This is a genomic window from Nocardia sp. alder85J (assembly GCF_020176955.2).
Taxonomy (GTDB): domain Bacteria; phylum Actinomycetota; class Actinomycetes; order Mycobacteriales; family Mycobacteriaceae; genus Nocardia.
This window is the reverse complement of record NZ_JAIUCZ020000001.1, coordinates 742,903-799,413: the sequence shown is the minus strand read 5'-3', so window position 1 is coordinate 799,413 and position 56,511 is coordinate 742,903. Positions and strand designations below refer to the sequence as shown.

At 69.5% G+C, this 56,511-nt stretch carries 56 protein-coding genes and 1 pseudogene (1 of these 57 only partly in view); 38 read left to right on the top strand and 19 right to left on the bottom strand.

Going from position 1 to position 56,511, the window contains the following annotated elements:
* Positions 1–266 precede the first annotated feature (266 nt).
* From acnA to LBW94_RS03745, 3 genes are all read left to right on the top strand, one after another.
* Positions 267–3,080 carry an aconitate hydratase AcnA gene (acnA, locus tag LBW94_RS03755; RefSeq protein ID WP_225060948.1) on the top strand — a complete coding sequence of 938 codons (2,814 nt, stop codon included), beginning with the start codon at positions 267–269 and terminating at the stop codon, positions 3,078–3,080.
* Positions 3,081–3,147: 67 nt separating this feature from the next.
* Positions 3,148–3,714 (top strand): TetR/AcrR family transcriptional regulator, encoded by a 567-nt coding sequence (locus LBW94_RS03750; RefSeq protein ID WP_225060947.1) that lies wholly within the window; start codon positions 3,148–3,150, stop codon positions 3,712–3,714.
* Between the two features lie 188 nt (positions 3,715–3,902).
* Positions 3,903–4,373: a hypothetical protein gene (locus tag LBW94_RS03745; RefSeq protein ID WP_225060946.1), complete on the top strand. Its 471-nt coding sequence runs from the start codon at positions 3,903–3,905 to the stop codon at positions 4,371–4,373.
* On the opposite strand, the gene LBW94_RS03740 is transcribed toward LBW94_RS03745, so the two are convergent.
* From LBW94_RS03740 to LBW94_RS03730, 3 genes are all read right to left on the bottom strand, one after another.
* Complete coding sequence (locus tag LBW94_RS03740) at positions 4,370–5,062, bottom strand: hypothetical protein (protein ID WP_225060945.1); 693 nt, start codon at positions 5,060–5,062, stop codon at positions 4,370–4,372. The two genes, LBW94_RS03745 and LBW94_RS03740, sit on opposite strands and share 4 nt — an antisense overlap.
* A 269-nt stretch (positions 5,063–5,331) precedes the next feature.
* A complete protein-coding gene (locus tag LBW94_RS03735) occupies positions 5,332–5,571 on the bottom strand; it encodes a helix-turn-helix domain-containing protein (RefSeq protein WP_026342841.1) in 240 nt (79 codons plus the stop codon).
* 128 nt (positions 5,572–5,699) lie between these two features.
* Entirely contained in the window at positions 5,700–7,331 is a 1,632-nt protein-coding gene (locus LBW94_RS03730) for an ABC-F family ATP-binding cassette domain-containing protein (protein WP_225060944.1), read from the bottom strand.
* Between the two features lie 178 nt (positions 7,332–7,509).
* On the opposite strand from LBW94_RS03730, the gene LBW94_RS03725 reads away from it, so the two are divergent.
* Positions 7,510–8,274: an SDR family oxidoreductase gene (locus LBW94_RS03725; RefSeq protein ID WP_225060943.1), complete on the top strand. Its 765-nt coding sequence runs from the start codon at positions 7,510–7,512 to the stop codon at positions 8,272–8,274.
* 4 nt (positions 8,275–8,278) lie between these two features.
* Here the strand turns inward: LBW94_RS03725 and LBW94_RS03720 are convergent, their stop codons facing one another.
* Entirely contained in the window at positions 8,279–9,229 is a 951-nt protein-coding gene (locus tag LBW94_RS03720) for a hypothetical protein (RefSeq protein WP_225060942.1), read from the bottom strand.
* Positions 9,230–9,334: 105 nt separating this feature from the next.
* On the opposite strand from LBW94_RS03720, the gene LBW94_RS03715 reads away from it, so the two are divergent.
* Together LBW94_RS03715 and LBW94_RS03710 are read left to right on the top strand one after the other, a co-directional pair.
* Positions 9,335–10,438, top strand: a complete 1,104-nt coding sequence (locus LBW94_RS03715) for a lycopene cyclase family protein (protein ID WP_225060941.1) — start codon at positions 9,335–9,337, stop codon at positions 10,436–10,438.
* A gap of 274 nt (positions 10,439–10,712) precedes the next feature.
* Positions 10,713–11,369 carry a CPBP family intramembrane glutamic endopeptidase gene (locus LBW94_RS03710; RefSeq protein ID WP_225060940.1) on the top strand — a complete coding sequence of 219 codons (657 nt, stop codon included), beginning with the start codon at positions 10,713–10,715 and terminating at the stop codon, positions 11,367–11,369.
* Positions 11,370–11,374: 5 nt separating this feature from the next.
* Here LBW94_RS03710 and LBW94_RS03705 read toward each other — a convergent pair whose 3' ends face one another.
* Entirely contained in the window at positions 11,375–11,968 is a 594-nt protein-coding gene (locus tag LBW94_RS03705) for a TetR/AcrR family transcriptional regulator (protein WP_225060939.1), read from the bottom strand.
* An 88-nt stretch (positions 11,969–12,056) separates the two neighbouring features.
* On the opposite strand from LBW94_RS03705, the gene LBW94_RS03700 reads away from it, so the two are divergent.
* Positions 12,057–13,061, top strand: coding sequence for a saccharopine dehydrogenase NADP-binding domain-containing protein (locus LBW94_RS03700; RefSeq protein WP_225060979.1), 1,005 nt, complete (start codon positions 12,057–12,059; stop codon positions 13,059–13,061).
* Positions 13,062–13,070: 9 nt separating this feature from the next.
* Complete coding sequence (locus LBW94_RS03695; protein WP_225060938.1) at positions 13,071–13,922, top strand: NAD(P)H-binding protein; 852 nt, start codon at positions 13,071–13,073, stop codon at positions 13,920–13,922.
* A gap of 122 nt (positions 13,923–14,044) precedes the next feature.
* Here the strand turns inward: LBW94_RS03695 and LBW94_RS03690 are convergent, their stop codons facing one another.
* Positions 14,045–14,617 carry a hypothetical protein gene (locus LBW94_RS03690; protein WP_225060937.1) on the bottom strand — a complete coding sequence of 191 codons (573 nt, stop codon included), beginning with the start codon at positions 14,615–14,617 and terminating at the stop codon, positions 14,045–14,047.
* 559 nt (positions 14,618–15,176) lie between these two features.
* Here LBW94_RS03690 and LBW94_RS03685 point away from each other — a divergent pair.
* Positions 15,177–16,049: an NAD(P)-dependent oxidoreductase gene (locus tag LBW94_RS03685; RefSeq protein WP_225060936.1), complete on the top strand. Its 873-nt coding sequence runs from the start codon at positions 15,177–15,179 to the stop codon at positions 16,047–16,049.
* Between the two features lie 252 nt (positions 16,050–16,301).
* Here LBW94_RS03685 and LBW94_RS03680 read toward each other — a convergent pair whose 3' ends face one another.
* Entirely contained in the window at positions 16,302–16,730 is a 429-nt protein-coding gene (locus tag LBW94_RS03680; protein ID WP_225060935.1) for a winged helix-turn-helix transcriptional regulator, read from the bottom strand.
* Positions 16,731–16,777: 47 nt separating this feature from the next.
* On the opposite strand from LBW94_RS03680, the gene LBW94_RS03675 reads away from it, so the two are divergent.
* From LBW94_RS03675 to LBW94_RS03655, 5 genes are all read left to right on the top strand, one after another.
* Positions 16,778–17,653: an SDR family NAD(P)-dependent oxidoreductase gene (locus LBW94_RS03675; RefSeq protein ID WP_225060934.1), complete on the top strand. Its 876-nt coding sequence runs from the start codon at positions 16,778–16,780 to the stop codon at positions 17,651–17,653.
* A gap of 101 nt (positions 17,654–17,754) precedes the next feature.
* Positions 17,755–18,111 carry a YciI family protein gene (locus LBW94_RS03670; protein ID WP_225060933.1) on the top strand — a complete coding sequence of 119 codons (357 nt, stop codon included), beginning with the start codon at positions 17,755–17,757 and terminating at the stop codon, positions 18,109–18,111.
* 10 nt (positions 18,112–18,121) lie between these two features.
* A complete protein-coding gene (locus tag LBW94_RS03665) occupies positions 18,122–19,381 on the top strand; it encodes an RNA polymerase sigma factor (protein ID WP_225060932.1) in 1,260 nt (419 codons plus the stop codon).
* A 128-nt stretch (positions 19,382–19,509) separates the two neighbouring features.
* Positions 19,510–20,322 carry an SAM-dependent methyltransferase gene (locus tag LBW94_RS03660; protein WP_225060931.1) on the top strand — a complete coding sequence of 271 codons (813 nt, stop codon included), beginning with the start codon at positions 19,510–19,512 and terminating at the stop codon, positions 20,320–20,322.
* Positions 20,323–20,582: 260 nt separating this feature from the next.
* Positions 20,583–22,247: a bifunctional 3'-5' exonuclease/DNA polymerase gene (locus LBW94_RS03655; protein WP_225060930.1), complete on the top strand. Its 1,665-nt coding sequence runs from the start codon at positions 20,583–20,585 to the stop codon at positions 22,245–22,247.
* 143 nt (positions 22,248–22,390) lie between these two features.
* Here LBW94_RS03655 and LBW94_RS03650 read toward each other — a convergent pair whose 3' ends face one another.
* Entirely contained in the window at positions 22,391–22,600 is a 210-nt protein-coding gene (locus LBW94_RS03650; protein ID WP_225060929.1) for a hypothetical protein, read from the bottom strand.
* Between the two features lie 285 nt (positions 22,601–22,885).
* Between LBW94_RS03650 and LBW94_RS03645 the strand changes: the two genes are divergently transcribed.
* Positions 22,886–24,391, top strand: coding sequence for a hypothetical protein (locus LBW94_RS03645; RefSeq protein ID WP_225060928.1), 1,506 nt, complete (start codon positions 22,886–22,888; stop codon positions 24,389–24,391).
* A 40-nt stretch (positions 24,392–24,431) separates the two neighbouring features.
* Here LBW94_RS03645 and LBW94_RS03640 read toward each other — a convergent pair whose 3' ends face one another.
* Positions 24,432–24,653, bottom strand: coding sequence for a hypothetical protein (locus tag LBW94_RS03640; protein ID WP_225060927.1), 222 nt, complete (start codon positions 24,651–24,653; stop codon positions 24,432–24,434).
* A gap of 165 nt (positions 24,654–24,818) precedes the next feature.
* On the opposite strand from LBW94_RS03640, the gene LBW94_RS03635 reads away from it, so the two are divergent.
* From LBW94_RS03635 to LBW94_RS03615, 5 genes are all read left to right on the top strand, one after another.
* Positions 24,819–25,727, top strand: coding sequence for a fumarylacetoacetate hydrolase family protein (locus tag LBW94_RS03635; RefSeq protein ID WP_225060926.1), 909 nt, complete (start codon positions 24,819–24,821; stop codon positions 25,725–25,727).
* Positions 25,728–25,756: 29 nt separating this feature from the next.
* Positions 25,757–26,857, top strand: a complete 1,101-nt coding sequence (locus LBW94_RS03630; RefSeq protein WP_225060925.1) for a ring-opening amidohydrolase — start codon at positions 25,757–25,759, stop codon at positions 26,855–26,857.
* A 1-nt stretch (position 26,858) separates the two neighbouring features.
* Positions 26,859–28,283: a dihydroorotase gene (locus LBW94_RS03625; protein WP_225060924.1), complete on the top strand. Its 1,425-nt coding sequence runs from the start codon at positions 26,859–26,861 to the stop codon at positions 28,281–28,283.
* Entirely contained in the window at positions 28,280–29,026 is a 747-nt protein-coding gene (locus LBW94_RS03620) for an aspartate/glutamate racemase family protein (protein ID WP_225060923.1), read from the top strand. The genes LBW94_RS03625 and LBW94_RS03620 overlap by 4 nt, the downstream gene beginning before the upstream one ends.
* A 320-nt stretch (positions 29,027–29,346) precedes the next feature.
* Positions 29,347–29,961, top strand: a complete 615-nt coding sequence (locus LBW94_RS03615) for a restriction endonuclease (RefSeq protein ID WP_225060922.1) — start codon at positions 29,347–29,349, stop codon at positions 29,959–29,961.
* Between the two features lie 134 nt (positions 29,962–30,095).
* Here LBW94_RS03615 and LBW94_RS03610 read toward each other — a convergent pair whose 3' ends face one another.
* The gene (locus LBW94_RS03610) at positions 30,096–30,527 is read right to left on the bottom strand and encodes a MarR family winged helix-turn-helix transcriptional regulator (RefSeq protein ID WP_225060921.1); all 432 of its coding nucleotides are present in this window, start codon (positions 30,525–30,527) and stop codon (positions 30,096–30,098) included.
* A gap of 107 nt (positions 30,528–30,634) precedes the next feature.
* Between LBW94_RS03610 and LBW94_RS03605 the strand changes: the two genes are divergently transcribed.
* Positions 30,635–31,036 carry a GlcG/HbpS family heme-binding protein gene (locus tag LBW94_RS03605; protein ID WP_255634961.1) on the top strand — a complete coding sequence of 134 codons (402 nt, stop codon included), beginning with the start codon at positions 30,635–30,637 and terminating at the stop codon, positions 31,034–31,036.
* Positions 31,037–31,243: 207 nt separating this feature from the next.
* Here the strand turns inward: LBW94_RS03605 and fahA are convergent, their stop codons facing one another.
* Positions 31,244–32,422, bottom strand: coding sequence for a fumarylacetoacetase (fahA, locus tag LBW94_RS03600; RefSeq protein ID WP_225060978.1), 1,179 nt, complete (start codon positions 32,420–32,422; stop codon positions 31,244–31,246).
* 328 nt (positions 32,423–32,750) lie between these two features.
* Positions 32,751–33,608: a mycofactocin-coupled SDR family oxidoreductase gene (locus LBW94_RS03595; protein WP_225060919.1), complete on the bottom strand. Its 858-nt coding sequence runs from the start codon at positions 33,606–33,608 to the stop codon at positions 32,751–32,753.
* A 273-nt stretch (positions 33,609–33,881) separates the two neighbouring features.
* Between LBW94_RS03595 and LBW94_RS03590 the strand changes: the two genes are divergently transcribed.
* From LBW94_RS03590 to LBW94_RS03560, 7 genes are all read left to right on the top strand, one after another.
* Positions 33,882–35,420: a class I adenylate-forming enzyme family protein gene (locus LBW94_RS03590; RefSeq protein WP_225060918.1), complete on the top strand. Its 1,539-nt coding sequence runs from the start codon at positions 33,882–33,884 to the stop codon at positions 35,418–35,420.
* Positions 35,417–36,481, top strand: a complete 1,065-nt coding sequence (locus LBW94_RS03585) for a CoA transferase (protein ID WP_225060917.1) — start codon at positions 35,417–35,419, stop codon at positions 36,479–36,481. The genes LBW94_RS03590 and LBW94_RS03585 overlap by 4 nt, the downstream gene beginning before the upstream one ends.
* Positions 36,478–37,269 carry an enoyl-CoA hydratase-related protein gene (locus LBW94_RS03580; protein WP_225060916.1) on the top strand — a complete coding sequence of 264 codons (792 nt, stop codon included), beginning with the start codon at positions 36,478–36,480 and terminating at the stop codon, positions 37,267–37,269. Before LBW94_RS03585 ends, LBW94_RS03580 begins: the two co-directional genes overlap by 4 nt.
* Positions 37,266–38,195 (top strand): alpha/beta fold hydrolase, encoded by a 930-nt coding sequence (locus tag LBW94_RS03575; protein WP_225060915.1) that lies wholly within the window; start codon positions 37,266–37,268, stop codon positions 38,193–38,195. Before LBW94_RS03580 ends, LBW94_RS03575 begins: the two co-directional genes overlap by 4 nt.
* Positions 38,196–38,275: 80 nt before the next feature.
* Positions 38,276–39,130 carry a hypothetical protein gene (locus LBW94_RS03570; protein ID WP_225060914.1) on the top strand — a complete coding sequence of 285 codons (855 nt, stop codon included), beginning with the start codon at positions 38,276–38,278 and terminating at the stop codon, positions 39,128–39,130.
* A 118-nt stretch (positions 39,131–39,248) separates the two neighbouring features.
* Positions 39,249–40,112, top strand: a complete 864-nt coding sequence (locus LBW94_RS03565; RefSeq protein ID WP_225060913.1) for an alpha/beta fold hydrolase — start codon at positions 39,249–39,251, stop codon at positions 40,110–40,112.
* Positions 40,113–40,243: 131 nt separating this feature from the next.
* Positions 40,244–40,864 (top strand): TIGR03086 family metal-binding protein, encoded by a 621-nt coding sequence (locus LBW94_RS03560; RefSeq protein WP_225060912.1) that lies wholly within the window; start codon positions 40,244–40,246, stop codon positions 40,862–40,864.
* A 268-nt stretch (positions 40,865–41,132) separates the two neighbouring features.
* Here LBW94_RS03560 and LBW94_RS03555 read toward each other — a convergent pair whose 3' ends face one another.
* A complete protein-coding gene (locus LBW94_RS03555; protein ID WP_225060911.1) occupies positions 41,133–41,777 on the bottom strand; it encodes a nitroreductase family protein in 645 nt (214 codons plus the stop codon).
* A 135-nt stretch (positions 41,778–41,912) separates the two neighbouring features.
* Here LBW94_RS03555 and LBW94_RS03550 point away from each other — a divergent pair, with 135 nt between their 5' ends.
* Together LBW94_RS03550 and LBW94_RS03545 are read left to right on the top strand one after the other, a co-directional pair.
* Positions 41,913–42,374, top strand: a complete 462-nt coding sequence (locus tag LBW94_RS03550) for a MarR family winged helix-turn-helix transcriptional regulator (RefSeq protein WP_225060910.1) — start codon at positions 41,913–41,915, stop codon at positions 42,372–42,374.
* Between the two features lie 862 nt (positions 42,375–43,236).
* The gene (locus LBW94_RS03545) at positions 43,237–46,068 is read left to right on the top strand and encodes an ATP-binding protein (protein WP_225060909.1); all 2,832 of its coding nucleotides are present in this window, start codon (positions 43,237–43,239) and stop codon (positions 46,066–46,068) included.
* A gap of 58 nt (positions 46,069–46,126) precedes the next feature.
* Here LBW94_RS03545 and LBW94_RS03540 read toward each other — a convergent pair whose 3' ends face one another.
* The 3 genes from LBW94_RS03540 to LBW94_RS44180 all read right to left on the bottom strand — a co-directional run bounded on the left by LBW94_RS03540 (position 46,127) and on the right by LBW94_RS44180 (position 48,425).
* The gene (locus LBW94_RS03540; RefSeq protein ID WP_225060908.1) at positions 46,127–46,594 is read right to left on the bottom strand and encodes a hypothetical protein; all 468 of its coding nucleotides are present in this window, start codon (positions 46,592–46,594) and stop codon (positions 46,127–46,129) included.
* A 300-nt stretch (positions 46,595–46,894) separates the two neighbouring features.
* Positions 46,895–47,509, bottom strand: a complete 615-nt coding sequence (locus tag LBW94_RS03535; RefSeq protein ID WP_225060907.1) for a dihydrofolate reductase family protein — start codon at positions 47,507–47,509, stop codon at positions 46,895–46,897.
* Between the two features lie 73 nt (positions 47,510–47,582).
* Positions 47,583–48,425 (bottom strand): helix-turn-helix domain-containing protein, encoded by an 843-nt coding sequence (locus tag LBW94_RS44180; RefSeq protein ID WP_323137790.1) that lies wholly within the window; start codon positions 48,423–48,425, stop codon positions 47,583–47,585.
* A 159-nt stretch (positions 48,426–48,584) separates the two neighbouring features.
* On the opposite strand from LBW94_RS44180, the gene LBW94_RS03525 reads away from it, so the two are divergent.
* On the top strand, positions 48,585–49,469 hold the full coding sequence (locus tag LBW94_RS03525; RefSeq protein ID WP_225060905.1) for a class I SAM-dependent methyltransferase: 885 nt from the start codon (positions 48,585–48,587) through the stop codon (positions 49,467–49,469).
* Between the two features lie 426 nt (positions 49,470–49,895).
* On the opposite strand, the gene LBW94_RS03520 is transcribed toward LBW94_RS03525, so the two are convergent.
* The gene (locus LBW94_RS03520; RefSeq protein WP_225060904.1) at positions 49,896–50,306 is read right to left on the bottom strand and encodes a hypothetical protein; all 411 of its coding nucleotides are present in this window, start codon (positions 50,304–50,306) and stop codon (positions 49,896–49,898) included.
* 129 nt (positions 50,307–50,435) lie between these two features.
* On the opposite strand from LBW94_RS03520, the gene LBW94_RS03515 reads away from it, so the two are divergent.
* The 3 genes and pseudogenes from LBW94_RS03515 (at position 50,436) to LBW94_RS03505 (ending at position 53,506) form a co-directional block, all read left to right on the top strand.
* Positions 50,436–51,354, top strand: a protein-coding gene (locus tag LBW94_RS03515; RefSeq protein WP_266269761.1) for an IS5 family transposase whose coding sequence is annotated in 2 segments (ribosomal slippage) — positions 50,436–50,803 and positions 50,802–51,354 — 921 coding nt in all. Because the reading frame shifts where the segments join, the coding sequence is not laid out codon by codon here.
* A 63-nt stretch (positions 51,355–51,417) separates the two neighbouring features.
* Positions 51,418–52,727, top strand: a pseudogene (locus LBW94_RS03510) (IS701 family transposase).
* Positions 52,728–52,858: 131 nt separating this feature from the next.
* Positions 52,859–53,506: a hypothetical protein gene (locus LBW94_RS03505; protein WP_225056226.1), complete on the top strand. Its 648-nt coding sequence runs from the start codon at positions 52,859–52,861 to the stop codon at positions 53,504–53,506.
* A gap of 8 nt (positions 53,507–53,514) precedes the next feature.
* On the opposite strand, the gene LBW94_RS03500 is transcribed toward LBW94_RS03505, so the two are convergent.
* Together LBW94_RS03500 and LBW94_RS03495 are read right to left on the bottom strand one after the other, a co-directional pair.
* Positions 53,515–53,895, bottom strand: coding sequence for an ArsR/SmtB family transcription factor (locus tag LBW94_RS03500; RefSeq protein ID WP_225056227.1), 381 nt, complete (start codon positions 53,893–53,895; stop codon positions 53,515–53,517).
* On the bottom strand, positions 53,895–54,551 hold the full coding sequence (locus tag LBW94_RS03495; protein ID WP_225056229.1) for an SRPBCC family protein: 657 nt from the start codon (positions 54,549–54,551) through the stop codon (positions 53,895–53,897). The genes LBW94_RS03500 and LBW94_RS03495 overlap by 1 nt, the downstream gene beginning before the upstream one ends.
* Positions 54,552–54,670: 119 nt before the next feature.
* Here LBW94_RS03495 and LBW94_RS03490 point away from each other — a divergent pair, with 119 nt between their 5' ends.
* The 4 genes in view from LBW94_RS03490 to LBW94_RS03475 are tightly spaced (each overlapping or abutting the next) and all read left to right on the top strand, a layout consistent with a single transcriptional unit that may run on beyond the window.
* Positions 54,671–55,162 (top strand): RNA polymerase sigma factor, encoded by a 492-nt coding sequence (locus LBW94_RS03490; RefSeq protein WP_225056230.1) that lies wholly within the window; start codon positions 54,671–54,673, stop codon positions 55,160–55,162.
* The gene (locus tag LBW94_RS03485) at positions 55,159–55,776 is read left to right on the top strand and encodes a methylated-DNA--[protein]-cysteine S-methyltransferase (protein ID WP_225056232.1); all 618 of its coding nucleotides are present in this window, start codon (positions 55,159–55,161) and stop codon (positions 55,774–55,776) included. The genes LBW94_RS03490 and LBW94_RS03485 overlap by 4 nt, the downstream gene beginning before the upstream one ends.
* On the top strand, positions 55,773–56,486 hold the full coding sequence (locus LBW94_RS03480; RefSeq protein ID WP_225056233.1) for a 2OG-Fe(II) oxygenase: 714 nt from the start codon (positions 55,773–55,775) through the stop codon (positions 56,484–56,486). Before LBW94_RS03485 ends, LBW94_RS03480 begins: the two co-directional genes overlap by 4 nt.
* A protein-coding gene (locus tag LBW94_RS03475; RefSeq protein ID WP_225056235.1) for an Ada metal-binding domain-containing protein crosses the window boundary here: on the top strand, positions 56,476–56,511 show its 5' portion. The gene runs 231 nt beyond the window's last position; the window shows 36 of its 267 coding nt (coding positions 1–36); it begins with the start codon at positions 56,476–56,478; its stop codon lies off the right edge, out of view. The genes LBW94_RS03480 and LBW94_RS03475 overlap by 11 nt, the downstream gene beginning before the upstream one ends.

Genomic DNA, 56,511 nt, shown 5'->3' with positions numbered 1-56,511 from the left:
TCCAACAGTGTCGCAGGTGATGGTGATTCAGCACGCTGATGACGCCCTTCGGCACCGAACGCTCCGAGGGGCTTGCGTGAACAGTACGCGACCGGGGAGTGTGGGCTGCGGGAGCGGCCGCCCCGACGGCCCCCGCGCGTTTCACAGGACAAGCGTACTGTTACCGTGGGAAGCACGAGGCGCACAGCCGCGACTGCGCCCTCGACCGGAGTCGCCGGCACAGCCCCGCCGGCGGCCAACCCTCACCGACGAGTGGAGCTGAACGTATGACGAGCATCGATACATTCGGCGCCAAGGGCACCCTCGAGGTCGGAGATCGGTCGTATGAGATCTTTCGACTCTCCAGCGTGCCCGGCGCCGAGAAGCTGCCCTACGCACTGAAGGTACTCGCGGAGAACCTCCTCCGCACCGAAGACGGCGCAAATATCACCGCCGATCACATTCGCGCACTGGCGAACTGGGATCCGTCGGCCGAACCCGACACCGAGATCCAGTTCACCCCCGCCCGGGTGATCATGCAGGACTTCACCGGCGTCCCCTGCATCGTCGACCTCGCCACCATGCGCGAGGCCGTGTCCACCCTCGGCGGCGACCCGAACAAGGTCAACCCGCTGTCGCCCGCCGAGCTGGTCATCGACCACTCCGTCATCCTCGACGTCTTCGGTACAGCCGACGCCTTCGAGCGCAATGTCGAGCTGGAGTACGAGCGCAACGGTGAGCGGTACCAGTTCCTGCGCTGGGGCCAGGGCGCTTTCGACGACTTCAAGGTCGTGCCCCCGGGCACCGGCATCGTGCACCAGGTCAACATCGAGTACCTGGCCCGCGTCGTCATGGTCCGCAATGGGCAGGCCTACCCGGACACCTGCGTCGGCACCGACTCGCACACCACCATGGTCAACGGCCTGGGCGTGCTGGGCTGGGGCGTCGGCGGCATCGAGGCCGAGGCGGCCATGCTGGGCCAGCCGGTCTCCATGCTGATCCCGCGGGTGGTCGGCTTCAAGCTCACCGGCGAGATCCAGCCCGGCGTGACCGCCACCGACGTGGTGCTGACCGTCACCGAGATGCTGCGCAAGCACGGCGTGGTCGGCAAGTTCGTCGAGTTCTACGGCGACGGCGTGGCCGAGGTGCCGCTGGCCAACCGCGCCACCCTGGGCAACATGAGCCCCGAATTCGGTTCCACCGCAGCGATCTTCCCGATCGACGCGGAGACCGTGAACTATCTGCGCCTGACCGGCCGCACCGACGAGGAGCTGGCGCTGGTCGAGGCGTACGCCAAGGAACAGGGCATGTGGCACGACGCCGCGCACGAGCCCGCCTACTCCGAGTACCTGGAGCTGGACCTGGGCACCGTGGTGCCGTCCATCGCCGGCCCGAAGCGCCCGCAGGACCGCATCCTGCTGTCGGAGTCGAAGATCGCCTTCCGCAAGGACATCCACAACTACACCAACGACCCCGAGGCCGCCCCGCACTCCAAGCTGGACGAGGCGATCGAGGAGTCCTTCCCGGCCAGCGATCCGGCCGAGCTGAGCTTCGCCGACGACGACGCGATCGTGTTCAATGCCGCCAACGGCAGCGCCGGGCGGCCGTCCAAGCCGATCCGGGTGCGCGACGAGGACCGCGGCGACTTCATCATCGATCACGGCGCGGTCGTGGTCGCGGGCATCACCTCCTGCACCAACACCTCCAACCCGACGGTGATGATCGGCGCGGCGCTGCTGGCCCGCAACGCGGTCGAGAAGGGCCTGACCTCCAAGCCGTGGGTGAAGACCAACATGGCGCCGGGTTCGCAGGTGGTCTCGGATTACTACGAGAAGGCCGGCCTCTGGCCGTATCTGGAGAAGCTGGGCTTCTACCTGGGCGGCTACGGCTGCACCACGTGTATCGGCAACACCGGGCCGCTGCCGGAGGCGATCTCCAAGGCGATCAACGACAACGACCTGTCGGTCGCCGCGGTGCTGTCGGGCAACCGTAACTTCGAGGGCCGCATCTCCCCCGACGTGAAGATGAACTACCTGGCCTCGCCACCGCTGGTCATCGCCTACGCGCTCGCGGGCAGCATGGACTTCGACTTCGAGCACGACGCGCTCGGCACCGACCACGACGGCAACGAGGTGTTCCTGCGCGACATCTGGCCCGCGTCGCAGGAGATCGACGACACCATCAAGTCGGCGATCAACCAGGACATGTTCCGCAAGTCCTACGCCGACGTCTTCAAGGGCGACGAGCGCTGGCGCAATCTGCCCACCCCGCAGGGTGACACCTTCGAGTGGGCCGACGCGTCGACCTACGTGCGCAAGCCTCCGTACTTCGACGGCATGCAGGTGGAGCCGGCCCCGGTCGGCGACATCACCGGCGCGCGCGTGCTCGCGCTGCTCGGCGATTCGGTCACCACCGACCACATCTCGCCGGCCGGCAGCATCAAGCCGGGCACCCCGGCCGCGCAGTACCTCGACGCGCACGGCGTGGCGCGCGCGGACTACAACTCGCTGGGCTCGCGGCGCGGCAACCACGAGGTGATGATCCGCGGCACCTTCGCCAACATCCGGCTGCGGAACATGGTGCTGGACACCATCGGCAAGGACGACGTCACCGGCGGCTACACCCGCGACTTCACCCAGCCCGGTGGCCCGCAGGCGTACATCTACGACGCCTCGCAGAACTACCAGGCCGCGGGTATCCCGCTGGTGGTCCTGGGCGGTAAGGAGTACGGTTCCGGTTCGTCGCGGGACTGGGCGGCCAAGGGCACCAGCCTGCTGGGGGTGCGCGCGGTGATCACCGAGTCCTTCGAGCGGATCCACCGCTCCAATCTCATCGGTATGGGCGTGATCCCGCTGCAGTTCCCGGCGGGTGAATCGGCCGCGTCGCTGAAGCTGGACGGCACCGAGACGTTCGATATCGCCGGTATCACCAAGCTGAACGAGGGTGTGACTCCGAAGACTCTGCGGGTGACCGCGACGAAGGAGTCCGGCGAGCAGGTCGTCTTCGACGCGGTCGTCCGGATCGACACGCCCGGTGAGGCCGACTACTACCGCAACGGTGGCATCCTGCAGTTCGTGCTGCGCAACATGATTCGCAGCTGACACTGCGGGCGCCACGGTCCGGGCTCCGAGTTGCTCGGGGCCCGGGCCCTTCCCGTTTGGAGGAGCCATGCCCAAGGTCAGTGATGACCATCTCGCGGCCCGCCGCAGCCAGATACTCGACGGAGCGCGCAGCTGCTTCGCCGAATACGGCTACGAGGGCGCCACGGTACGGCGTCTCGAGGAGGCGATCGGACTGTCCCGTGGTGCGATCTTCCACCACTTCCGGGACAAGGACGCGCTGTTCCTCGCGCTGGCCCAGGAGGACGCCGAGCGGATGGCCGACGTCGCGGCCAATCAGGGCCTGGTGCAGGTGATGCGGGACATGCTCGCGCATCCCGAGGAGTACAACTGGCTCGGCACCCGGCTGGAGATCGCGCGGCGGCTGCGCACCGATCCGGAGTTCGCCGCGGGCTGGACCCAGCGTTCGGCCGAGCTCACCGCCGCCACCCTGGCCCGGCTGGAACGCCGCAAGGCGGCGGGGGCGCTGCGTGACGACGTCCCCACGGACGTGCTGCTCGGCTACCTGGATCTGGTGCTGGACGGGCTGATCGCCCGCATCGCCTCCGGGCACGCCAACGACAATCTCGACGCGGTGCTGGACCTCGTCGAGGCCTCGGTCCGCCGCAAGCCGTGACCCGAGGGTTGCCGGACGCGATATCCCGAACGAAAAACTCACGGCGATAGGGCATTTCGGGCATCCACGCGAGGATTGCCACAGTGTCACCGAATATCCCGATGCCGGTCGATCCGCACCGCGACCACGCTATGATCGGTACCCGTTCAGGTCCCGTAGCAAACAGCGAGCAGATCGGAGACCACACCATGATCGAGGTCGTCCCCTCGTCCGATCCGGATGTCGCGGCGCCGCAGGCGGGCGCCACCGCCACCGCGGCAACCCTGTCCGGCCAACTCGTGTCCGTGTCCGACCGCGCGGTGGTGGTGCGAGTCGGCGAGGGCACATGGACTTTCGACCCCGGCGATATCGTCGACATCGAAACGTTCGGCGCACCAGCCGATTCCACGTCCGGCTCCGCGCTGGTCCGGGTCCGGCCCGGCGCAACCGCCGATTTCACGCAGCGGCGGCGTATCGCGCTCACGGAGCGCCCGATGACGTTGCCTCCGAACAACTCCCCCGCCCGCGGCGACGAACAGTTGCAGCAGCTCACCGAGAAGTGGGCCGACACACTGCATCTCAGCACCCGGCCGGGCGTCGGTGGCGCCACCCTCACCTGCTGCCAGACCCGATCCTTCGCCCGCAGCGACGACGGCATCGCCTGCGACAGCCTGGACTAGGCGCCACCGTGCCCGCTCGACCGGCCGGCGCGGTGCTGATCGTCACCGAGTCCGACGATCTGCACGCCGACGCGGTGGCCGCGACCCTGCTCCGCGACCATCGGCTGTCCCCACTGCGCCTGGACATGCGCGACTTCCCCAGGGCGGGTGGCAGTTTCCGGCTGGACCGGGCCGGCGTCGGCCGCAACCTGGGACAGCTGCCCGGCCTCGACGAGGTGAGCGCCGTGTGGTGGCGCCGCCCGCGCCGCACCGAGGTGCCGCCGGGCACCCGCCGCGCCGACGACGAATACCGGCAGGCCGAATGCGACGGCTTCCTCCAGGGCCTGCTCTGGTCGCTGCCCGCGCTGTGGGTCAACGACCCGGGCGCCGAGCGCACCGCGAGCCGCAAACTGGTCCAGCTCGAGGTCGCGCGCCGGTCCGGCTTCGCCGTCCCGGAGACCCTGGTCACCACCGACCCGGACGAAGCCCGCAGCTTCGCCGAATCCCGGCCCGGCCCGGTGGTGTACAAGCGCACCGGTACCGGGCGTGCGGAATTCTCCGAGACCCGCCTGGTCACCGCGGCCGACCTGGCCCGGCTCGACAGCATCCGCTGGGCGCCGACCACCTTCCAGGACTACGTCGACGCGGACTGCGATCTGCGCGTGGTCTGGATCGACGGTGTCGAGTGGACGACCCGCATCGACTCGCAATCCGGTGTGGGACGGGTCGATTCGCGCCTGGACACCTCGGTCGACTTCCGGCCCGGACGATTGCCGGCGGCGGTCAGCAAATCCCTCAACACCCTGATGGGCGCCTTGGGACTGGTGTTCGGGGTGCTCGACATCCGGCTCGGTCTCGACGGCGAGTACTACTTCCTGGAGGTGAACCCTCAGGGCCAGTTCGCCTATCTGGAGATCAAGACCGGATTGCCGCTGTTCGCGAGCCTGGCCAACTATCTGGTCACCGGTGACGCGGCGGCCTACTTACTGGTCGCTTTGCGGCGATTCGCGCCACCACGACTGCGGAGTTGCACATGCGACTCCACCAGTACGTTGTGGATGAACCCGTACGAACGGCCCGTCTCGCGGGCCAGTGAACGGATGCTGGCACCCGCCTCGTACTGTTTCTTCAACTGGGTTTGCAGTCGGTCTCGCGACTTTCCGGTGACGCGCGTGCCCTTACCCAATGCAGACTTCCCCTGTGCGGGCCTGTCACTCATGGCTTCCTCCGGTTGCCCTGCAGCCTTATTCAAGGCTAGACACTCCGGCCGTTGTGATCAACGTTTCCGTGTGATTCGGATCACCAAAATCCCGGCAAAGGGTGTGCCGGTGCGACGGGCCAAGGGGCTCAAGCGAGTTGGATGAGCTCCAGATAATCCTGTGACCAGTGATCTTCGGTGCCGTCGGGCAGCAGGATCACTCGTTCCGGATTGAGCGCCTCGGCCGCGCCCGGATCATGGGTGACCAGCACGACCGCACCCGAGTAGCTGCGCAACGCGTCCAGCACCTGCTCGCGGGAGATCGGGTCCAGGTTGTTCGTCGGCTCGTCCAGCAGCAGCACATTGGCCGCGGAGGACACCAGGCCCGCGAGTGCGAGACGGGTCTTCTCACCGCCGGACAGCGTGCCCGCCGGCTGCTCCAACTGCGGGCCGGAGAACATGAACGCGCCGAGCAGGCCGCGCAGATCCTGTTCGCCCGCATCCGGAGCCGCGTGGCGGATGTTCTCCCACACCGTGGCGGCGTCGTCCAGGGTGTCGTGTTCCTGGGCGAAATAGCCGACCTTCAAGCCGTATCCGGGATCCAGCTGTCCCGCCGTCGGCTGCTCGACACCGGCCAGCAGGCGCAGCAGCGTGGTCTTGCCGGCGCCGTTGAGGCCCAGCACCACCACCCGGCTGCCGCGGTCGATGGCCAGATCGACACCGGTGAAGATCTCCAGCGAGCCGTACATCTTGGTGAGATTGCTCGCCATCAGCGGGGTCTTGCCGCAGGAGGCCGGTTCGGGGAACTTGATCCGCGCCACCTTGTCGGCCACCCGGATCTCGTCGGCCTCCGCCAGCATTCGTTCGGCGCGTTTCAGCATTTGCTGGGCGGCAACGGCTTTCGTCGCCTTGGCGCCCAGCTTGGCGGCCTGCTGCTTCAACGCCGACGCCTTCTTCTCGGCGTTGGCGCGCTCGCGGCGGCGGCGCTGCTCGTCGGTGGCGCGGGCATCGAGGTACTTCTTCCAGCCCATGTTGTACATGTCGGCCTCGCCGCGCACCGCGTCCAGGAACCACACCTTGTTGACCACGGCCTCGAGCAGATCCACATCGTGGCTGATGACGATGAGGCCGCCGTCGTGGCTCTGCAGGAAGCCGCGCAACCAGGTGATGGAGTCGGCGTCGAGGTGGTTGGTGGGCTCGTCCAGCAGCAGGGTGGTGCCGGATTTGCCGCCGCTGCCGTCGGAGGCGGCGAAGAGGATGCGGGCCAGCTCGATCCGGCGGCGCTGGCCACCGGACAGGGTCTGCAACGACTGACCGAGCACCCGATCCGGCAGGCCCAGGCTGTGGCAGATCCGGGCCGCCTCGCTCTCGGCGACGTACCCGCCCAGGGCGGAGAACCGCTCCTCCAGCCGGCCGTACTTGCGGACCGCCTTCTCGCGTTCGGCGTCGTCGGCGACCTCCGCCATCAGCGCCTGCTGCTTCTCCATCTCCCGGATGAGGGTGTCCAGGCCGCGGGCGGACAGCACCCGATCGCGAGCCAGGACGCCCAGATTGCCCTCGCGCGGGTCCTGGGGCAGATAGCCCAGTTCGCCGGAGCGGACGACCTGCCCGGCGTACGGCTCGCCCTCGCCGGCCAGGATGCGCAGCGTGGTGGTCTTCCCGGCGCCGTTGCGGCCTACCAGGCCGATCCGGTCGCCGGCCTGCACCCGCAGCGCCGATCCGGGCGCCGTCAGCAGGGTGCGGACTCCGGCCCGGACCTCCAGGTCGGTCGCGGTGATCACAAAGGTCTCCTCGAGCTGATTGTGACGGGGTTGGCGGCGGCTCGTGCCGAGTGTGGTCCCGCTACCCGCACGCCGACCACTCATTTTACCGGTGTCCGCCGTGAGGGCCGCATCGCGCCGGTAACGAGGCCGCGACGAGCCCGCCGGGGGCCGCCCGGCTCGGGTACCGTCGGCGGCTATGACCGACGACTTGGCGGGCAAGGGCGCACTGGTCACCGGCGCGAGCCGGGGCATCGGCAAGGCGATCGCGGCGGAGCTGCTGGCGCGCGGGGCGCACGTCCTGATCACCGCGCGCAAGCCCGAACCGCTGGCGGAGGCCACCGCGGAACTGCGGGCGCTCGGCCATCCGGGCACGGTGCTCGCGCAGGCGGGCAATTCCGGCGACGCCACCGCCCGCGGCGACGCGGTGATGACCGCGGTCGCCGAATTCGGGTCGCTGGACATCCTGATCAACAACACCGGGATCAACCCCGTGTTCGGCGCGCTGATGGACGCCGATCTGGACGCGGTCCGCAAACTCTTCGATGTGAACGTCGTCGCCACGCTCGGCTACATCCAGGAGGCGTACCGGGCCTGGATGCAGACCCACGGCGGGGCGATCGTCAATGTCGCGAGCGTCGCCGGTCTGCGCTCCACCGGGGTGATCGCCGCCTACGGCGCCTCCAAGGCGGCGCTGATCCGCCTCACCGAGGAACTGGCCTGGCAACTGGGCCCGACCATCCGCGTCAACGCCGTGGCGCCCGGTGTGGTCAAGACGAAGTTCGCCGACGCGCTGTACGCCGCCGGTGAGGAGGCCGCCGCGGCCGGATATCCGATGAAGCGCCTGGGCACTCCCGAGGATGTGGCCGCGCTGGTCGGCTTCCTCGTCTCGGACTCCGCCGGGTGGATCACCGGCGAGGTGGTGCGCGTCGACGGCGGCCTGCTGGCCACCGGCAGCCTCTGAACCCTCACCGGAAGGTGAGCGCCCCGGTCATGTCGGTGTGCTTGTAGTGCAGGTAGTTCTTCGCGGTGTCCTCGGTGACGGCCGCCGTGGTGGTGACGAAGGTGACCACCACGAAGTCCTTCTCCGCGTCGGCGACCCACTTGCCGACGGTGAAGTTCGCGATGTAGCTACCGGGCCGCAGCTTCATGTCGCTGTCGCTGAACGTGTCGGCGGCGGTGGTGGCGTGGTCGGCGTCCTGCATGCCCAGCACGTACTCGGTGAGCATGAGGGATCCGCCCTCGGCGCGGAACACCGTTTCCGCGGCGTACTTGCAGCCGAGATCGGTCAGCGCGCCGTCGACCTCGAAATCGGCGCAGGTGGGATGGTCCCGGCCATCCACGTAGTCCGCGTGCAGCGCGACGTTGCCCAGCTTGAAGTTCCAGTCCTTGGCCACCTCGGTGTAGCTGAAGTGGCGCGAGGCCGCGACGCTGCTCGTGGTCGGCCGCGCCACCGATGTGCTGGAGCCGGTCGACGCCACCGCCGAGGAGGTGACGACCGTCGAGGTCGACGAGGCGTCGTTCTTCGAGCTGCCGCCGTGCGCCAGCAGCGCGACCACGCCGATGCCGATCACCAGCAGCAGCACGATGCCCAGCACCAGGCCGAGTACGACACCGCCGCCGCCGGACTTCCGGCGCATCGGGGGCGGAGTGGGTGTGGGGAAGCCCGGCGGATAGCTCGGGGCGGGCTGCCATTGCTGCACCAGGGGCGGTGGAGGCGGGGGCGGTGCGCTCCACACCGTCGTCGGCGGTACGGGCGGCGCCGACACCGGGGCCGCGGGCGGTGCGGGTATCGTGGGTTCGCTTGCGCCCCAGGCGGGTTGCGGTGTGTTCCAACCGGACTTACCGGCATCGGGCTGCGACCACCACTCGGCCTCGTCGGGCGGCTCGGAGCCGGCGGGACCAGGGGGATTCGTCATCGCTGCCAACCTTCCGCAGCCGGGGCCGCCGTGGCGCCCTCGAGCGGTGGTCCCCCCGGGCTGTGTTTTCGACAATACCGCACCTCTACGGGCCGCCGACCACTCATGGTGGACTCGTCTGCTGCAATCTTCATCGTGACCGACCTCATCGTGTGCGGGCTCGGCCCGGCCGGGCGAGCGCTCGCGCATCGTGCGCGCGCACACGGTATATCGGTGCTGGCATTCGATCCGCATCCGGATCGGTTGTGGGCGGCCACGTATGCCGGTTGGGCCGACGAACTCCCCGACTGGATCGCGCCCGGGACCGTTGCCGTGGAAGTGCCGACACCGCGCGCATGGGGCACCCGGCCGTTCGAGATCGAGCGGCGCTATGTGGTGTTCGACAATGCCGCCCTGCGCGACTCGCTGGATCTCACCGATGTGACGGTGGTGGCGGACACGGTCGTCGACATCCGGCGGGACGCCACCGGTTCCGGCACGGTGCGGCTGGCCTCGGGTGATACCGCCACGGCGGCCCGGATCGTCGATGCCCGGGGCGTGCGCCGCCGTCCGGAACTGGCCGAGCAGACCGCCTTCGGCGTGCTGGTACCCCGGCAGCGCTGGGCGGAGCCCCTTTTCATGGACTGGCGGCTGGACAACGGCGCCGGCGCGACCGAGCCGCGCTCGTTTCTCTATGCGGTTCCTGTGAGCGACAACACATTTCTGCTGGAGGAAACGTGCCTCGCCGGGCGGCCCGCCCTCGGCCTGCCAGTGCTCCGCGACCGACTGTACGCCCGATTGCGCGCCCGGGGTGTCGCGCTCGACGGCACCGAAGCCGTCGAGCGGGTCCGCTTCCCGGTGCAGGGTGGCCGGCTCGGCCGGGACCGCTTCGGCACGGCCGGCGGATTCCTGCACCCGGCCACCGGATACAGCGTCACCGCCGCACTGGCCGCCGCGGACGCGGCCGCCACCGGCGTCTCGATCCGGCCGTGGCGGGCGCGGGCCGTGCACACCCTGCGCGAGGTGGGCCTGCGCTCCCTGCTCACCCTGTCCCCCACCGAGATTCCCCTGTTCTTCGACGCGTTCTTCACCCTCCCCGTGGCGCGGCAGCGCACCTACCTGTCCGATCGGACGGACCTCGCCGGGACCATGGCCACCATGGGCGAACTGTTCCTCGCCGTCCCCGGACCGGTCCGCCGGAAGCTCATTGCCGCTGCGCTGCCGGGTTGAGGCCCGGCAGCGCTCGTCCACACACCACCTCGGCTCGCGAACGCGCTGTCGACAGGAAAGGCCGCAATCCGAACGGACGGACTGCCGGATGCTCGTCCGTGGGCGGAAATTGGCCGGGCAAGTCCCGGCGTCTCCGGTCCAGCCACACGCCGGGCGGCGGCCTCCTCCTCGGCCCGGCGCTGCTGGTCCCAGGCCAGATAGGCCGTCGCGCCGACCCCGCAGGCCGGCCACCTGCCGCGGGCCCGCGACGCACTCACCAACTAGGGTGGTGGGCATGCGAGTTCGACCGTGGCGGCGGCTGTATCTGGGGGCCGAGTACGCGGCGTTGTTCTTCGGCGGGACCACGGTGTACAACGCGTGGCAGCGCGGCCGGTCGCCGATTCCGGCGCTGCTGGCGCTGTCCGCCGGGGCGGCCTGGTATCTGCGGCGGTCACCCGATTTCGACCGGGCCACGCTGTGGCGGGCGGAAGCGCTACCGGGACAGGTGCGCCCGATGGCCGCGCTGGCCGGGTCGAGCGCGCTGGCGCTCACGGCGATGGTCGCGGGGCTGCGCCGGGAGGATCTGTTCGATCTGCCGCGCCGCAATCCGCTGATCTGGCTGGCGGTGATGGTGCTGTATCCCGCGTTGAGCGTGTATCCGCAGGAGTTGATCTACCGTTCGTTCCTGTTCCATCGCTACGCGCCGGTATTCGGTGAGGGCCGGGCGATGGTGACGGCGAGCGCGGCCGCGTTCGGCTACGCGCACATCCTGTTCGGCAGCTGGTTCTCGGTGGCGGCCAGCGGGGTCGGCGGCTGGATCTTCGCCTCGCGCTACGCCCGCACCCAGTCGCTGTTCACCGCGTCGGTGGAACATGCCCTCTACGGCAACCTGATCTTCACCGTCGGTCTGGGGCGGTACTTCTACCACGGTGCGGTGCCCGAACGCGCCTGATCCGTTCAGGCCCGCATGGCCTCCAGCATCCGGGTGGCCTCGGCGGTCACCGCCGGCAGCGCCGCGGCCGGATCGGCGGTGCGCGCCAGCAACATTCCGGCCTCGCACAGCGCGCCGAACAGCAGGTGGCAGCGGATCCGCAGGTCGCCCTGGGACAATCGGCCCTCGGCGGCGGCCCGCGCCAGGCCGTCGGACAGCACCCGCAGCACATGGTCGGCCTCGATGTCGCGCACCGCGTCCCAGCCCAGCACCGCGGGCCCGTCCAGCATGACGATGCGGCTGCACCGGGGGTTCAGGCACAGGTTCAGGAAGGTGCCGCAGCCCCGCAACAGGGCGGTCCAGGTGTCCGGCGCGGCCTGCGCGACCTGTTCCAATTCCCCGGCCATCCACTGCTGTTCGGCCACGAAGACCGCGCGGAACAGCGCGGCCTTGTCGCCGAAGTGGTGGTAGACGGCGCCTTTGGTGAGCCCGGCCTCGGTCGTGATCGCCTCGACGGAGGTGGCCGCGTAGCCGTTGCGGCCGAAGAGGGTTCGGGCAGCGTCCAGCAACCGGCCCGTGGTCGAGTCGGTCCGCTCGGCCTGGGTACGGCGGGTGCTCACCAGCCAAATGTAACCGGTTGCGCGCCTTGACTTACATACTGTGGGTATGTAAATCTCTTACATACCCACAGTATGGAAGTTGATCACCATGACGATCTACGCCATTTACGGGGCCACCGGCCATACCGGCCGCCTCGTCACCTCCGAACTTCTCGCCCGCGGCAAGGATGTGGTGTTGTCCGGCCGCGATCCCGAGCGGCTCGCGGCCCTCGGGCAGCCGCGCATCCACCCCGCATCGGTGGATGATCCGGAATCGCTACGGGCACTGGCGGATTCCGCGGACATCGTCGTCAACTGCGCGGGACCGTTCGCCACCACCGGCCTGCCGCTGGCCGCCGCCGCGGCGGCGGCCGGTCGCCACTATGTCGACCACGCGCTCGAAGTGCACCATGTCCGAAGGCTTTTCGAGGAATTCGGCGCACCCGCGAGCCGCGGCGGGTTCACGATGCTGCCCGATGCCAGCTTCTACGGCGGACTCGGCGATCTGCTGGCCGGCGCGGTGGCCCGGGGCATGTCCGACATCGAGCGGGTCACCGTCGCCTATTCGGTCGCCAACTGGAAGATGACCACCGGCGCGGTCGCCACCGCCCGGCTACTGTTCGCCGACACCGATCGGATCGGATTCGCCGACGGTGCACTGCAATTCGGCTTCGTGGAGCCGCGCAACGCGGTCTTCGCCTTCCCGCCGCCGGTGGGCCCGCGGACCATGATCGCCCCGGTCCCGTTCCCGGAACCGCTCACCGTGCCCCGGCACGTCCGCACCCGCGCGGTGGAGGCGCAGCTGACCGCCCGCACCTTCGAGGAGGAACGAGCGTTCACCAGTGAAAGCCTCCCCGCCGAGGAACGGGCCGACAGCGAATACACCGTCGCCGTCCAGGTTCTCGGTGCGCACGGCGCGGCCGCCGGACATGTGCGCGGCCGCGACCTGTGGCGGGTCAGCGCACTGATCGCGGCCGAGGCGGCGATCCGGATCGCCGAGGGCGGGGTGAAGAGCGGCGTGCTGAGCCCCGGCGAGGCTTTCGATGCCGTGGAATTCCTCACCACCCTCGCCGACCGCGGCGTCTTCACCCTCGAACTTCCCACGCAGAGCTGAGGAGTCACCGTGGAACCCATTCTCGTCACCGGTGCGGCCGGTGGACCGCAGGGCGGCACCGGCCGCCGGGTCACCGAGGCGCTGCGCGCCGGCGATCATCCGGTCCGGGCGTTCGTGCGCGCCGACGATGCCCGTGCGGCCGAACTGCGCGAGCTCGGCGCCGAGGTGGTCGTGGGCGATCTGCGCGAGATCGGCACGGTGGCGCCCGCCCTCCGCGGCATCCGGCGGGCCTACTTCACCTATCCGGTCACGGCCGGAATGCTGGACGCCGCAGCCGTTTTCGCCGCCGCCGCGCACGAGAGCGCCCTGGAGCGCGTGGTCGCGGTCTCGCAACTGGGCTCCGATCCCGCGGCGGGCACCCCGCACATGCGCCGCCACTGGGTGGCCGAACAAGTCCTCGACCGGGCCGGCATCGGCGCCGTGCACCTGCGCGCGGCGGTGTTCTTCGAGAACCTCCGCGTCGTGGTCGAGCACTGCGGCGAACTCGCACTGCCACTGGGCTCCCCGGACACCGTATTGCCGCTGATCGCGGCCGCCGATGTCGCCGCCGTCGGCACCGCGCTGCTGCTGGCCCCGGGCCCGGTCGACCCGGTGTACTGGCTGGCAGGCGAGATCACCACCGCGGGTCGGGCCGCGGAGGCGTTCGGTGTCCGCTACGTCGATGTCGACCCGGATCGCTGGCGGCAGACCGCGACCGACCTGTACCGCGACGAGGTCGTCGTCGACCACCTCGCCGACCTGTGGAAACTGTTCGCCGCGATCGGATCCGGCCACTCGCTGTACCAGGTCACGGACTCGATCCGGCATTTCACCGGCCGCCCGCCGCACACCCTGCGCGAGTACCTGGCGAGCGTGCCCTAGTAGTTCAGCCGGAATCGCTTGCAGCACAATCGTTCACTTCGATCGGAGCCGGTGCCCGTCCGGCTGGTTCCACCGAGATCGCGGGCGGCACTGCGGTTGACCGCAGATCGAGGATGTACCTGTCAGAACTGACTCGGGTGTTGCCCCGGCAACCGGAACACCGGCCGCCTTCGTATGGATACCCGGCAACCCGTCTCCACCCGACCACACCGTAGCGCCCAGCGACGGCCCACGATGAACACACAGCGTTCGAACACGAACGGCCACACCCCGATTCGGGGGTGTGGCCGTTTCGCCGTCAGCGGTTCAGCAGGTCGGACCGGTGGTGCACACTCCGCCCGGTCCGGAATTGCCGGGTCCGCCAGTGCCCGCACCTGGGCCACCCATGCCACCACCGGGACTGCCCGCACCCGGACCACCCATCCCACCACCCGGGCTGCCCATCCCACCACCCGGGCCGCCCATCCCACCGCCGGGGCCACCCCCACCGGGACCACCCATGCCACCGCCGGGGCCACCCCCACCGGGACCACCCATGCCACCCCCGGGAGCACCACCACCACCGGGACCTCCCATCCCGCCGCCGGGACCACCACCGCCGGGATTGCCGCCGCCAGGATTGCCCGGACCGCCGGGGCCACCGCCCGGCCCGCCGGGGTGACCCGGCCCGGGCCCACCCGGATTCCCCGGCCCACCGGGGTAACCGGGACCGCCCGGGTACCCGGGTCCACCGGGGTAACCGGGACCGCCCGGATAGCCGGGTCCACCCGGATATCCCGGATTCCCGGGCCCACCCGGGTAACCCGGCCCGCCCGGATAGCCGGGGTCGCCCGGATTGCTCAGGTCCGGGGCTCCGGGCCAGTCGGGACTGCCGGGCGGAGGGGCGGGCTGGTCCGGATCGCCCGGGGGGATTCCCGGTCCGCCGCAGCTGGATCCGGTGACACATTGGATCAATCCGCCCAGGCCCGGGTCGGCGGATGCCGAGGTCGCCAGTGCGGTGAGCGGGGCTGCCAGCATGACGCCGACAGCGGCCAGGCCCACCGCCGCGCGGCGGCGCCCGGCCTGTGTAGTGGAACCCACTGTCATGCCTTTCTATCGATCTCCGGCCACTGCGACGTGGCCTACAGGAATCGAACCGGGCGTTGCTGTGACGGAAATGTCAGTTTTCTGGCGACCGACTGGGAGAAAGTCCGGTTCGAACCGTGCGACTCCCAGGTTCGGGAGCCGGGCGGGCACGCCGGTAGGGTCCGGGCAATGGCGACGATTGCATTCCTCGGCGCGGGCAGCCGGATGGGATCCGGGATGGCGACGCGACTGGTGACCGCCGGGCATCGGGTGCGGGTCTTCAACCGGTCACCGGAGAAGGTGGCCCCCGTGGTCGCCGCCGGCGCCACCGCGGCGGACACCCCCAGGGCCGCTGCCGAGGGCGCCGAGGCCGTCTTCGCCATGGTCGCCGACGACGTCGCCTCACGCGCGGTCTGGCTCGGCGACACCGGAGCGCTGGCCGCCACCGCCCCGAACGCATTCGCCGTCGAATGTTCCACCCTGTCCCGCCCGTGGGTGCTGGACCTCGCCGAACATGCTGCCGCACAAGGCTTCCGCTACGTCGACTGCCCGGTGACAGGCCTCCCCGACGCCGCGGCCGCAGGGCGCCTCACCCTCTTCGCCGGTGTCGGCGAGGACCTGCTGCCGGAACTGCGGCCGTTGCTGGAACCGTTGTGCGACAACATCGTCCGATTCGGCGGCATCGGCGCCGGAACCACCTACAAACTGATTCAGAACCTGCTGGGATCGGTCCAACTCGCCGCCACCGCCGAGGCCTTGCGCACCGCGGAACTGGCCGGGCTGGACCTCGAGACGGTGGTCGGCACCCTGAGCCGGGGCGGCGCCGCCAGCCCGACGGTGATCCGCGCGAGCCGCGGCATGCTCGACGGCCGCCGCGACGAGGACATCGCCTTCACCGCCGCCCTGCGACTGAAGGACACCCGTATCGGCGTCGAACTGGCCGACAGCGTAGGCGCCCCCGCCGCCCTCGGCCGCGCCGCCCGCGAGCAGCTGGCCCGCCCGGTCGCGGCCGGTCACGGCGATCGCGACGAAACCGCGGTGTTCGACGTGCTCCGCGACTGAACCGTCGGCCCGCGCACCCCGCCGAAACCCGCAGCGGCGCATCCTCCGAACCCGCCACCGGAGTGACTGCCGGCCCCGCGCGCAGAACCCATCGGCCGCCACCCCGCAACCACCCGACCAGCCCGAGTGCAGTCGACGGAGGAGCCGACCCACCTACGCGGACACCCACACGTCCGCAGAACCTGCTGGTGCGGTGAATTCGCCGGGCTCGCACGATCCGGAACCCGCCACCGGCCTGTCCGCGACGAACGGTCAGCGCGCGTCGGTGGCCTCCCACGACCGGTCCACCCGGCCGCGAGCGGTCTCGATGTGGTGGTGGTTCGCCACGGCCCAGTCCGCCAGGGCGGACAGCGGGACCAGCAGTCCGCGGCCCAGCGGGGTCAGGCCGTATTCGACGCCGGGCGGCACGGTCGGGTGCACTTCGCGCTCGATCAGGCCGTCCTGCTCCAGGATTCGCAGCGTGCGGGTCAGCATGCGCTGGCTGATGTGCTCGATCGAGCGGTGCAATTCGTTGAACCGGCGGCGGCGGTCACCCAGCGACACCAGCACCAGGACCGACCATTTGTCGCCCACCCGGCGCAGCACGTCGGTGACGGGACACTCCGCGTGCTCGGCGGCCGGCACGGGCGCCGGCAGCCGGTAGGCCAGCATCGAGGGCACATCGGTGTGCGTACCTGACATCGAACTGCCTTCTTTCGCCGGTCCACGGAAGTATCGATGATCGGCACATGGCAGATTCCACCACGCCCGATCCGGGTAGGACCATTGTCGTCAGCGGAGCCACCGATGGCATGGGCAGGGCGGTGACACTGGCCCGGCTGGCCCGCGGTGACCGGCTGGTCGCCGTCGGCAGCAATCCGGCGAAGATCGCCGCGCTCGGCGAGGCCGCCGAGCACCTCGGCGCCGCGGACCGGCTGCACATCGTGCGCGCGGACCTCAGTTCGGTGGCCGAGAACCGGCGGGTCATCGACGAGATCGTCGCGCGGTACCCCGTCGTCGACGCGCTGCTGCTGTTCGCGAACCGGCACAGCCCGCGCCGCCGGGAGACCGCCGACGGGCTGGAGTACACCTTCGCCCTGTATTACCTGAGCCGCTATCTGCTCTCGCGAGGGCTGCGACCGGTACTGGACGCGGCGCCGGATCCGGTCATCGTGGCGGTGGCCGGGGTCGGCACCACGGCCGGTTCGATCGACTGGGACGATCTCCAGCTGACCGGCCGCTACAGCTCGATTCGGGCGATGGTCCAGGGCGCCCGCGCCAACGACCTGCTCGGGGTCGGCTTCGCGCAGCAAGAGGCCGGACGGGCCCGGTTCGTCATGTACCACCCCGGCTTCACCCGCAGCGGCGACCTGTCCCCCTTGGCGTGGCCGGTGCGGATGCTGCTCCGGCTCGCCGCCGCGGCGCGGGCCCGGCCCATCGCCGAATCCATCGCGCCGATCAGCGATTTCATCGACCACCCGCCGTCCGAACCGCTGACCGCGATCGATCGCGGCAATCGGGTCGATCCCGCACTGCCCACTCTCGACCCGCAGGCGGCGCGGCGTCTCACGAAGGTCACCGAGGAACTGCTCGCGCGACTACTGCATCCGGTCCAAGATTTGTGACCGACATCACAGTACATCGGGTCGATCGACCTCGGTTCTCGTTCGAGGAGTATGCAGGGGCCGACAGTCGGCCTGCCCCATCGACACGAGAGGATGCCGAGATGCGCTACCTGACCCTGATTCGCCTCGACCCCGCCGCCACCCCGGTGGACGGACCGGACGAACGGCTGATGGAGGACATGGGCACACTGCTGGAGGAGATGACCAAGGCGGGCGTGCTGCTCGACACCGCCGGACTGCGGCCGATCGAGGAGGGCGTGCGCATCCGGCAGACCGGCGGCGTGCAGACGGTCGTGGACGGGCCGTTCACCGAGGCCAAGGAGGTCATCGGCGGCTACTGCCTGTTGCAGACCCGCTCCCAGGACGAGGCGGTGGAGTGGTCCTCCCGGTTCCTGCGCATCCACGGCCCGGAGTGGGACATCGAGGTCGAGGTCCGGCAAGTCGTCGAGCCGGAGTGAGCGGCCGGCGGTGACCGGAACGAGTGCGGAGGCGGCGCGCCGCGCGGTGGAGGCCGCGTGGCGGATCGAATGGCCCCGCCTGGTGGCGGGACTGACCCGGATCGTCGGCGATATCGGCGCCGCCGAGGAACTCGCCCAGGACGCCCTGGTCGCGGCCCTCGAACAGTGGCCGCGCGACGGGATTCCGCAGAATCCGGGCGGCTGGCTGATGCTCACCGCCAAACACCGCGGCATCGACCGGATCCGCCGCCACGCCACCTTCACCCGCAAACTGGCGCTGCTCGGTCACGACCTGGTGATCGAGCAGCGCACGCCGCCGGAGCAGCCGCCCCAGGACGATCTGCTGCGGATGATGTTCACCGCCTGCCATCCGGTCCTGACCCGCCCGGCCCAGGTGGCGCTGACCCTGCGGATGATCGGGGGCCTGACCACCGAGGAGATCGCGCGCGCCTATCTGGTCTCGGAATCGACTGTCGCACAGAGGATCGTCCGAGCCAAACGCACCATTACCGCGAAACGGGTGCCGTACGAGGTGCCGTCGGGACCGGAGCTGGCGGTGCGGCTGGACGCCGTCCTCGAGGTGCTCTACCTGATCTTCAACGAGGGCTACACCGCCACCGCGGGCGCGGCCTGGATGCGCACCGAACTGTGCGAGGACGCCGTGCGCATGGCCCGCATCCTGGCCGGGCTGCTGCCCGGCGAACCGGAGGTGCACGGTTTGGCGGCGCTGCTGGAGTTGCAGGCGTCGCGGCTGGGCGCCCGCGGCGGACCGGACCAGGATCCGGTGCTGCTGGCCGATCAGGACCGCTCGCGGTGGAACCACCTGTACATCCGCCGCGGCTTCGCAGCCCTGGGCCGGGCCCGATCGCTGGACACCGCGCAGGCCCGCCCGCCGGGCCGCTACACGCTGCAGGCCGCGATCGCCGCCGCCCACGCCATGGCCCCGACCGCCGCCGACACCGATTGGCGGCGCATCGCCGGACTGTATGCGATTCTCGCAGAACGGTTTCCGTCGCCGGTGGTGGAACTGAACCGGGCGGTGGCGGTGGCGATGGTGTACGGTCCGGCCGCTGGGCTCGAGGTGGCCGACGTGGTCGCGAAGACCGGCCGGCTCGACGGCTACCACCTGCTGCACGCCGTGCGCGGGGATCTGCTGGCCCGGCTGGGCCGGACCGAGGAGGCCCGCGGCGAATTCGCCACGGCCGCCGCACTCACCGCCAATGCCGCCGAGCGCGCCCTGCTGCTCGGCCGCGCCGGCGGCCGCGGGTGAGCCGGCCGCCGACTTTCCCGGGCGCGGGTGGCAAATTCCGGGCAGTCCGTCGGATTTCGTTGGGCCGCTTGGCCCGATACGGTATATCTGCGTAATAGAGATCCCCGCGTCACCAAGGAGATGTTGCTGTGCCCGACGGCCCTATCGATCTGCATACCGACGTGGCGCACCCGGCCCGGATGTACGACTACTTCCTCGGCGGCAAGGACTCCTACGAGGCCGACCGCAGCGCCGCCGAGCAGGCCCTGCGTGACTTCCCGTCGGTCCGGCTGACCGCGCGCACCAATCGCGAATTCATGCACCACGCCACCAAATTCCTGGTGGGCCAGGGCATCCGGCAGTTCCTCGATATCGGGACTGGTATCCCGACCGAGCCGAATCTGCATCAGGTCGCCCAGGAACTCGCTCCGGAGTCGCGTGTCGTCTACGTCGACAACGATCCGATCGTCTACGCGCACGCGCGCGCGCTGCTGGTCAGCACCGCACAGGGCCGCACCGCGTACGTGCAGGCCGAGGCCCAGGATCCGGCCGGAATCCTGTCTTCCAAGGAATTGACCGACACCCTGGATCTGAGCAAGCCGGTGGCGTTGTCGATGATGGCGCTGCTGCATTTCGTGCCCGGCGACGTCTACAAGATCGTCGATACCCTCATGGGCGCACTGGCTCCCGGCTCGTATCTGGCGATGTCGCATGTCACCACGGAGTTCGACGACGGCGCCGACGATCCGGACGGCATGGCCCGGCTGTTGCAGGTCTATATCGACCGCGGTATCCCGGTCAATCCGCGCAACCGGGATCAGGTGGCCCGTTTCTTCGACAATCTGGAACTGCTGGAACCCGGGGTGGTGGTCATCCACCGCTGGCGCAACGAGGGCATCGAGCACCCGCCGAGCCATGACAAGCGGGTCTCGCTCTACGGCGCCATCGGCAAGAAGGTCTGAACGGGGACAACGCATTCCGTCCGGCGGCACGCAGCCTTCATCGACGGCGAGGCCGAATTCCACGGCGAACTGCTGACGATCACACCGACAGCGGCAATCCCGCACCGCGACAACCCGTTACGACCGCCCGGCCAGCGCTGCGGCGACGCGTGCCGGCGTCTGTCGCCGCACCCGCCGTGCGACCGGATCCGGCCGCACGAACAATCCGACCGGAGCATCCGGAACCGAACTTGTCCGAGGTCACTGCCAGACTGACGGGTATGCGATGGGCGGTGGTGGCCGACGGTGATTTCGGCGCGCGGTTGTGCCCGGTCGATGCGACCGGCCGACCGGCGGGTCCGGTGCTGCGCGAGTCCTCCTTCACCGAGGCGATCCGGGCGCGACCGGAGGTCGAGCGGTGGATCTGGCGGGCCACCGCCGAGAACTACCGGCGACTGCTGGCGGCCGGGGTGCGGGTCGACCGCTGCTACGACGTGGAGGCCGCGGAGTCGCTGCTGATCGGTCACGAGCAGGGGCAGGCGGGGCAGCCGCGTTCGCTGGCCGCCGCCTGGGCGCGATCACACGGCCTGCCCGTGCCCGCGGACGCGCCGCCGCGCAGCGCCGACACCGAACCGGCGTTGTTCGAATCGGGGCCGGTTCCGCTGCCGTCCGGCACCGACGAGCTGACCGCCCTGCTGGAGGTGTACGCCGGGCAGGTGGCCCGCACCGCCGCGGCCGAGCATCCGCAGCGCATGCGGCTGCTGCTGGCCGCCGAATCGGCCGGCATGCTGGTGGCCGCGGAGATGTCGCGCGCGGGGGTGCCCTGGCGGGCCGACATCCATCGTGAGTTGCTCGATTCCGCACTGGGCGAGCGCATTCCCGGCGGGGAGCCGCGCCGGATGGCCGAGCTGGCCGAGGAGGTGTCGCGCGCCTTCGGGCCGGGCGTCCGGGTCCGGCCCGACCTGCCCCAGGACATCGTCCGGGCCTTCGCCAGAGTGGGAATTCCGTTGTCCTCCACCAGGAAATGGGAACTGAAGCAGATCGATCACCCGGCCGTCGCGCCGCTGCTGGCGTACAAGTCGCTGTACCGGCTGTACACGGCCAACGGCTGGTCCTGGATCGACCAGTGGGTGCATGACGGCCGGTTCCGTCCCGAATATCTGCCCGGCGGCACCGTCACCGGCCGCTGGACCACCAACGGTGGTGGCGCCCTGCAAATTCCGAAGGTGGTGCGGCAGGCGATCCGCGCGGATCCGGGCCGGCGACTGGTGGTCGCCGACGCCGCGCAGATGGAACCGCGGGTGCTCGCGGCCATCTCACGCGATCCGGGCCTGATGGAGGTGGCCGGTCGCGACGAGGACATGTACGCGGATCTGGCGGCCCGCGCCTTCGGCGGCGACCGCGCCCAGGCCAAGGTCGCCCTGCTGGGCGCCATCTACGGCCAGACCTCCGGCGACGCGCTCACCCACATGGCCGAACTGCGCCGCCGCTATCCGGCCGCGATGGCGTATGTCGACGATGCGGCGGCGGCCGGTGAGGAGGGCCGGCTCGTGCGCACCTGGCTGGGCCGCACCTGCCCGCCCGCCACGGCATTCGACGAGATCGACGACGAACAGCCGCGTTCCGGCGGCTACGGCAGCACCCCGAGGGCGCGGGCACGCGGCCGCTTCACCCGCAACTTCGTGGTGCAGGGCAGCGCCGCCGACTGGGCGCTGTTCGTGCTGGCAGGCCTGCGCCAGGCGATGGCCAGCGCCGGGCTGCGCGCCGAACTGGTCTTCTTCCAGCACGACGAGGTGATCGTGCATTGCCCGGAGGAGGAGGCCGCGACGGTCGCCGAGGCGATCGGCAGCGCGGCCGAGACCGCGGGCCGTCTCGTCTTCGGCGCGACCCCGGTACGATTCCCGTTCACCACGGCCGTGGTCGAATGCTACGGCGACGCGAAATGAGCACGCGGCAGCCATGATTCGGCCCGCGCCGATGCCGCCCGCGCCTATGCGGCCTGAGTCGATGCGGCCTGAGCGGGTGCCGCCCGCGCCTATGCGGCTTGCGGCGGTGCCGCTCGCGGCCGGTCCGATCTGCGCCGCTCCCGCTACGCCAGTTCGACCTCGTCGAAGCCGACGGTCAGGCTGTGCCATCGCTGGCGCAGCACGCCCCCTTCCCGGTGCACGAGTCCCTCCCCGAAATCCAGACGCAGTTTCGCTCTTCGAGTGTCGACCTCCCGCACGACCCCGCAGACACCGCTGAACGGCCCCTCCGGGAAATACACCACATCGCCTGGACCGAATCCGGTGAACCCCACGCCGCCATGGTATCCAAGATCGGCGGCCACCGGCCCCGGCAACGCCGGCACGTGATCCTCGGCACGCGGCATGGCTCCCGGACACACCCGAGCGGCCGCTTCCCGGCAATCCGATCGACACCTAACTGCCATGCGCGCAACATATTTCGAGCCTATGGGTGGAGAGAGGGCGAGCGCGACGACGCGGCACGCCGGACACGCGGGCAACGGACAACCTCTACCGCACCAGCGTGCCGGTCACGTAATACTGGAGAGGTACCCGGCCGAGCGGAAGGTGCCACACCTGTGCGACGGACATGGACGACATCACGATTGCGGCAGGGTGCGCTGGTCGTCACCACCCTGCTCGGATTTGCCTGCGCGGCAATGCCTTCGGCCGCAGCGACGCAGTCCGATCCGGTCCTGACGATCACCGTCGACACCACCGTGCCCGGCGGCCGCACCATCCCGGCCGATTTCGTCGGCCTGTCCTGGGAAGCGGACGTGATGCACCAGCCCTGGGTCGGCACCGGGACCGGCGACCTGGCCGGATATCTGCGCACGCTCGGACCCGGTTCACTGCGCTTCTCCGCCAACACCGTCGACACCACCGCCTGGCAGAACGCCGCCGCCCCGCCACCCGGCGGCGCGGTCGTCACCCCGGCCGACCTCGCCCGGGTCGACGATCTGGCGCGGGTGAGCGGATGGCCGGTCGATCTGGGCGTGAACCTGCTCGCGAACAACCCCGCCGCGGCGGCCGACGAGGTCCACGCGGCGCAGGCGGCGCTGGGACCGCGACTGCGCTCGGTGCAGATCGGCAACGAGCCCAACTCGTTCCCCATCGTGCACGCCAAGCTGTACACCCCCACCACCTACATCAGCGACGCCCGCGCGTACCGGACCGCGATCGACGCCGCCGCGCCGGGTGTGCGCTACGACGGCCCGGACACCTCGACGGTGCAGAGCGGCCCGCAGGGCAGCGTGAGCGCGACCGATACGGCCCAGTGGATCGCCGCCTATCTCGCGGCGTTCGGGGACAACACGGCATTCCTCGACGAGCACTACTACCCGCTGGGGAAGATGCCCTGGCTGGCCAATCCGGCCGTGCTGGACCAGCTCGATTCCCGTAACACCGCCGCCGCGGCCCGGCTGGTCTTCGACGATCTGGTGCGCCGTGGCACCGTGGCCGGGCTGCCGGTGCACCTGTCGGAGACCAACAGCGTCTCCGGCGGCGGGCAGGCCGGCATCACCGACACCTTCGGCGCGGCGCTGTGGACGGTCGACTACCTGCTCAGCGCGGCCGCCGCGGGTATCGCGGGCGTCGGCATGCACCAGCAGCCCTACGACTGCGGCAGCTACACCTGGCTCTGCTTCCCCGACGACAAGGCCGCGCAATCCGGCCGCCTGCACGCCGAGCCGCCCTATTACGCCGGGCTGCTGGTAGCCCGGATGACGGGCGGCACCTTCCTGCCGACATCGGTGTCGGACTCGGCCGCGAACGTCGCCGCCCACGCCGTCCGGATGCCCGACGGTCACATTCGTGTCGTCGTCGAGGATCTGGATCGCAACGTCCACCGGACGATCAACGTCCGCCTGCTGGGCACGACACCCACCGCCGCCGCGGCGCAGTGGCTCACCGGCCCGAACCCGGACGCGACCGACGGCGTCCGTTACCGCGGGGCCGAGGTCACCGACGACGCCGGTTTCGCACCCGACCCCGACGCCCCGCTCGAAACCGGCAGCGACGGCACCGATATCCGGTTCGACAATCCCGCGGCCGCACTGCTCGACTTCACCTGCCGCAAGAACTGAACCTGCCGCGCCGCCCGGCCCCGACGCAGGTGGTGCGACCTCAGGCGATGAGACCGACCTGGGCGGCCGAGCGATCCAGGCGATCGCAGGCGCCCCGGGCGACCCAGCCGACCTGGGCGACCAGACCGGCGCAGGCGACCCAGCCGACCTGGGCGACCCGGGCGATCAGACCGGCCCGGGCGATCCACTCGGCGCAGGCGATCCGGCGCATGCCCGCCGAACCGATTCCCCCGCACCGCAATACGGGCCCCGCGTGCACCATCCGGGTTCCGGCGAGCACCGTCGGAAGCCCGGCGCTCGCCTGCGCCGCAACACGATCTTCTCGACCCGGATACCGGCGGAAAGATCCGCGCAACATGGACGTAACACGGATTCGAGAATCTTGGGATCCCAAAATATTGTCGGATCGGTGAGATGAGGCGCAGTCGTGAAATTCGTGACCTTCACGCGGGGCGGGGAGGCCCGGCTCGGCGTGCACCGCGACGCGGACGAGATCCTGGATCTGACCGGCCGTTCCGGTGGCGACCCGGTCTTCGGATCCCTGCTGTCGCTGATCGACGGTGGCCCCGCGGCGCTGGCGCAGGCCCGGAAGTGGGCGGACGACACCGCCACCGATCACACCTCGTCCGAATACCTGTGCCATACCGCCGATGTCACGCTCCTCGCGCCGATTCCCCGGCCCCGCAAGAACGTCTTCTGCGTCGGGATGAACTACCGCTCCCACATCGAGCAGAACGCGCAGGCGCTCGACCTTCTCGTGGAGATCCCCGAGATCCCGTTGTTCTTCTCCAAACCGGTCACCGCGGTCGTCGGCCCGGGTGCCCCGATCGTGCTCGATCCGCGGCTGACCGCGAAACTGGACTACGAGGCCGAACTCACCATGATCATCGGGCGCGGCGGCACCTGGATCAGCGAGGCCGACGCGCCCGGCCACATCTTCGGCTACACCCTGGTCAACGATGTGTCGGCGCGCGACCTCCAGTTGCGGACCAGCCAGTTCTTCTACGGCAAGGGCCAGGACACCTACTGCCCGCTCGGGCCCGCGGTCGTCACCGCCGACGAGATCGGCGATCTCACCGCGATCACCACCGAGCTGCTGGTGAACGGTGAAGTGCGGCAACAGGAGTCGGCGGGCAACATGCTGTTCTCCCCCGCCGCGGTGATCGCCTGGTTGTCCCAGGGCATCACCCTCGAACCCGGCGATGTCATCACCCTCGGCACGCCCGGCGGCTGCGGCTACCAGATGGCGCCGCCGGTCTTCCTCGCCGACGGTGATGTGGTGGAATGCCGCGCCACCGGGATCGGCAGCCTGATCAACCCGGTCACGGCGATCTGACCACCCGACCCGACATCGGAAGGAGAACAATGCGTATCGGTGTGCACCGGCTGGCGATGGCCCATCCCGGGGACGTGCGCGGCCTGCGAGCCCTGGTCGATTCCGGGGCGCTCGATCCGGCTGCGATCGTGGCGACGATCGGCAAGACCGAGGGCAACGGCGGCGCCAACGATTTCACTCGCGCTTTCGCGACAACCAGTCTCGCGCAGTATCTCTCGTCGGTCCGCAAGCAGACCCCGGAGGAGGTCGAGCAGCAGATCGCGTTCGTGTGGTCCGGTGGCTGCGAGGGTGTGCTCTCCCCGCACGTCACCGTGTTCACCCGCGACGACGCCCCGGGCACGGCGCCGGAGGGCGACAAGCGGCTGGCGCTGTCGGTGCAGCGCACCCGCGACTTCCGCCCCGAGGAGGTCGGCCGCACCCCCGAGGTGGAGGAGGTCGCGGCGGCCGTCCGCCGGGCCCTCGCCGATCTCGGCTGTGACGTCGAGGACGTGCACTACGTACAGGTCAAGGGCCCGTTGCTGACTCCCGCGGGCATCGCCGACGCGCACGCCCGCGGCGCGACGGTGGTCACCACCGATCCCAACCGGTCGAAGGCGTACGCCCGCGGCGCCACCGCGCTGGGTGTCGCGCTGGCGCTCGGCGAGGTCGCCGCGGCGGCGGTGACCGACGAGGTGATCGCCACCGACCTGACCCTCTACTCGAATGTCGCCTCCACCTCGGCAGGCGGCGAGCTGACCAGCTGCGAGGTGATCGTGTTCGCCAACTCCGCGCGGGCGACCAGCCCGTTCCGGATCGGCCACGCCGCTCTGGCCGACGCGATCGACCTGGCCGGGGTGCGCGCTGCCCTGCGCGCCGCCGGACTCGAATTCGACTGTGAGCCCGGCGACCCCGAGCGCGAGCGGATCGCCGCGGTATTCGCCAAGGCGGAGGCGCCGGTGGGCGGGCTGCTGCGCGGGCAGCGGACCACCATGCTGTCCGACGCGGATATCAACTACGAGCGGCACTCCCGCGCCGCGGTCGGTGCGATCATCGCCAGTCAGACCGGCGACGCCCGCATCTTCGTCTCGGGCGGCACCGAACACCAGACCCCGCCCGGCCAGGCGCCGATCGCCGCGATCGTGGCCGTGTGACATGACCGATCTGATCATCGCGCACGGGCTCGTCGTGGACGCGACGCGCACCACCACCGCGCACGTCGTGGTCGACGGCGGGCGGATCACCGCGCTCGTCGACGCGCGGCAACCGGTTCCGCAGGCGGACCGCGTGATCGACGCCGGCGGCCGCGTGGTGCTGCCCGGCGGCGTCGACGGTCACTGCCATGTCGCCCAGATCACCGGCCCGTACCGCACCCTGGACGACTACGCGCTCACCACCTCGGCGGCGCTGCGCGGCGGCACCACCACGATCCTCGATTTCGGCATTCCGCGCGATGCCACCGAGACGCCGCTCGAGGCGATCGAGAACAAGCTCGCCCTCGCCCGGCAGGCCCGCTGCGATGTCGCCCTGCACGCCTCGGTGATCGCCTGGGACCCGACCGTGCCCGCTCAGCTGGAGCGGCTCACCGAACTCGGCGTCCGCTCGGTGAAGCTCTACATGACCAACCGCGGCACCACGATGGCCGACGACGACACGGTCCTGAAGGTGATGCGGGAGATGGCCCGCCTCGACGGACTCACCTATGTACACGCCGAGCACGATCCGATCATCGTCGACTGCACCCACGACCACGCCGCCGCCGGCGAGATCGGCATCGAGCACCTGCACCGCACCCGGCCGGAGCTGGCCGAGGAGACCTCGGTGCGGGAGGTGCTGGCGATGGCCGAATACACCGGTGCGCCGGTGTATTTCGTGCACCAGTCCACGCCCGGAGCGGTGGACCTGGTGACCGCCGCCCGCGCACGCGGCCTGGCCGTGCACTCCGAAACCTGCCCGCACTACCTCGTTCTCGACGACAGCGTCTACGCGGGCATCACCCCGGAGTGGTTCGCCTGCTGCCCGCCGATGCGGTCGCCGCAGACGGTGGCCGCGCTGCGCGAGCGCTTCGCCACCGGCGCCGTCGACACCGTCGCCAGCGACCATTCCTGTTACGACCTGACCCAGAAGCGCGCGCACAGCGACGACATCCGCCTGATGCCGCACGGCCTGCCCGGCGTCGAGACCCGGATGCCGGTCGCCTTCACCGCCCTCGGCGAGGCGCTCGGCTCCTTCACCGATCCCGTTGTGCTGCAACGCTTCGCGAGCCTGTTCGCCGCCAATCCCGCGCAGGTGAACGCGATCCCGGCCAAGGGTGCGATCGCCCCGGGATACGACGCCGATCTGATCGTCTTCGACCCGGCCGAAATCCGCACGGTCGCCGCGGCGGAGCTGCACATGGGCACCGACTTCAGCCCGTTCGAGGGCATGCCGCTGCGCGGCTGGCCACAGGTGGTCGTGGCGGCGGGCCGGATCGTGCTGGACGACAACGGCTTCCACGATCCGGGCCCGGTGGGACGCTTCCTGCCCCGGCTCGGCTACCGCTCCCGGCGCGCCCGGATCGCCGCCGGAGCCCGGTCGTGACCGGCGACGGCCGGCCGCTGCGCCTGGGCATGATCGTGCCCTCGTCCAACACCTGCCTGGAACCGATGACCTACCGGATGCTCGCCGAGCGCACCGACGTGACCGTCCACGCCACCCGCGTGCCGGTCACCCGGATCGCCCTGGACGAGAGCTCCGACCGGCAATTCGACCTCGCCACCATGTGCCACGCCGCCGAACTGCTCGCCACCGCCGACGTCGACCTGATCGCCTGGAACGGCACCGCCGGCTCCTGGCTCGGCGCCGGCCACGACCGGGCCATGGTCGCCGGCATCGAGGCCGCCACCGGAATTCCGGCGACCACCTCGACGCTGGCGTACGCCGCCGCCTACCGCGAATTCGGCATCACCAGCATCGGCCTGCTGACGCCCTACACCGACGACGTGAACACCCGCATCACCGCATGCTGCGCCGAGGCCGGCGTCACCGTCACCGCCGCCCACGCCCTGGGCCTCAGCGACAACGAATCCTTCGCCCGCATCACCCCCGCGGAACTGCTTCCCCCGTCCCGCCGCTTGGCCGCCACGGACCCCGCCGCACTGGTCTATCTCTGCACCAACATGTACGGGGCTCCGATCGTCGATCGCGTCGAGGCCGAAACCGGTGTTCCAGCACTGGATTCCGTGGCGGTCACCCTGTGGTGGTGTCTGCGCCTGCTCGGCGCCGCCCCGCTCGCTCCGCGCTGGGGCAGCCTGCTGGCCCGGCAGCCGGACCGTTCCGCCTGAGCGGTCCGGCTCGAGCAGGCCCCGACAATCCAGCGGACACCGTTGCGGGACACATGAATACGGCCCGCCTGCGACGAACACGGCCGGTGCGGCCGAGAGCGTGGACGGCGACAAGTCGACCGGTGCCGCCGGCGCGGACACTTCATCCCGGCCGCGGTTCGGGCGATCCGTTCGTGTCGGTGGTGTGGGTGATCATGGAACGATGTCACCGTTGCGATCCCATGCGCGTACAGCGGACTTCGCCTGCCTCCACGACGGTTCCGATGGCACACCGCGCAGCCTTCCGTCCCGGCAACGCCGCCGCGGAGCGGAGCGCACGAGTGGGTAGGCGACGCAGGCGCCGGGCATCGGATGTCCTGGCGTTCGTGGTGTTGATCGGCGCGGCTGCCGCAGTGGTGGTCCCGCGGGCCCTCCACGCCGCCGCCGCGCACGCCGGACTGCTGACGGCGGTGGGAGCAGCTCTGTTCGCGGCCGCGGTTGCCGCCGTGATGTTCACGATTCGGCGCAAGCGCCGGATGCGGGCTCGCGAGGATGCCCGGCTGGTCGCGGCGCTGCGACAGAACACGTTGTCGCCCAGGGAGTTCGAAGAGGCGCTGGCCGTGCTGTGCCGCCGCGACGGCTGTACCGACGTCCGGGTGGTGGGCGGTCCCGGCGATCTGGGCGCCGACATCCTCGCTCGCGCCCCGGACGGTCGCCGGATCGTGTTGCAGGCCAAGCGCTATCGCACCGACCGGACGGTCGGCAGCCCGGACGTACAGCGCTTCGGCGGCACCGCGCACACTGTTCATCACGCCGACGTGGCCGCGGTGGTCACCACCGCCCACGCGTTCACCGCGCAGGCGCAGTCCTACGCCGCGCAGGCCGGTATCCGTCTGATCGCGGCGAAGGCGTTGGCCGCCTGGGATTCCGGCACCGGGCCGGCCCCCTGGAACTGATCCGGACGGGTGCGCCGACCGACGGCTACCGACGACGGCGGGGTTCATCTCCGTCGCCGAGCACGACTCGGGACGGTGGCTCGGACCGGCATGGGGCCGACGAGATCCGGTGACGGCCTCGCACGCAGCCCGGTCTACTCGAGGATGCGGGTGAGCAGCCGGGTCAGCGTGTCGCGTTCACTGGGCGACAAGGCACGCAGGATGTCGTGTTGAACCGCGGTGAGTGTCGTGTCCAGTTCGTCGAGCCGTCGCCGCCCGGCGGCGGTCAGGGTGATCCGGTTGCGGCGTCTGTCGCTGGGGTCCGGGGTGCGCGCGACGTGGCCTCGTTCCGTCAACTCGTTGAGCATCGTGTTCATGTCGCTCTGGTCGATTCCGCATCGTTGGCCGATCCGCACCTGACTGTCCGGGCCGAACTCGTCCAGCGCGGCGAGGATCGCGAAGTGATGGGCGTGCCCATCGAAAGCGGCCATCGTTTCTCCGATGACCCGATGTGCCCGCGCGGAAACCTTGTTGATCAGCCAACTCGGCTTGCTGCGCAGGCGGGTCGGCGCTTCGCCCATCTCCATGCGCGGAGTCTAGCCAATCTCTTGGTGCAACCAATGAACCCTGCTATTCTGGGTCGGACCAAGATTGGTCGAACCAAGATATTGAAGGTGGAACGATGCCACTCACTTTGGACGAAGCTCGGACGGTCAGCGATCGGGTGCGCGCACACGCCATCGGCCTCGGCGCGGCAGTCACGATCGCCATCGTCGACGACGGCGGGCACCTGCAAGTTCTCGATCGCATGGACGGCGCATCTCCCATGTCGGCTCGTGTGGCCCCAGCAAAGGCTTCCAGCGTCGCGCTGTTTCGCCGCGACAGCAGTGACCTGATGCACCTGCAGGAGGCCTACCCGGCGGTGTTCGCGCAGATCATCGATGCCGCCCGCACACCCATCGTGGCGGGCGGGGCCGCTCGGCTGATCCGGCGCGGCGGTGTGGTCGTCGGTGCGATCGCCATCGCCGGAGGGTCGCTCGAGCAGGACGAGACGTGCGCCGATGTCGGGGTCGGTTCCCTGTCGTCCGCCGCGTGAACTCGGCCGGCGACCACAGTGCCGACAGGCCCGGACCGGACAGGGTGAGCAGCACCGATCAGTGCTCGGGCCAACTCCTCCGGTCCGCCTGTTCCCGAGTGTCCCGGCGACCCGCCACTGGTGAACGAATATTTGGTCAATGACCCGGTCGGCCGAATCAGGCACTGCGGCGGGCGAACTCGACCGCCGAGACGAACCACGAGGCGGTCACCGCCGGGCGGGTAATATCCGCCCGCGCACCTCACCGAACCCGATCCGCCCGCCGTCGGCAGCCGGTGCGGTGGCGGTGATCGTCACCTCGTCGCCGTCACACAGGAAGGTGCTCGCCCGCCCGCCGACATCCAGCGGTTCCGCACCGCCCCAAGTGATTTCGATGAAGGCCCCACGCTGGTCGCGATCCGGACCGGAGACGGTCCCCGACGCGAACAGATCACCGGTACGCGTGGAGGCGCCGTTGACGCTGAGATGGGCCAGCATCTGCGCCGGTGACCAGTACATCTCCCGATACGGCGGCCGCGACACCACCTGCCCGTTCCACCGCACCTCCAACTCGACATCCATTCCCCACGAACGGTTTTCCCGCAGATACGGCAACGGCTCGGGATCCTGCACGGGGGTCGGCACGCGGGCGGCCTCCAGCGCGAGCAGCGGCACCACCCAGGGCGAGACGGAGGTCGCGAAACTCTTCCCGAGGAACGGACCCAGCGGGACATACTCCCACGCCTGGATGTCCCGCGCCGACCAGTCGTTGACCAGCACAACCCCGAAGACCCGATCGCCGAAATCGCCCACCGGCACCGGCTCGCCGAGCATCGATCCGGTCCCGACGAGAAAGCCGAGCTCGGCCTCGACGTCCAGACGGGTACTGGGCCCGAACACCGGCCCCGACTCACCGGGCACGCTGCGCTGCCCGCACGGGCGCACGATATCGGTGCCGGAGACGACCACGGTTCCGGCACGACCGTGATACCCGACCGGAAGGTGCTTCCAGTTCGGCAGCAACGGCTCGGCGTCCGGCCGGAACAACCGGCCCAGGTTCGTGGCGTGATGCTCGGAGGCGTAGAAGTCGACATAGTCGCCGATCTCGGCGGGCAGATGCATGGTCACGTCGGCCACGGCGTGCACCGCCGCATCGGGCACCTCGGCGCCGACCAGCTCGACGATCCGCGCCCTGACCTCGGTCCAGCGCCGACTCCCCTGTGCCATGAACGCGTTGAGCGACGGCCGGGCGAACACCGGATCACCCAGTGCGACAGCGAGATCGACAACCCGGTCGCCGAGGCGGACACCGACGCGCGGATCTCCCCCCGCGCGGGAGAACATCCCGTACGGCAGGTTCGACAGGCCGAAATACGAAGATCCATCGGGTATTTCGAGAATCGTCATGGAAGCGGCTTCCTGTGCCGGGTCGCCGGGCTCGCGGGCCACCGCCGGAATCGGCCCGCGTTCGGCGAGTTCGGTGATCGGGCCGCCGATGCTACCGGTGCCGAGCGACCCGAACCGGTCACGAACCACCGGCGCGTCGGAACCGGCGCACGCCCGGCCCGGCGGCTCGCATCACCGCCGGGCACGGACACCGAGTTCGATGTCCGGGTCGAGCATCGTGAAGTACTCCTCCCAGTTGTTCGCCTGGACGAGGTCGTACGCTTTGCGCAGCAGTGCGGCGGAATCCGTCATCGTCGCTCTCTCGGGTTTTCGTTGCGGGCCGGAATGCTCAGTCGCGCACGGGATCGGCGTTCACACCGGGGATCAGCAGGTGGCCGGCGTCGACCGGGATCGTCACGCCGGTGACGTTCGCGGCGAGGTGGGAGTTCAGGTACAGCGCGGTGTCCGCGATGGCCTGCGGCTCCAGCCACGTCGTATTGCGCAGCAGCGCATAGTGGTAGCCGCCTTCGATCATCTCGGCCTCGGTGCCGCCCTCGTGCCCGGCGAACATGTCCCAAGCGCCCTGATGATCGGTCATCGGGGTGCGGATCGCGCCCGGGTTGATCGAGTTGCAGCGAATACCGTACGGCCCCAACTCCAGCGCGATGTTCTTCATCAGCCCGATCACGCCGTGCTTGGCCGACACGTAGTGCGCGTAGTTCTGGCCCGGCTCGATCCCGTTGGCAGAGGACGTGATCACGATCGAGCCGGTCTTGCGCTCCATCATGTGCGGCGCAACGGCCTTGGCGGACTTCCAGACTCCGGTCAGGTTGACCCCGATCATCTCGTCCCACTGCTGATCGGTGATCTCCCAGAACGGATTCTGGGTCCAGATACCGGCATTGGCGATGAGGATGTCGATGTGCCCGAACTCGTCGATCCCGCGGGCCACCGCCGCGTCGAGCGCCGCCTGATCGCGCACGTCGGCGTCGACCGACAGCGCCCGGCGGCCCAGCGCCTCGACCTGACGTACCGTCTCGGCGTGGTCGTCGGAGGTGGCCAGGGTGTAGGGCACATCGGTCGTGGGCTTGGTGATGTCGACGATGATCACGTCCGCGCCTTCGCGGGCGCAGGTCACCGCGTGGGCCCGCCCCTGTCCGCGCGAACCTCCGGTGATCAGTGCGACCTTGCCGTCCAGCAGTCCCATGTCGAACCTTTCTCTCGAGCTGTCCGACAGCGTGCGGCCGGGTTCGTTACCCGCCGCGTTACCGGCGCCCGCCGTAACGCCCCGCCCGGTGACGGGAAGCGCTCGCGCACAGGCGAATCGGCCACTTCGGACGAGCGGCGACCAGCCCGAAACCGGGCACCCGATGGTACCGCGCCGCGGTCGCCCCGGCGATACCGCCCGGCCATAACGCGGCCGTTAACGCGCACCGCCCTACCCTCCGCGACGTCGGATCGACGAATAGTGGAGGTAGCGATGCGGCTGCACGATCCCCTCGAGTACTGGGCCCGGCGCCGGCCCGAACTTCGGGTCGCCACCGGCCCGGACGGCGTCAGCTACGGTGAGGCCGCCGCGGTGACCTCGGCCTGGGCCGTCCGGCTCGGCGAACTCGGCCTGCGGCCCGGCGACCGGCTCGCCCTCGCCTCCGGCAACCACCTCGACGCTGTGCTGATCCTGCTGGCCGCGTCGAAGGCCGGTCTGGTCACCGTGCCGCTCAATCCGCGGCTGCGCGCCGAGGACTACGCAGGTTTCCTGCGCGACTCGAGCGCCCGCGTGGTCGTGGGCAGCGCCTCCCGCGCCGAGGCGCTGGAAACGGCCGCGGCCGGCCTGGACCTGCCCCAGATCCTCATCGACGGCGACCGGCCCGGCTGGCAATCCCTGCGCGACTGGCCGCGATCGACCGACGCGCCCCTGCCTCGGGCGGACGATCCGATCGCGTTGCAGTGCTACACCAGCGGCACCACCGGCCGCCCCAAGGCCGCGCTGATCACGCACGACGGATTCGTGCCGGTGTCGGCGCGCTGGTCCCAGGCCGGGATGCGTTTCGAGCCCGGCGAGGTCTTCTACCTGCCGATGCCGATCATGCTGATGGCCGGGATCATGATGGTCCAGCACGCGCTGTGGTGCGGCGCGGCAGTCGAACTCGACGAGTTCTCCCCCGAGCGGGCGAACGCCGCACTGCGCACACCGGGGATCACCGGCGCCACCTTCGTGCCGACGATGATCCACATGATGCTGGACGCGGCCCCCACCGCGACACCGGCCGCGGATTCGACGCTGCGCTGGATCCTCTACGGCGGCACGCCGGTAACCCCAGACCTGGTGCGCCGCACCCGTGATGCGTTCGGCGCCAAACTTTTCCAGAGCTACGGCTGCACCGAGTCCAGCGCCATGACACTGCTGACCCCGGAGGACCACGACCGCGCGCTGGGCGGTTCCGAACATCTGCTGCGCAGCGTGGGCCGGTCCGCCCTCGACTGCACGATCGAGCTGCTGGACGCCGAGGACCGCCCGGTCGCCGTCGGTGAGGTCGGTGAGATCTGTTCCCGTGGGCCACATGTCTTCTCGGGTTATGCCGCCGATCCGGAACGCACGGCCGCCGCGCTGCGCGACGGCTGGTATCGCACCGGCGATCTCGGCGCGCTCGACGCGGACGGCTTCCTCTATCTGCGCGGCCGCAAGGACCACATGATCAAATCCGGTGGTATCAACGTGTATCCGGAGGAGATCGAGCAGGTGATCGCCGCGGTGCCGGGCGTCGCCCAGGTCGCGGTGGTCGGCGTGCCCGACGAGCGCTGGGGCAGGCGGATCGTCGCCGCCGTGGTCGCCGCCCCCGGAGCGGCCGTCGATCCGCAACTGGTGGTCGACCGCTGCCGTGCGGTCCTCGCCGCCTACAAGGTCCCCCGCGAGGTGGTGTTCCTCGACGCGCTCCCCTTGAACGCCACCGGCAAGGTGCTCAAACACGTGGTCCGCGACCAGCTTTCGGCGCCGTCGACGCCGATTCCGGCGCCGTGAGCCCGGCCGGGCCACTCGCCGGAACCCGGGTCCTGGAACTGGGCGGAGTCGGCCCCGTCGCCTTCGCCGGGACGGTGCTGGCCGACCTCGGCGCGGACGTCGTGCGCCTGGAACGCCCGAACACCCCGCCGGTGCACTCGATCCTGTTGCGCGGCAGGCGAATCGTCGAAACCGATATCCGCGCCGACCCGGACTCGGCGGCCGCCCTCGCCACCGCCGCGGACGTCGTGCTGGAGGGCTTCCGTCCCGGCGTGGCCGAGCGGCTGGGCCTCGGCCCCGAGGAGATCCTCGCTGCCCGTCCCGCCTGCGTATACGGCCGGATGTCCGGCTGGGGCCGCAGCGGGCCCGCCGCCGAGGCCCCCGGCCACGACATCAACTACGCCGCGGTGTCGGGCGCCCTGCACCTGGCCCGCGGCAGCGACGGCCGACCGGTGGTGACCCCCGGCCTGCTCGGCGACTTCGGCGGCGGCGGAATGACTCTCGTCTACGGCGTGCTGGCCGCACTGCTGGTCGCGCAGCGCACCGGGCGCGGTCAGGTGGTGGATTGCAGCATCCTGCGCTCCACCGCCACCCTGACCTCCGCCGCCCGCGAACTGGCCGCCCAGGGCCCGGCCGCGGTCGGCACCGGCGCGGGCGCGGCACCGTTCTACCGCGCCTACTGCTGCGCGGACGGGCAGCATGTCGCCGTCGGCGCGGTCGAATCCCCGTTCTACGCCGCCCTGCGCGCGCTGTGCGGTCTCGACGGACCGGAATGGGACGCGCAATACGACACCCGCGCCTGGCCCGACCGCGCCGCCGAGCTGGAACGCGTGTTCGCCACCCGCACCCGCGACGCCTGGTGCGCGGACCCCGCCGCGGCCGCCGCCTGCGTCTCGCCCGTCCTCGATCTGGACGAGGCCGCGACCCACCCCCGCACCACCGGAATCTTCGTCGACCGCGACGGCCGGACGCAGCCGGACGTCGGCCCCGAATTCTCCGGCACCCCCGGAAGTGCCGCAGCCCCAGCCAGTTCCATCGATATGGCCCAGGCCCGCGCCACCTGGCTCCAGGAGGAGAAATGACCACCACCGAAGCGGCCCCCGTTGCGTTGACGATCGCCGGCGGAATCGCCGAGATCCTGCTCAACCGCCCCGATCGCCGCAACGCGATGAACCTCGCGATGCAGGAGGGCCTGGTCGAGGCGTTGCAGCAGGTCCGCGACAGCGACGCCAGGGCGTTGGTGATCGGCGGGGCCGGCCGCCACTTCTGCGTCGGCGCCGACCTCGACGTGGTCGACCAGGATCCCGGCGGGGACACCACCGCGCGCATGCTCGCCGCCTGCGAGGCATTCCTGCGCGCACTACGCACCCTCCCGATGCCGGTGATCATGGCGCTCGAGGGCGCCGCGGCCGGCGGCGGCGCGGGCCTGGCCCTCGCGGGCGACCTCCGCGTCCTCGGCCGTTCGGCGGCCTTGTACGGCAGCACCTTTCCGCTCGGCATGACTCCCGACGCCGGTGTGTCCTGGTACCTGGGCCGCGCGCTGGGCCCCGCCCGCGCCGCCAACCTGATGATCCGCAACACCCCCATGACCGCCGAATTCCTCACCTCGGTGGGACTCGCCGACGTCGTGGTCGACGACGGCGCCGCACTGGCCGAGGCCCGCCGGCTCGCCGCCGAACTGGGCCCTCGCACCCCGCCCCTGGCGATCGTCGGGCTCCGCGAACTCATGGCGGCCGCCCCCACCAACTCGCTGGACGCCCAGCTCGAACGCGAAGCCCACTGGGTCGGCACGCTGAACCGCACCGAGGACTTCGCCGAAGGCGTCTCCGCATTCCTCCAGCGCCGCACACCCGAATTCCGCGGCCGATGACCGCTCCCGCATGGTTCACGGCCGCGATCGCGACCCCGCACCGGACCGCCGAGGTAGCCGTCGCCGGAGCCACCATCCGCTACCTCGACGCCGGCCCCGCCGACGCCCCCGTCCTGGTCTTCGTCCACGGTGGCACCGCGCACGCGCACTGGTGGTGGCCGCTGGCGGCTCGTCTCGCCGACAGGTATCGGCTGCTGCTGCCCAACCTGTCCGGGCACGGCACCAGCGACCACCGGGCGGACTACTCGTTCGACGGCTGGGCCGAGGAGGTAACGGCGGTCCTCCGGGCGGCGGCCCCCGGCCGACCGGCGATCGTCATCGGCCACAGCATCGGCGGCCTGGCCGGCATGGCGCTGGCCGCCGAACACCCGGACCTCGTCACCGCCCTGATCGCCTGCGACACCCAACTCGCGGTGAATCCCGACGCACCCGCCACCCGTCCGTCCGGTTCTCCCAAGCCGGTGCAGTCGTTCGCCTCGGTCGCCGAAGCTCGATCCCGCTTCCGCACCATTCCCGCCCAAACCGAGTGCGCCGGTTACGTTCTCGACCACATCGTGCCCGAATCACTGCGACCGGAGGCGGACCGCTGGGTCTGGAGCTTCGACCGCGGCATCCTGGCCCGATTCGACCAGACCGTCGCCCGCCTGGCCTGGCCCTGGCTGCGCCGCCTCCAGTGCCCGCTCGGCTACCTCCGCTCCGAATTCGGCCTCACCCCACCACCGATCGCCGCCCGGTTGGAGGACGAGGTGAGCGGCCCGGTCATCGTGGAGGAGGTCCCGGGAGCCGGTCACCACGCGATGCTCGACCGGCCGGAGGAACTGTTCGCGGCACTCGACACCGTGCTGGGGAAGCTACCGGGGCCGAACGCGCCGCGGTCCGACGGATCCGGTCGTTCCCGGTCTGCGACGGCCCAGGGCGAATACTGACCGATCCCTGTGCGTATCAAGTGAATTCGTCATCGGGCGCACGAAACGCCAGGCGGTCCGGCTTCGATACACTGGCGCTCATGCAACGGCCGGACCCCGACTCCCCGCCGACCTTCGACGACGCGCTGCGCATCGCGCGCGATCTGACACGGGAGCCCGACACACTAATCCCCTACCCCCACGAGGCCTTGGAGAATGCCCGCCACGGCCGAGGTTTCGCCTTCCTGGACAAGGTCGGTAACAACCCCGGCTACGTCCTGGTGACCGCTACCGGCCACGCCAGCGGCATGCTGTCGATCGACGGACGCCCCCTCGGGACCATCGACACGGTGATCGCCGGACACCTGGCCCGAGCCGAACATGTCAACAGAACCATCCCCGACAGCGAACTCTCCACACCACAGCATCTCGCACTCCGCGCCTACGACGCCGGCCTCACCCGCATCGGCGAACTGCCCGGCGGCGCAGCGATCGACGCCCCCACCGCCGACTACGCCCAGTACATCCTCATAGTCCTGCGGAACAGCGGCAACCGGGCACTTTCCGGTCGCAAAATCCTGGCCCACCATGATTCCCTCCTGCGGGCCCCCGTCGCCGGACGCCGATACACCCACCCCTGCCCCCACTGCGACCGGCCGACGACCCACCAGGAACGCTATCGTCGCTCGGTCTGCGGTGCCTGCTTCGAGCGCACCACCGACCGCGCCGGACGCCGGGTCACCGGTTACAACGTCTCCCTCAGCGGCGGCATGATCGCCTACTACACCGATACTCTCGACCCCGGCGCCACCCGCGAAGAATGCGTCGAGGTCACTCGAACCGGCATCTGCTACATCGACGGACAGCCCGCGATCATGGACGAGGCACGTTTCGGCGGGATAGTGGTCGAAATGGGGGACGGCGACGACGCACATCCTCACCGATCCTCGGTATGACGCGAACCGCCACCGCACCCGTCATCGACCGAACCGACACGATCTCCGCCACACCGATGACTTTCGAGCGGATCCGCCGTCGATACCTCCGGCTGAACCGACAGACAGGAGTCCAGGCATGACGAGACCGGTGCGAGCAAGCACGACGACGGTGCGAGCGAACGGTGTGGAACTCGGCATCGAAAGCTTCGGCCGAGACGACGACCCCCTGATCCTGCTGATCGGCGGCACCACGATGTTGTCCTGGCCCGACACACTGTGCGACCGGCTCGCGTCCGGCGGCCGCCGCGTGGTCCGTTACGATCTGCGCGACTGCGGCGCCTCGACCACCGTCGACCCGGAGAATCCCGCCTACCACCTGCGAGACCTCGCCGCCGACGCGGCCGCACTCGTCGAAGCGCTGGGCGCCGACACCGCGCACCTCGCCGGCCCCGGCGTCGGCGGCATGGTCGCCCAGGTCGCCGCGCTGGACCACCCCGACCAGTTCACCGCCCTCACCCTCGTCGGCACCCGCCCGGTGGCCCCGGGCCCGGTGGACGACGACCTCCCGGACCACGACCACACGGTCCTGGGCGCACTGTTCTCCCGGCCGTTCCCGGACTGGACCGACCGCGACGCCGTCGTGGCATTCGCCGCCGCCGGCGCCGAGCCCCTGGGCAACGATCCGGAGCAGGCACAGGCGACCGCGGCCCGGATCTGGGACCGGACACCATCGAAAGACCCAGCGATCCACCTGGCGAACCAACTCGGCACGGTCTTCTCCCGCATCGACTGCACCCCGCGCTGGCGCGACCGCCTCAGCGAACTCGGCCTACCCACCCTCGTGATCCACGGCCGCACCGACCCGTTCTTCCCGCTCGGCAACGGCGAGGCCCTCGCCGCCGAAATCCCCGGCGCACACCTACTCGTCCTCGACGACATGGGCACCGCCCTCCCCCACCCCGCCGTCGACCGGATCGCCACCGCGATGCTCGCGTTGTGATCGGTTGGTGGAGAAGGCATCCCGAGCCGGCGGTACGTCTCACCGACGTGCTCGCCAATGCCGATTCCGGGACACAACGTGATGTCCGATGTCCGCCGGTCTCCGCGGCCCGCCGAAGGCAGGCTGTTCGCATGACCGATTGTTTCGACAGGATCGTCGAGCGCTTCGTCTTATCCAGCAACGGGTTCGAGCGGACGCTGCGCGCGGTTCGGCCCGGACAATGGGATCGGCCGACTCCCTGCGCCGAGTGGAATGTGCGCCGGCTGGTCAACCACGTTGTCCGAGGAAACCTGAACTATGTGCATCTTGTTCGAGGCGGAACCGGCACGGAGTTCTTGCGCCAGCGCGACGTCGACGCCCTGGGCACTGATCCAGTGACTGCTTTCACCCGGTCCGTATCGACGTGCGCCGCCGCGTTCAGCCGGCCCGGCGCACTTCAGCAAGAGCTCGACTACCCCCTGGGACAGGTGGCCGGGCAGCAGGCGCTCGCGGTGCGGACCACCGACACGACCATCCATACCTGGGATCTCGCCCGAGCGGTCGACGTCGAGGAAACCCTCGATCCCGGCCTGGTCGCCTGGATCACCGACCATCTCGGCGAGATCTACGCGGACTTGCCGGAAACGCCTACCGCTTCCCACACGACACATCGATTCTTCGCCGCTCCCCGGAGCAACTCCGCTGACGATGTGTCGCAACAAGACCGGCTATTGGTTCTGATGGGCCGGAACCCGTGGTTCTCCGGCCACTGAGCCCACGCGAACCATCCACCCATGCCACATTTCGGGCAAATCCTGTTGCGCCACTCGGCATCTGCTCACGCCGATTGCCGGATGTCCGGGCCGCTACCCTTTTCCGGAAGAGTTGCGCCGTTACCGCAATCCGGGCTGGTCGATTGATATTCGATCTCGACACTTGTTGCAGTGTAGTGATTTTCGAATCGTGTGACGCAGGGTCCGGTCCCCGCGCCTGATGGCCGACAGCACTTCTCAACGCGCACCCACCGCGAATGCGACGTGTTCACCACGTGTCCCAATGCAGGGATTGGTCGCGGGGGATGCGTTGGGCGGGACGGAAATCGGTGCCGACCGTGAAGGCGAGCGGGATGAAGGCGGCGAGCATGACCCTGTCGTAGGGGACGCCGAGGAGGCGGGCCAGTTCGCGTTCGAGTGGGGCCTGCGCGGTGGTCCATACGGTGCCGAGGCCGCGGGCGCGGGCGGCGAGCATGAAGCTCCACACGGCAGGCAGGATGGATCCCCAGGTTCCGGCCTGCTCGCCGACGGTCGCACGGTCGGTGCGACCCTCGACAGCGGGGATGACGATGGCCGGCACACGGTGAATGTGCTCGTAGAGGTGGTCGAGCCCGGCGGCGATCCGCGGCCAGGAACCGTGAGCGTTCATGCGATAAAGGTCGCGCGAGGTCAGCGGCGTGCCCTCGGCGAGGTGGACCGCTCTGCGGTAGATGTCGGCGACGGCCGCACGCTGGGCGGTGTCGGTGACGACGAGAAAATGCCAGCGTTGACGATTGCGGCCGGTGGGCGCCTGAGTGGCGAGATCGACACATTCCTCGATCAGATGGCGAGGCACGGGCCTGGTGAGGTCGAGGCGTTTGCGTACGGCCCGGGTGGTGGACAGGACCTCGTCGGCGGACAGGTTCAGCGACATCGGGGTTCCTCTCGGATCAGCAGCGCACTCCGTCTGCTTCGGAATCATCTGTAGCAAGATGATTTCCGATCATACGATTGTCGATTATCTTCCGTCAAACGATCTGCACACAGACGATTGTGGTAGATTTCCGATATGCCGACCAGGACCGATGCTCGCGAACCGGCCTCCTTCCTCCCCCGGCTCACGTCGGAACGTCCGGATATCGCCTTGTGCCGCGCCTCGGCGGTCGTGGCTCGCGCCGCGGACACTGCGGCCGCGAACACCGGTCTGGGAGTGGGACATCACCTGGTTCTGAAGATGCTCGCGGCGGTCGGGCCGTGTTCACAGCAGGCACTCGCCGCCGAATTACGGATCGATCGCAGCGTCATGGTTGGCATCGCGGACAACTTGGAGGAATCGGGTTACGTCCGCCGCGAGCGCGACCCAGCCGATCGACGCGCCTACGCCGTCACCATCACCGAGTCCGGCCGACGGGAACTCGCCGGTGCAGAGAAGGCGATTCCCGAATTCCTGGACCGCACCTTCTCCGCGCTCACCCGCGCCGAGCGCGACCAGTTGACCGTGCTGCTGGGCAAACTCCTGTTCACCGATTGACGGATCGGGCCTCGCGATCGGCACCCGGTACGGTCGGCCCGGTAGCCACTCTTCGACGGACTCGCGTAGGAACCGACAGCAGCATGCCGGACCGGCATGGCCCGCACCCTGAACCACACGCATCCACCTATCACCCTTTCCGGCCGCCACTACTTGCCGCGATCGGCGGCGGCGGAATGGTCGGCGTGGCCGGATACGAGATTTAGGATGACCGAATCATCCTGCTACACATCGCAACCCGCCCGTCATACCGCCGCCGGGGTATCGGCGGCAGGCTGTCGACCGCAGGCCCGGCCGGGCCGTCGTGGCCGAGACCGACTGCGATTGCCCTGCAATCGGCTGGATATTGCACCGCGCGTGACATCAACGCAATCTGGCCGACCGACACCGCGCTGGAGATACTCGACCAGATCACCACACCGACCACAATCGTCTTCAGCGCGCGTGACCGCGTGGTCCCTCTCGCTCCGGTGCACAACTGGTCACGCCTTCAGCCAGGCGATCCCGACGATAACGGTAGCGGGTCGTCGATGCCTCGAGCAGTTCGCGGCGGGATTCCCCGTTGAGTGATCGAGGCTGACAACCCACCTGATCGTGCCGGTCGGGTAACCACTCCCGGGGCCGGTCAGGGCAGCACGCGCCCAGCAGCAACCGGCACCGGTCGGTGGCGTCGAAGACCCCGATGCGTTGCTCGACCACTCGCCCGAAGACGGTCCTTCGGAGCATGCCTCCGATAAGCTCGTCTTCTCGGTGTCACTCCCCGATACCACATTTGCGTGGGAGCCTGCTCTCGCGACGAATGCGAACTTCGGCGCGGTCAGGCTGGATCGTGCCGAAGGCTGCGATGCGAACGGAATGTCCGATGGTGTTGGTCGAGCGTGATTCTGATCTGGCCACGATCGGCGAGGTGCTTGCCGAGGCGGTGGGCGGGCGTGGAACGACGGTGCTGGTGGAAGGTCCGCCCGGGATCGGCAAAACCGCGCTGCTCGCCGCCGCCGGCGAACACGCGGAGGGCTTGGGCATCCGCACGCTGAGCTCGGTCGGCGGCGAGTTGGAGAAAGATCTGCCGTTCGCGATCGTCCGGCAATTGTTCGAGCCGGTCCTGCGGGGCTCGGAGGCGGCGCGCAGCGCGGAGTTGTTGGCCGGTGCGGCAGGTCTGGCGGCACCGGTTTTCGGGTACCACGACGACCGGGGCGCGACATTCGCCCAAGGGGACGTCGTGTACGGGTTGTACTGGCTGTGTGCCAACCTGGCGGAGTCGGGGCCGCTGCTACTGGTGGTGGATGACGTGCATTGGGCCGATGGAGCCTCGCTGCGGGTGCTGTCGCATCTGTCTCGGCGCATCGCCGACCTTCCGGTGGCGCTGCTGTTGGCCAGTAGGACGGGCCAGGTCCTGGACGGGCTGGTCGGGAGAGTGCTGGGTGGGGTCGCGCCGCGTGTCATCCGGTTGCGTCCGCTGAGCACCGAGGCGGTGAGTGTGGTTGTGCGGCGGGAGTTGTCCGTGGAGGCGGACGACGAGTTCTGCCGGGCCTGCGCCGTGGCCACCGGCGGCAACCCGTTCTTGCTCGCCGAAGCGCTGAACAGCTTGCGGGAAAACAACACCCGGCCGATCGCGACCGAGGCGCACCGGGTCGAGCACCAGCGTGTCGAAGCTGTTTCGCGGGCCGTGCTCACTCGGATCGCGCGGCTGGGTCCGGAGGCTGTTCGGTTCACCCGGGCGCTGGCAGTTCTGGGAACGGCCGCCGAGCCGCGGCATGTCGCCGCGTTGGCCGATTTGTCGGTGGAGGCGGCGGCCACCGCCGCGGATGGGCTCGCTCGGGAGTCCGTCGTCACCATGACCCATCCGCTTTGTTTCGTGCATCCGCTGGTGCGGACCGCGGTGTATCTCGATTCAGGAAGCCTGTTGCGGGCAGCCGACCACAAGCGGGCGGCCCGCGTACTGGCCGCGGACGCCGTCGACGCGGAGCAGCTCGCGCCGCATCTGCTGGCGGCCGAGCCGGACTGCGACCCCTGGGTGGTGGACTTGCTGCATGCGGCCGCGGTGTCTGCGATCGGCCGCGGTGCTCCGGAGTCGGCCGTGGCCTACCTTCGGCGGGCCCGCGCCGAGCCACCACTGCTCGCCCTGCGCGGGCCGCTGACCGCTATGCAGGGGCGGGCACTGGGGATGGCGGCCCAGACCGTGGCGGCTGCCGAGGTGCTGCGCGTGGCCATCACGTCCACCGAGCCGCTGGTCGAGCGAATCCAGCTGGCCCTCGAACTGGGATACCTGTTCACCCAGACCGGCCGCGCGGCCGACGCCGCCGACGCCGCCGAGCTCGCCCGCGGCCTGATCGCCGGGCGCGAGGTGGACCTGCCGGTGGCGATGTACGCCGCGGCAGCCGGACTCGACCTGGTCACCATGAAGTCGCCTGCCGCAGTACTCGACCGGCTCGAAGAGGTCGCGTCGGGGCTGACCGGTACCAGCGAGGCCGACCGGATGTTGTTGTCCACTCTAGCCTTCGGTGCGGCCGCGACCGGTCTGCGCTCGGCAGCGGAGGTTGCCGTACTGGCCGAACGCGCAGCCGTCGGTCCGATTCCAGCGCGTGAGGGATGGATCCTGGTCAACTACGCCAGTGCGGCATTGGGTCTCACCGACCGAGAAAGCGAGAGCTTGGCACTGCTCGACCAGGGTCTCGATGCCGCGGGAAAGATGGGTGACGTGTGGGGTTTTCGCTATCTGTCGATGCTCCGGTCACACGCTGCGTGGTATGCGGGCCGACTGGTCGAGGCCGAAGGCGACGCCCGTGCCGCCCTCGACGCGGCGTCGGGGGAACCGAGCAGGCTGCACACACCACTGGCGGCGGCCATGCTGATCGACGTACTCGTAGAGCGTGACCGGCTGGACGAGGCGCAACAGGTGCTGGTCGACTACGACATCAGTGACCGCAGGCCGGCCGACACGTTGATCATGCATTTCATTCCAGTGGCCAGAGCGCGGCTACGGCTGCGCCGCAAACAGCCGAAGGAGGCGTTGGCCGATTTGCTCGAGGTCGGTCGATTCCTGGTGGGCGGCGGCTACGTCAACCCCGCCTTCGCCGAATGGCGGACCGACGCTGTGCGGGCGTACCTCGCGCTCGACCAGAGCGGCGGTGCCCTCGAGCTGGCACACGAGAACCTGGAGCTGGCCCGCCACTTCGGCGCTCAGCGGTGCCTCGCACGAGCCCTGCGCACCCTGGCTCTGGTCGAACCCGGCCAACGCCGGCTCGAGCATCTGGCCGAGGCCGTCGATCTGCTGACCGACTCGTCCGCCGCCCTGGAGCACGCCTACTGCCTGGTCTCCTACGGCGTCGCCCTTCGCCGTTCCGGGCAACGAAGCCAGGCTCTGGCCCCCCTCAGGCACGGCCTCGACCTGGCCACTCGCTGCGGCGCCGATGCCCTGGCGGAATCGGCCAGACAGGAGATGCTCGCTGCTGGGGCCCGGCCGCGCCGGGCGGCGGTCACCGGGTGGGACGCACTCACCACGAGCGAACTGCGCGTCACCCGACTCGCCGCCGAGGGCGCGACCAACCGGGATATCGCGCAGGCATTGTTCCTGACCACGCGAACGGTCGAGACCCACCTCACCGCCGCCTACCGCAAGCTGGGCATCAGCGGCCGTGCCCAGCTGCACACGGTGCTCCCCCTGTCGCCGAATCGGTTGCGCCCCAATACGTGACCGGACCACCGCCATGCGTTCGCGACAGTGTGCCGACGGCAGCCGCGTGAGAGGCGGACTACCGCGACACGGTCCAGTTGTTGCGGCCACTCCACCACTCGGCGGTCTCGCCCGAGGCCGGCCTCAACGTGTGCCCGCGCAGGTAGCCGTCCGCAAACCAGTCGCCCTGGTACACCCCGATCTTGCCGTCGGGCCAATCGATCGTGAAGGTGATCGAGGTGCCGTTGACCGAGCCGTTCACCAGCCGGCCGTACTGCGAAGTGGTGTGGGCATCCCCGGAGAAGTCGGCCGCCGTCGCGTTGTCGGCGAGCGAGACGTGGAAGCCCATCGGACTGTCCTGCGAGCCCGAAGGGCGCTGGTAGACGTCCCATTCGGTGTGCAGCACGATGGTGGCCTCCGGCGCGGCCATGGCAGCGACCGGAGCCACCATCGCGAGGGCGGTGCTCAGGCCCAGTACCAGCGCACCCGCGCGGAGCAAACGTACGGTCTGATCGAACATGGTGATCTCCGAATCGTGTCGAGACATGTGGCGTCACATCGCCGAAGCGCCCCGACCGGACGGGTGCGATCCGACACCTGGTTGCTGTGGTTTGACCGGTACCACTGTCACAGGTCCCGACGCCGCCGGACATCGTGGTCACCACCGAAAGGATTTGTCGTCGTGAGGCTGAACCGTCGGGTTCGGGGCCCGTTGCGGTTGTGTCCGGAGACTTGACGGGTGCTTCAGCACGCGAGGGAATCCAGCGACGAGAACGCACTGTCACCTTCGCCGACGACGATCTCGTGCTCCGCCGACCCGCACTGGTCTGCTACCTCGGCGACAAGGTCATTGCCTGACGCCGAACCTCAGGTGCAGCACTCGCTCGCCCTGAATGACCACGTGAGGGTCTTCCAGTAGGTGCTGGCCGTCGATGTCGCCGAAGAAGCGTTTTCCGGATCCGAACACCACGGGGACCACGTCCATCGCGACCTCGTCGATCAGACCGGCCGCGAGGAACTGGCCGCCGACCTGTCCGGCGTTGACGGCGATGGTGCGGTCGCCGGCGAGTTCTCGTGCGGTGGCGACAGCGGCGTGGATGTTGTCGACGAAGTGGTAGGAGGCCTCCGGGTGCCAACCGTGCGGCTTGGGGCGATGCGAGACCACGACCACGTGCTCACCCGCGGGTGGCTGCCCCTCCCAACCGTTCACCAGGTCGAACAGGTTGCGGCCCATGACGATCGTCCCGATCGACGCCCACGTGGCGCGGACGTAGTCCGCCGAGGCACGCGCGACCTTGAATCCGGCTCCGATGCCGGAATGATCGAAGCCGTGCTCGCCGGCGGGTTCCGTGATCGGGGTGTCACCGCTGAAATACCACTCGTGCAGGGGGCCGACGTCATCGTTCTTGTCGGCGATGAAGCCGTCCACCGACACCACGTTGTGCATGATCACCGTGCTCACAGGGTCTCCTCCGGATCGATAGGGCGTGGATTCCGATTCTGTGGCACCGCCGGGTCCGCACGCTTGTAAAAAATCACTCGACCGGCATCGGCCCGGCATCCGGCGGGAATCGGTCTTGGGCTGGAAATCTGCGCCGCAGCGCGAGGTAGTCGGTGGGGGTGTGGCCGGTGAAGTCCTTGAACTCCTTGCTGGCGTGCGCCTGATCGAAATACCCTGCGGAGTGCGCGAATTCGGTCCAATCGACCGGACCGCGCGCGTCGACGGACAGGATCAGGCGGGCAAAACGATAGATGCGGGCCACGCGTTTGGGTGCGACGCCGACATGAGATTTGAATTGTGCGGTCAGATGATTGCCACTCACCCCGGCGGCGTCGCCGAGCGCCGCGACCGGGACCGAGCCGTAGGACCTCTCCAACCGTGTCCCCACCTGCGTGACCAGGTCGAGAGTGTCCGATCGGGTTTCCACGAGACGCGACCGCAGCTCCTGCTCGACGAGGTCGAGCGCTTCGGCGGCAGCGCCAAGCTCGCCGAGGCGACCGCGGATCCGCTCCAGCGCGCGCTGCCACACCACGTCGACGGGCACATAGCGATCCCGCAGTTCGAGCATCGGAATGTCGGTGAACGCCGAGAGTCCCCAGGGCTTGAAATGCACTCCTACCAGTCGCACACGGGCCGGATACTCCAACAGAAAACGCTCGGTCCACAACCCCATGAACCACCCGTCGACCAGAGTCGCGGACGGCACCGCGGGGTCGGGCACAGACAGCTGGACCGGGGCGCCGAGATTGATGAACAAATGCGCCGAAGGCATCGGGGGAACGAGCACGCGGCGATGGCGTGGCACCCCGGACAGGCAGTAGATGTCGTCGACGAACCGATCGAGCGGTGGGCCGGGAACCCGGCCTGCGTAGCGCATGCACCAGTGTCTCGCATCCCGGTAGCTACGTCAGAACACACCGGCACAGCCAGCGCGATCCAGTACGGTCTCCGGCGCGGGTCCGGAATCACCGAGGGAGCCTCCCTCGCCGGCGGACCGCGCCACCCCCGACCGTCGCCGAACGTACTCTTCCGCCGCATGAAAATTGCGCGGCAGGGAGCGGTTGCGCGACGTAGCAGAGTGTTTCAGGCGAAGATGAAACCCATGGCCACACGTGACAGCGGCGCCGCTCGGCGCGCGACGATGTACGGCAGCGGCAATCTCGCCGCCAGCAAACTCTTCTCAGGTCATTTCATCAACTTCGGGTACTGGACCGCAGATGTCGTCCCCGGCAACCTCACCGAGGATCAGCGCACCGCCAGCCAGGCCGACCTGTACCGAGAAGTCCTGCGCCGAGCCGGGATCGGCGAAACAGATGCCGTGCTGGAAGTCGGCTGCGGCATCGGAGTCGGCGCGGTGCTCGCACTCCGGGAGTTCGGTCCGCAGCGGTTCGCGGGGCTCGATCTCTCCGGCGATCAGGTTGCGCGGGCCGAGCGGGTCAATGCGGAAGTGTTGATCGCCGACCCCGGCCGCTTGTCGTTCCGTCAAGGCTCAGCGTTTGCGATTCCGTTCCAGGACAGCACATTCGACCGGTGCATCTCGATCGAAGCAGCGCAGCATTTCGACGATCTGCCAGGATTCGCCGCCGAGGCGTACCGAATCCTGAAACCGGGCGGCAGGCTGACGGTGGCGACCTTCTTCACCACCGCGGAGGACTGCGCGCACCAGTTGGCGCCGCTGATCGAGACCATCCGTACCGGGGTCGACGTGGTGGCCCCGATCGGCGTGTTCGCCGAGACACTGCGGGCGACCGGCTTCGAGCTGGCCGACGTCGAGTCGATCGGCGAGCACGTATGGCACGGGTACGACGCCTGGATGCAGCAGAGCGGGTTCGAGAATCACTGGGCCCGCAACTGGCTGCGGGCATATCGGAATGGCCGACTCGACTACTACGTCGTGTCGGCAGCAAAGCCGGCCCGATAACCCGAAGCCGACGGTGCCAGGAACCGGCCCGGCTTTCGCCAGGGTCGCCCTCCGATCCGGTGCAACGCGCGCCACCCGGCCGTATTCACCGACAACCTGGCCAGTGCCCCGCACCAGCCCTCGCCGACATCCTCGGCAGACACGACGAAGCCGCTCAACACCGCCGACAGCCAGATCTGTCACCCAGACCGGCGATCAACATAAATATCCTAACTTTAGTCAGATAGAGTTATCTGTAATGCCGCTGGTCGAGCGAAACGGCATTATGCCCCTTCGGCATCCACTCATTCCGATTACCGGAAGATCCTCAGCCCGCCCGTATCGACGTGATCAGCAATTTGCGCACCGGGATCAGCGCGCTCGCTGGGCCGAGATGAGTCGGCCCAGCGACCTACGGGCGGTGCCGGCACCGCCGCCGACCACCGATCAGAACGACCAGCGCTGGTAGAAGTGCAGGACATCGGGAATCTCGGCGGTGGGCGCACTCACATAGATGATCACCCTGCCACCCGGATGTGCCGCCGCCTCGGTGACCGCGTCGGCAATCGTTCCGGACATGCGCTGGGCCGGTAGCCAGCCGAGCGGTCCGGTCCAGGTCAGCCGCGACTGCGGATCGGGACAGAGTCCGACCGTGTCGTTCGGTGCGGCCTGGTCCACCAACCCCGGAATCGGACTTGCCGCGAGGGCTGCCGTTTCCTGCGGACTCAACTCGACGCCCACCCATCCCGGAACCGGTGGCTCCGGCGCGGGACCCACCGCTGCCGCTGTGCCCGCTCCGAGGGTTCCGACGACACCGGCCGCGACAGCCGTCGTGACGGCGAATGTTGTGATGCGCACGGCGTTTCCCTCCACCTTCGTTTCCGGGACGCGAAACAGCCTGCAATCTAACATGATTCACAGCGATCGCAGGGCAGCGGCAACGCAACTAGGGCGTGTCTCCCAATAGATCGGTGGCGGTGCGGCAGCATGGTCGTCGTGGTTGTGGTTGGTGATCGGTTTCGGGTGTTGACGGATGCGCAGTGGGAGCTTCTGGAGTTGCTGCTGCCGAAATCCGAAGGGCGCGTGGGCCGTAACTTCAGTGACAACCGCCTGATCGTGGAGGGATTGCTGTACCGGCTGCGGGTCGGCGGGCCGTGGCGGGACCTGCCGGTGGTGTTCGGGCCGTGGCAGACGGTGTGGAAGCGCCATCGCCGCTATGCCGCTGATGGGACGTGGGACAAGGTGCTGATCGCGTTGGCCGCGCTGGCCGACGTGTCCGGTGATCTGGACTGGGTGGCGTCGATCGACACCACGATCGTGCGGGTTCACCAGCACGGTGCGAACGCCGCCCGCCACACAGGGGGCTCCCTCGAATTACACGAATCTGCTCGATGAGCCTGCCGATCACGGGATCGGCCGGTCTCGTGGCGGGCTGACGACGAAGATCCACCTGATCACCGATGGTGCCGGTCGCGGCCTGTCGGTGCTGATCACGCCCGGTCAGGCCGGCGACAGTCCCTTTCTCGGTGAGGTGCTCGACGGTGTCAGGGTGCCCCGCCTCGGCGGCGGGGCACCACGGACGAATCCGGACGCACTGCTCGGCGACAAGGCGTATTCGTCGGCAGCGAATCGGAAACTGCTGCGCCGCAGACGGATACGAGCTGTCATTCCCGAGCGTGCCGATCAGCTCGCCAATCGGAAACGCAAGGGCCGTGACGGTGGCAGGGCGCCCTCGTTCGACCGGGAGGCGTACAAGGGACGCAACGTCGTCGAACGGGCCTTCAACAAGGCCAAACAGTGGCGGGCCGTCGCCACCCGCTACGACAAGCTGGCGCTGACCTACCGTGCAGGCGTCGTCATGGCCCTCGTAGTCGAATGGCTCAAACTATTGGGAGACAAGACCTAGTACTCCAGCATCACTTCGTGATGTGATTGGGTAGCATGTGTTTTCGTGGTGGTTGGTGAGGATCTGGCTGCGTGGTCGGCTGGGCTGGAGGAGTTGTTCGGTCGGGTGGCGGGCCGGTTTCATCGGGCCGAGCCGCGGTTGCGGGCCAGGATGTATGTGCGGGGGTTGCTGGCGCCGCTGGCGGGGAAGAACGGCTGGACGCTGGCCGAGGCGGCGGGTGATCTGACGCCGATCGGGATGCAGCGGCTGTTGAACGCGGCGGCGTGGGATGTCGACGGGGTGCGTGACGACGCGCGTGCCTATGCCGTCGAGCACCTGGGCGACGTGGACGGTGTGCTCGTGGTCGACGAGACCGGGTTCCTGAAGAAGGGCGTGAAATCCGCTGGCGTGCAACGGCAATACTCGGGAACGGCCGGTCGTATCGAGAACTGTCAGCTCGGTGTGTTCTGTGCCTATACGAGCGTGAAGGGCCGGACGCTGATCGATCGGGAGTTGTATCTGCCCAAGTCGTGGACCACCGATCGGGACCGCTGCCGGGCCGCCGGGGTGCCGGACGAAGTGGAGTTCGAGACGAAACAGGTTCTGGCGCAACGAATGCTGGAGCGGGCGCTGGATGCGGGTGTGCCGGCGCGGTGGGTCACCGCCGACGAGGCCTACGGGGGTGATTCGAAATTCCGCCGCTGGCTGGAGCGGCGCCGGATCGGATACGTGGTGGCCGTGCCCAGCAGCGCACCGGTCGTGGTGTCACTGAGAGGCAGCCGGCGCGCCGACCAGATCGTCGCTGGCGCACCACCGGACGCGTGGAAGCGCCGTAGCTGCGGCGACGGCGCGAAAGGCCTTCGGATCTTCGATTGGGCCGTGGCCACCGTGCCGACCGAGAGCGAGGCCGGGCCCGGCTGGCGGCGCTGGCTGCTGTCCCGGCGGTCGCTGACCCCGAATGCCAAGGGCGAGCTCGAGATTGCCTACTACCTGTGCGGTGCCCCGATCGGCACCAGCGACGACGACCTCGTCCGGGTCGCCGGTGCCCGCTGGGCGGTCGAGGACTGCTTCCAGACCGCGAAAACCGAAGTAGGCCTCGACCAATACCAGGTCCGCCGCTACGACGCCTGGTACCGGCACATCACCCTCGCGATGCTCGCCCACACCTACCTCGCCGTCACCGCAGCGATCGCCCCAAAAGTGTTGGCAGCGGCCTCATTCCACTCACCCTCGGAGAAATCAAACGTCTCCTGGCACACCTGATCACCCCGACCCCGGACCTCACCGCGGCACTGCACTGGTCGGCCTGGCGCAGACGACACCAGTACCATGCCAAACAAGCCCACCACCAGCGGCGACGCCGATTACATCACGAAGTGATGCTGGAGTACTAGGCGACCGACTACGCACGATCGCTGTCACCGATGCCCCGCACACGGTGCTGTGCCTGGCCTGGCCGCAGAACGGATGGCGCCGTGAGCCATAAGCCCACCGGTTGCCCGCCTGCGGTCCTACCATTGTCCCCGTGCCTGTTCCGCAAGACGGCGCCGCCCTGATCGAAGGTCGGGTTGCGCACAAGAGTTCCAACGCACTGACAATCGTCTTCGCGGGCGGTCCCGGTGAATCACTGGCCACCGGCGTGCAGGGTGCCGGCGACGGCATCGCCGCGAAGGCGGCGGTCCTGTTCGGTTTCAAGAACGGCGGTACCGGCAGACATCGACTCACCTACGGCAACGGCGATGTCGTATGGGTGGAATCCAAATCCGGGCAGCCCACCGGGATCACCCGCGGCGACGGCTCGCCGGTGGCGCGGATCGAGCGGGGCGACACCTCGACCGCGATCGGGCCGGACGGAGCGCCACTGCTGAGTTTCGTGCCCGACCCCGCCGACGCCCGCACCCCGGACCTGTTCCGGATCCTGTTGCGCTCCACCAGCGAACAGGAACTCGGTCGTCTCGACGTGATCCGCCGCGCGGCCGGTTGGAGCATCGCCGACGAGCTGTGGAACACCTACATCTGGTGGGATCGCGCGGGCGAGTCGTTGCCGATTCCCCTGCTCGGCACCCGGCTCATGCTGCACACCGCACCCGACCCGATCGTGCGCGACGTCCTGCTGGCGGCGTGCGTCGACATCGCACTCGGTCTGCGCCCCTACATCTCCGCGATGAACTGATCCGGCACTCATGCCGATCGCGCATCCCGGTCTCCGGCGGCGCGGCGCTCCCGTTTGCCACGGGTGACCTCGGTGGCGAGCGCGTCCAGCGGTTGCGCGAACGGCGCCAAGGGATCCCGCAGCCAGGCGAGCCATTCCTGGGCCGCGCGGGTCCCGGTGGGATCCAGTGCGTAGATGCGGCGGGTGCCCTCCACTCGCACCGACAGCAGCCCGGCCTCGCGCAGCACCTTGAGATGCTGGGAGACCGCGGGCTGTGAGATCGGCGTGATCGCTTGTACCGCAGTGACTATCGCACCGGCGGGTTGTTCGCCCGCACGGACCAGTTCGAGGATGAGATGACGCACCGGATCTGCGAGCGCGTCGAAGATCCGGGCCAGCGGTCGCTCCATCAGGAGTCCGTGCCGTCCTCCTGCGTGCCGGTGTAGAAGGCGAAGGTCCGCTCGCCCGCGGCCCGCGCGGCCTCGGGATCGTCGCCGTCGGCGGTGGCGGCCTGTGCCCACGCGGTCGCGGCGGCGTGAGTGAATTCCCGGCCCCCGGGGGTGATCGGGAAGGTCGCGCCCACTTCCGGATCCACGGGTGCACCCGATTCGATGTGCAATCCCAGACCCATCAGCGCGAGATCCCAGCCGACGCCGACCGCTCCCGGGCCGTACCGCGTCCAGAACTCCGGGTCGACCGGCGCTTCGTGGACGAGTTCCAGCACGGTGCCGTCACCCTCTCCGGACAGGCCGACCGCCAGCCAGGACACCACCGGCCCCATCTCCCAGGTCACAGCCAGGCGCCGTGGTTCGTCGCACTCCTCGATCACTCCGCCGGCGTTGCCGACGAGTTGATACCGGCCGCCGACCTTCAACTCCCCCTCCACCGGCAGGAACCAGCGCGGCAGCCGGTCGGCGCTGGTGAGCGCGTCCCACAGGTCGGCTCGATCGGTCGGATACCAGCGCCGCGCGACGGCGATCCGAGTGGTCACGCCGTCACGCGAACCGGTCCGCACCTCCCGGGCCACCAGGCCGGCCGTGGCGATCGGGTCCTCCAGCAGGGCCATGACATACCTCCTATATAAGTCTCAGCTTATATTACTCGATGGAAGGGCACGAGGCGACGGGATCTCACGTTCCGGGCAGGCCGAGCGTCTACCCGGCGAGAACGTGAGAAAGGAGGACCGTGAAGCCACCGTTCGAGGCGATAGTGACCGAGCACGGGCCCACCGTGCTGCGGGTCTGCCGGGTCGTCCTCGGCGTCCACGATGCCGAGGACGCCTGGTCGGAGACGTTCCTGGCCGCCATGCGGGCCTATGCGGACCTGCCGGAGTCGGCGAATGTGCAGGCGTGGCTGGTGACCATCGCGCACCGCAAGGCGATCGATGTGGTGCGCGCGGCCGGACGCGATCCGCTGCCGGTGCCGCGGTTGCCCGAAGCGCCGATCGGCAACGGTGTGGTGGGTTCCGACGACGCCGGCGTCTGGGCGGCAGTGGCGGCCCTGCCGGACAAACAACGCCACAGCATCGCCTACCACTATGTGGCCGGGCTGCCCTATGCCGAGATCGCGCAGATCCTCGGCGGCACCCCCGATGCGGCGCGGCGCGCCGCGGCCGACGGGGTCAAGAGCCTGCGCAGAACCTACCCGGGCGCGACATCGGAAGGAGAAACACGATGAACGAGACACACCACGACGATGATCTGATCGCCGCGCTGTCGGCGCCCACGGACGAGACCACCCTGACGCGACTGCACCGCATGCTGGAGCATCAGGCCGAACAGGCCGATCTGCTCGACGTCGCCTACACGACCATGGACACCCCGGTGGGCCGGTTGCTGCTGGCCGCCACCCCCAAGGGCCTGGTCCGGGTGGCCTATGCCCGGGAAGACCACGACCGGGTCCTCGAGACCCTCGCCGACAGGATCAGCCCCCGGATCCTGCGCGCGCCGGCCCGCCTCGACGAGGTGAGGCGGGAGCTCGACGAATACTTCGCGCGCCGGCGGAAGTCCTTCGACGTGTCGCTGGATCTGTCGCTGTCGCACGGATTCCGGCAGGTGGTGCAGAAGCATCTGCCCGAGATCGGGTACGGGCAGACCCGCAGCTACGGGCAGGTCGCCCAGCTGGTCGGCAATCCGAAGGCGGTGCGAGCGGTCGGCACGGCCTGTGCGACCAACCCGTTGCCGGTGATCGTGCCGTGCCACCGGGTACTGCGCGCCGACGGCAGCCTCGGCGGATACGTCGGCGGCCCCGACGCCAAGCACCTGCTGCTCGACCTGGAGTCCGCGGCATGACGGACCCGTGGGCCGAGCGGGTCGGCCGCCTGGACTGGGCAGCGGTCACCTCCGACATCGACGAGTACGGTGGCGCACCGCTGCCCGGCCTCCTCACCGCCGCGGAGGCGACCGCGATCGCTGACCGCTACGACCGGCCCGGACTGTTCCGCAGCACCGTCGACATGAGCCGCTACCGCTTCGGATCCGGCGAATACCGGTACTTCGCCACCCCGTACCCCGAACCGATCGAACAGCTGAAGCAGGCCCTGTACCCACGCCTGCTGCCGATCGCCCGGCGCTGGTGGACGCGGTTGGGCCGGCCCACGCCGTGGCCGGACACCCTCGGGGAATGGCTGGCGATGTGTCATGACGCCGGCCAGACCAGATCGACGGCGATCCTGCTGCGGTACCAGCCGGGCGACTGGAACGCCCTGCACCGAGACCTGTACGGCGACTTGGTGTTTCCGCTACAGGTCGTGATCGGCCTGGATCGGCCCGGCATCGACCACACCGGCGGGGAATTCCTGCTCGTCGAGCAACGCCCCCGCGCCCAGTCGCGGGGCACCGCGACGCTCATCCCGCGAGGTGACGGTTTCGTGTTCACCACCCGGGACCGTCCGATGAAGACGGTACGCGGCTGGTCGGCGGCCCCGATCCGCCACGGCGTGTCCACGATCCGCTCCGGCCGCCGTCGCACCCTGGGACTGGTGTTCCACGATGCCATCTGACCGCACCTACCTCCTGCTCGACGCC

Bases quoted from the DNA above. Each gene is read 5' to 3' on its own strand.
- acnA (WP_225060948.1), top strand. From the start codon at position 267: ATGACGAGCATCGATACATTCGGCGCCAAGGGCACCCTCGAGGTCGGA.
- LBW94_RS03750 (WP_225060947.1), top strand. From the start codon at position 3,148: ATGCCCAAGGTCAGTGATGACCATCTCGCGGCCCGCCGCAGCCAGATA.
- LBW94_RS03745 (WP_225060946.1), top strand. From the start codon at position 3,903: ATGATCGAGGTCGTCCCCTCGTCCGATCCGGATGTCGCGGCGCCGCAG.
- LBW94_RS03735 (WP_026342841.1), bottom strand. From the start codon at position 5,571: ATGAGTGACAGGCCCGCACAGGGGAAGTCTGCATTGGGTAAGGGCACG.
- LBW94_RS03725 (WP_225060943.1), top strand. From the start codon at position 7,510: ATGACCGACGACTTGGCGGGCAAGGGCGCACTGGTCACCGGCGCGAGC.
- LBW94_RS03720 (WP_225060942.1), bottom strand. From the start codon at position 9,229: ATGACGAATCCCCCTGGTCCCGCCGGCTCCGAGCCGCCCGACGAGGCC.
- LBW94_RS03715 (WP_225060941.1), top strand. From the start codon at position 9,335: ATGGTGGACTCGTCTGCTGCAATCTTCATCGTGACCGACCTCATCGTG.
- LBW94_RS03710 (WP_225060940.1), top strand. From the start codon at position 10,713: ATGCGAGTTCGACCGTGGCGGCGGCTGTATCTGGGGGCCGAGTACGCG.
- LBW94_RS03700 (WP_225060979.1), top strand. From the start codon at position 12,057: ATGACGATCTACGCCATTTACGGGGCCACCGGCCATACCGGCCGCCTC.
- LBW94_RS03685 (WP_225060936.1), top strand. From the start codon at position 15,177: ATGGCGACGATTGCATTCCTCGGCGCGGGCAGCCGGATGGGATCCGGG.
- LBW94_RS03680 (WP_225060935.1), bottom strand. From the start codon at position 16,730: ATGTCAGGTACGCACACCGATGTGCCCTCGATGCTGGCCTACCGGCTG.
- LBW94_RS03675 (WP_225060934.1), top strand. From the start codon at position 16,778: ATGGCAGATTCCACCACGCCCGATCCGGGTAGGACCATTGTCGTCAGC.
- LBW94_RS03670 (WP_225060933.1), top strand. From the start codon at position 17,755: ATGCGCTACCTGACCCTGATTCGCCTCGACCCCGCCGCCACCCCGGTG.
- LBW94_RS03655 (WP_225060930.1), top strand. From the start codon at position 20,583: ATGCGATGGGCGGTGGTGGCCGACGGTGATTTCGGCGCGCGGTTGTGC.
- LBW94_RS03640 (WP_225060927.1), bottom strand. From the start codon at position 24,653: ATGGTGCACGCGGGGCCCGTATTGCGGTGCGGGGGAATCGGTTCGGCG.
- LBW94_RS03630 (WP_225060925.1), top strand. From the start codon at position 25,757: ATGCGTATCGGTGTGCACCGGCTGGCGATGGCCCATCCCGGGGACGTG.
- LBW94_RS03625 (WP_225060924.1), top strand. From the start codon at position 26,859: ATGACCGATCTGATCATCGCGCACGGGCTCGTCGTGGACGCGACGCGC.
- LBW94_RS03610 (WP_225060921.1), bottom strand. From the start codon at position 30,527: ATGGAGATGGGCGAAGCGCCGACCCGCCTGCGCAGCAAGCCGAGTTGG.
- fahA (WP_225060978.1), bottom strand. From the start codon at position 32,422: ATGACGATTCTCGAAATACCCGATGGATCTTCGTATTTCGGCCTGTCG.
- LBW94_RS03595 (WP_225060919.1), bottom strand. From the start codon at position 33,608: ATGGGACTGCTGGACGGCAAGGTCGCACTGATCACCGGAGGTTCGCGC.
- LBW94_RS03590 (WP_225060918.1), top strand. From the start codon at position 33,882: ATGCGGCTGCACGATCCCCTCGAGTACTGGGCCCGGCGCCGGCCCGAA.
- LBW94_RS03580 (WP_225060916.1), top strand. From the start codon at position 36,478: ATGACCACCACCGAAGCGGCCCCCGTTGCGTTGACGATCGCCGGCGGA.
- LBW94_RS03575 (WP_225060915.1), top strand. From the start codon at position 37,266: ATGACCGCTCCCGCATGGTTCACGGCCGCGATCGCGACCCCGCACCGG.
- LBW94_RS03570 (WP_225060914.1), top strand. From the start codon at position 38,276: ATGCAACGGCCGGACCCCGACTCCCCGCCGACCTTCGACGACGCGCTG.
- LBW94_RS03565 (WP_225060913.1), top strand. From the start codon at position 39,249: ATGACGAGACCGGTGCGAGCAAGCACGACGACGGTGCGAGCGAACGGT.
- LBW94_RS03560 (WP_225060912.1), top strand. From the start codon at position 40,244: ATGACCGATTGTTTCGACAGGATCGTCGAGCGCTTCGTCTTATCCAGC.
- LBW94_RS03555 (WP_225060911.1), bottom strand. From the start codon at position 41,777: ATGTCGCTGAACCTGTCCGCCGACGAGGTCCTGTCCACCACCCGGGCC.
- LBW94_RS03550 (WP_225060910.1), top strand. From the start codon at position 41,913: ATGCCGACCAGGACCGATGCTCGCGAACCGGCCTCCTTCCTCCCCCGG.
- LBW94_RS03545 (WP_225060909.1), top strand. From the start codon at position 43,237: ATGGTGTTGGTCGAGCGTGATTCTGATCTGGCCACGATCGGCGAGGTG.
- LBW94_RS03540 (WP_225060908.1), bottom strand. From the start codon at position 46,594: ATGTCTCGACACGATTCGGAGATCACCATGTTCGATCAGACCGTACGT.
- LBW94_RS44180 (WP_323137790.1), bottom strand. From the start codon at position 48,425: ATGCGCTACGCAGGCCGGGTTCCCGGCCCACCGCTCGATCGGTTCGTC.
- LBW94_RS03525 (WP_225060905.1), top strand. From the start codon at position 48,585: ATGAAAATTGCGCGGCAGGGAGCGGTTGCGCGACGTAGCAGAGTGTTT.
- LBW94_RS03500 (WP_225056227.1), bottom strand. From the start codon at position 53,895: ATGGAGCGACCGCTGGCCCGGATCTTCGACGCGCTCGCAGATCCGGTG.
- LBW94_RS03495 (WP_225056229.1), bottom strand. From the start codon at position 54,551: ATGGCCCTGCTGGAGGACCCGATCGCCACGGCCGGCCTGGTGGCCCGG.
- LBW94_RS03485 (WP_225056232.1), top strand. From the start codon at position 55,159: ATGAACGAGACACACCACGACGATGATCTGATCGCCGCGCTGTCGGCG.
- LBW94_RS03480 (WP_225056233.1), top strand. From the start codon at position 55,773: ATGACGGACCCGTGGGCCGAGCGGGTCGGCCGCCTGGACTGGGCAGCG.